Source organism: Stenotrophomonas sp. SMYL20 (genome assembly GCF_036320045.1).
In the GTDB taxonomy this organism is placed as follows: domain Bacteria; phylum Pseudomonadota; class Gammaproteobacteria; order Xanthomonadales; family Xanthomonadaceae; genus Stenotrophomonas; species Stenotrophomonas maltophilia_A.
Genome location: NZ_JAWIRT010000019.1, coordinates 1 through 56,660, shown reverse-complemented (window position 1 = coordinate 56,660; position 56,660 = coordinate 1). Strand labels below are relative to the sequence as shown.

General features: G+C 66.9%; 52 protein-coding genes and 4 pseudogenes (1 of these 56 running past the window's edge). 42 read left to right on the top strand and 14 right to left on the bottom strand.

All coding sequences use genetic code 11. The features are described from left to right. Positions 1–38, top strand: partial view of a hypothetical protein gene (locus tag V3B48_RS15275; protein ID WP_329894018.1) — the 3' end only. 517 nt of this gene lie to the left of the window's left edge; 38 of the gene's 555 nt are visible here — the last part of the coding sequence; its start codon lies beyond the left edge, outside the window; it ends in the stop codon at positions 36–38. A 158-nt stretch (positions 39–196) separates the two neighbouring features. Here the strand turns inward: V3B48_RS15275 and V3B48_RS15270 are convergent, their stop codons facing one another. After that, a complete protein-coding gene (locus tag V3B48_RS15270) occupies positions 197–343 on the bottom strand; it encodes a hypothetical protein (RefSeq protein WP_180862753.1) in 147 nt (48 codons plus the stop codon). 183 nt (positions 344–526) lie between these two features. Between V3B48_RS15270 and V3B48_RS15265 the strand changes: the two genes are divergently transcribed. Next, positions 527–973 carry a universal stress protein gene (locus tag V3B48_RS15265; RefSeq protein ID WP_005411629.1) on the top strand — a complete coding sequence of 149 codons (447 nt, stop codon included), beginning with the start codon at positions 527–529 and terminating at the stop codon, positions 971–973. Positions 974–1,108: 135 nt separating this feature from the next. Here the strand turns inward: V3B48_RS15265 and V3B48_RS15260 are convergent, their stop codons facing one another. Next, complete coding sequence (locus V3B48_RS15260; RefSeq protein ID WP_005411628.1) at positions 1,109–1,393, bottom strand: DUF2782 domain-containing protein; 285 nt, start codon at positions 1,391–1,393, stop codon at positions 1,109–1,111. Between the two features lie 98 nt (positions 1,394–1,491). Here V3B48_RS15260 and polA point away from each other — a divergent pair, with 98 nt between their 5' ends. Beyond that, positions 1,492–4,266: a DNA polymerase I gene (polA, locus tag V3B48_RS15255; protein ID WP_329894017.1), complete on the top strand. Its 2,775-nt coding sequence runs from the start codon at positions 1,492–1,494 to the stop codon at positions 4,264–4,266. 328 nt (positions 4,267–4,594) lie between these two features. After that, complete coding sequence (locus tag V3B48_RS15250) at positions 4,595–5,074, top strand: YetF domain-containing protein (RefSeq protein ID WP_032129193.1); 480 nt, start codon at positions 4,595–4,597, stop codon at positions 5,072–5,074. Between the two features lie 89 nt (positions 5,075–5,163). Here V3B48_RS15250 and V3B48_RS15245 read toward each other — a convergent pair whose 3' ends face one another. The 7 genes from V3B48_RS15245 to V3B48_RS15215 form a co-directional block, all read right to left on the bottom strand. Further along, positions 5,164–6,684: a hypothetical protein gene (locus V3B48_RS15245; RefSeq protein ID WP_329894016.1), complete on the bottom strand. Its 1,521-nt coding sequence runs from the start codon at positions 6,682–6,684 to the stop codon at positions 5,164–5,166. Positions 6,685–6,780: 96 nt separating this feature from the next. Then, positions 6,781–7,677, bottom strand: a complete 897-nt coding sequence (gene hemF, locus V3B48_RS15240) for an oxygen-dependent coproporphyrinogen oxidase (protein WP_049424225.1) — start codon at positions 7,675–7,677, stop codon at positions 6,781–6,783. Between the two features lie 54 nt (positions 7,678–7,731). Beyond that, positions 7,732–9,348 carry a hypothetical protein gene (locus V3B48_RS15235; RefSeq protein WP_329894015.1) on the bottom strand — a complete coding sequence of 539 codons (1,617 nt, stop codon included), beginning with the start codon at positions 9,346–9,348 and terminating at the stop codon, positions 7,732–7,734. A 37-nt stretch (positions 9,349–9,385) separates the two neighbouring features. Next, positions 9,386–10,504, bottom strand: a complete 1,119-nt coding sequence (locus V3B48_RS15230) for a hypothetical protein (RefSeq protein ID WP_329894014.1) — start codon at positions 10,502–10,504, stop codon at positions 9,386–9,388. A 36-nt stretch (positions 10,505–10,540) separates the two neighbouring features. After that, the gene (locus tag V3B48_RS15225; protein ID WP_049398641.1) at positions 10,541–11,101 is read right to left on the bottom strand and encodes a hypothetical protein; all 561 of its coding nucleotides are present in this window, start codon (positions 11,099–11,101) and stop codon (positions 10,541–10,543) included. A 30-nt stretch (positions 11,102–11,131) separates the two neighbouring features. After that, positions 11,132–11,551, bottom strand: coding sequence for an NUDIX domain-containing protein (locus V3B48_RS15220; RefSeq protein WP_182266927.1), 420 nt, complete (start codon positions 11,549–11,551; stop codon positions 11,132–11,134). Next, a complete protein-coding gene (locus V3B48_RS15215; RefSeq protein WP_253143662.1) occupies positions 11,548–13,917 on the bottom strand; it encodes a S9 family peptidase in 2,370 nt (789 codons plus the stop codon). Before V3B48_RS15215 ends, V3B48_RS15220 begins: the two co-directional genes overlap by 4 nt. Before the next feature lie 167 nt (positions 13,918–14,084). Here V3B48_RS15215 and V3B48_RS15210 point away from each other — a divergent pair, with 167 nt between their 5' ends. The 31 genes from V3B48_RS15210 to V3B48_RS15060 all read left to right on the top strand — a co-directional run bounded on the left by V3B48_RS15210 (position 14,085) and on the right by V3B48_RS15060 (position 43,918). Then, entirely contained in the window at positions 14,085–14,414 is a 330-nt protein-coding gene (locus V3B48_RS15210; RefSeq protein ID WP_005414880.1) for a hypothetical protein, read from the top strand. A gap of 37 nt (positions 14,415–14,451) precedes the next feature. Beyond that, positions 14,452–15,105: a sigma-70 family RNA polymerase sigma factor gene (locus V3B48_RS15205; protein WP_253143663.1), complete on the top strand. Its 654-nt coding sequence runs from the start codon at positions 14,452–14,454 to the stop codon at positions 15,103–15,105. Then, positions 15,102–15,317: a hypothetical protein gene (locus V3B48_RS15200; RefSeq protein WP_253143664.1), complete on the top strand. Its 216-nt coding sequence runs from the start codon at positions 15,102–15,104 to the stop codon at positions 15,315–15,317. The genes V3B48_RS15205 and V3B48_RS15200 overlap by 4 nt, the downstream gene beginning before the upstream one ends. Before the next feature lie 278 nt (positions 15,318–15,595). Then, on the top strand, positions 15,596–15,907 hold the full coding sequence (locus V3B48_RS15195) for a hypothetical protein (RefSeq protein WP_253143665.1): 312 nt from the start codon (positions 15,596–15,598) through the stop codon (positions 15,905–15,907). A 51-nt stretch (positions 15,908–15,958) separates the two neighbouring features. After that, the gene (locus V3B48_RS15190) at positions 15,959–17,170 is read left to right on the top strand and encodes a hypothetical protein (RefSeq protein ID WP_253143666.1); all 1,212 of its coding nucleotides are present in this window, start codon (positions 15,959–15,961) and stop codon (positions 17,168–17,170) included. Next, on the top strand, positions 17,167–17,985 hold the full coding sequence (locus V3B48_RS15185) for a hypothetical protein (RefSeq protein WP_253143667.1): 819 nt from the start codon (positions 17,167–17,169) through the stop codon (positions 17,983–17,985). Before V3B48_RS15190 ends, V3B48_RS15185 begins: the two co-directional genes overlap by 4 nt. A 33-nt stretch (positions 17,986–18,018) precedes the next feature. Beyond that, positions 18,019–19,317, top strand: a complete 1,299-nt coding sequence (locus V3B48_RS15180) for an ABC transporter permease (protein WP_329894013.1) — start codon at positions 18,019–18,021, stop codon at positions 19,315–19,317. A 13-nt stretch (positions 19,318–19,330) separates the two neighbouring features. Further along, positions 19,331–20,518 carry an ABC transporter permease gene (locus tag V3B48_RS15175; RefSeq protein ID WP_329894012.1) on the top strand — a complete coding sequence of 396 codons (1,188 nt, stop codon included), beginning with the start codon at positions 19,331–19,333 and terminating at the stop codon, positions 20,516–20,518. A gap of 128 nt (positions 20,519–20,646) precedes the next feature. Then, on the top strand, positions 20,647–22,044 hold the full coding sequence (locus V3B48_RS15170) for a cytochrome ubiquinol oxidase subunit I (protein WP_329894011.1): 1,398 nt from the start codon (positions 20,647–20,649) through the stop codon (positions 22,042–22,044). Between the two features lies 1 nt (position 22,045). Further along, entirely contained in the window at positions 22,046–23,059 is a 1,014-nt protein-coding gene (cydB, locus tag V3B48_RS15165; protein WP_005414876.1) for a cytochrome d ubiquinol oxidase subunit II, read from the top strand. Between the two features lie 217 nt (positions 23,060–23,276). Continuing rightward, entirely contained in the window at positions 23,277–24,020 is a 744-nt protein-coding gene (locus V3B48_RS15160) for a beta-ketoacyl synthase chain length factor (RefSeq protein WP_032129180.1), read from the top strand. Next, complete coding sequence (locus V3B48_RS15155) at positions 24,013–24,810, top strand: lysophospholipid acyltransferase family protein (protein WP_006402207.1); 798 nt, start codon at positions 24,013–24,015, stop codon at positions 24,808–24,810. Before V3B48_RS15160 ends, V3B48_RS15155 begins: the two co-directional genes overlap by 8 nt. Continuing rightward, a complete protein-coding gene (locus V3B48_RS15150) occupies positions 24,797–25,054 on the top strand; it encodes a phosphopantetheine-binding protein (protein WP_005411610.1) in 258 nt (85 codons plus the stop codon). Before V3B48_RS15155 ends, V3B48_RS15150 begins: the two co-directional genes overlap by 14 nt. Positions 25,055–25,071: 17 nt before the next feature. Next, positions 25,072–25,329 (top strand): acyl carrier protein, encoded by a 258-nt coding sequence (locus V3B48_RS15145; RefSeq protein ID WP_006402206.1) that lies wholly within the window; start codon positions 25,072–25,074, stop codon positions 25,327–25,329. Between the two features lie 22 nt (positions 25,330–25,351). After that, positions 25,352–25,903 carry a membrane protein gene (locus tag V3B48_RS15140; protein WP_012512473.1) on the top strand — a complete coding sequence of 184 codons (552 nt, stop codon included), beginning with the start codon at positions 25,352–25,354 and terminating at the stop codon, positions 25,901–25,903. Beyond that, positions 25,896–27,581 (top strand): AMP-binding protein, encoded by a 1,686-nt coding sequence (locus V3B48_RS15135; RefSeq protein WP_329894010.1) that lies wholly within the window; start codon positions 25,896–25,898, stop codon positions 27,579–27,581. The genes V3B48_RS15140 and V3B48_RS15135 overlap by 8 nt, the downstream gene beginning before the upstream one ends. Next, entirely contained in the window at positions 27,571–28,341 is a 771-nt protein-coding gene (locus tag V3B48_RS15130) for a glycosyltransferase family 2 protein (protein ID WP_329894009.1), read from the top strand. Before V3B48_RS15135 ends, V3B48_RS15130 begins: the two co-directional genes overlap by 11 nt. 1 nt (position 28,342) lies before the next feature. Next, positions 28,343–29,284 (top strand): acyltransferase, encoded by a 942-nt coding sequence (locus V3B48_RS15125; RefSeq protein WP_329894008.1) that lies wholly within the window; start codon positions 28,343–28,345, stop codon positions 29,282–29,284. Continuing rightward, complete coding sequence (locus V3B48_RS15120) at positions 29,274–30,824, top strand: aromatic amino acid ammonia-lyase (RefSeq protein WP_329894007.1); 1,551 nt, start codon at positions 29,274–29,276, stop codon at positions 30,822–30,824. The genes V3B48_RS15125 and V3B48_RS15120 overlap by 11 nt, the downstream gene beginning before the upstream one ends. Beyond that, positions 30,811–31,242: a thioesterase family protein gene (locus tag V3B48_RS15115; RefSeq protein ID WP_197615845.1), complete on the top strand. Its 432-nt coding sequence runs from the start codon at positions 30,811–30,813 to the stop codon at positions 31,240–31,242. The genes V3B48_RS15120 and V3B48_RS15115 overlap by 14 nt, the downstream gene beginning before the upstream one ends. Further along, positions 31,239–31,868: an outer membrane lipoprotein carrier protein LolA gene (locus tag V3B48_RS15110; RefSeq protein WP_153854812.1), complete on the top strand. Its 630-nt coding sequence runs from the start codon at positions 31,239–31,241 to the stop codon at positions 31,866–31,868. The genes V3B48_RS15115 and V3B48_RS15110 overlap by 4 nt, the downstream gene beginning before the upstream one ends. Next, positions 31,840–34,215, top strand: coding sequence for an MMPL family transporter (locus V3B48_RS15105; protein WP_329894006.1), 2,376 nt, complete (start codon positions 31,840–31,842; stop codon positions 34,213–34,215). The genes V3B48_RS15110 and V3B48_RS15105 overlap by 29 nt, the downstream gene beginning before the upstream one ends. Before the next feature lie 53 nt (positions 34,216–34,268). Then, entirely contained in the window at positions 34,269–35,519 is a 1,251-nt protein-coding gene (locus V3B48_RS15100; protein WP_032129172.1) for an NAD(P)/FAD-dependent oxidoreductase, read from the top strand. Beyond that, entirely contained in the window at positions 35,507–36,064 is a 558-nt protein-coding gene (locus tag V3B48_RS15095) for a DUF3261 domain-containing protein (RefSeq protein WP_329894005.1), read from the top strand. Before V3B48_RS15100 ends, V3B48_RS15095 begins: the two co-directional genes overlap by 13 nt. Beyond that, on the top strand, positions 36,061–37,245 hold the full coding sequence (locus V3B48_RS15090) for a beta-ketoacyl-[acyl-carrier-protein] synthase family protein (RefSeq protein WP_329894004.1): 1,185 nt from the start codon (positions 36,061–36,063) through the stop codon (positions 37,243–37,245). Before V3B48_RS15095 ends, V3B48_RS15090 begins: the two co-directional genes overlap by 4 nt. Then, positions 37,242–37,697 (top strand): dehydratase, encoded by a 456-nt coding sequence (locus tag V3B48_RS15085; RefSeq protein WP_032129169.1) that lies wholly within the window; start codon positions 37,242–37,244, stop codon positions 37,695–37,697. Before V3B48_RS15090 ends, V3B48_RS15085 begins: the two co-directional genes overlap by 4 nt. Beyond that, entirely contained in the window at positions 37,694–38,425 is a 732-nt protein-coding gene (locus V3B48_RS15080) for a 3-ketoacyl-ACP reductase FabG2 (protein WP_049398676.1), read from the top strand. The genes V3B48_RS15085 and V3B48_RS15080 overlap by 4 nt, the downstream gene beginning before the upstream one ends. Beyond that, a complete protein-coding gene (locus V3B48_RS15075; RefSeq protein WP_032129167.1) occupies positions 38,425–39,663 on the top strand; it encodes a beta-ketoacyl-ACP synthase in 1,239 nt (412 codons plus the stop codon). Before V3B48_RS15080 ends, V3B48_RS15075 begins: the two co-directional genes overlap by 1 nt. Positions 39,664–39,725: 62 nt before the next feature. Then, complete coding sequence (locus tag V3B48_RS15070; protein ID WP_049398675.1) at positions 39,726–40,166, top strand: hypothetical protein; 441 nt, start codon at positions 39,726–39,728, stop codon at positions 40,164–40,166. Positions 40,167–40,326: 160 nt separating this feature from the next. Continuing rightward, positions 40,327–40,587: a YcgL domain-containing protein gene (locus V3B48_RS15065; protein ID WP_010482302.1), complete on the top strand. Its 261-nt coding sequence runs from the start codon at positions 40,327–40,329 to the stop codon at positions 40,585–40,587. After that, a complete protein-coding gene (locus V3B48_RS15060; RefSeq protein WP_125893369.1) occupies positions 40,580–43,918 on the top strand; it encodes an ankyrin repeat domain-containing protein in 3,339 nt (1,112 codons plus the stop codon). The genes V3B48_RS15065 and V3B48_RS15060 overlap by 8 nt, the downstream gene beginning before the upstream one ends. Positions 43,919–44,057: 139 nt before the next feature. Here the strand turns inward: V3B48_RS15060 and V3B48_RS15055 are convergent, their stop codons facing one another. Further along, positions 44,058–45,836, bottom strand: coding sequence for a monovalent cation:proton antiporter-2 (CPA2) family protein (locus tag V3B48_RS15055; protein WP_329894003.1), 1,779 nt, complete (start codon positions 45,834–45,836; stop codon positions 44,058–44,060). Positions 45,837–46,177: 341 nt separating this feature from the next. On the opposite strand from V3B48_RS15055, the gene mgtE reads away from it, so the two are divergent. Both mgtE and V3B48_RS15045 read left to right on the top strand, forming a co-directional pair. Then, on the top strand, positions 46,178–47,548 hold the full coding sequence (gene mgtE, locus V3B48_RS15050) for a magnesium transporter (RefSeq protein WP_125893373.1): 1,371 nt from the start codon (positions 46,178–46,180) through the stop codon (positions 47,546–47,548). A gap of 144 nt (positions 47,549–47,692) precedes the next feature. Next, a complete protein-coding gene (locus V3B48_RS15045; protein ID WP_154264788.1) occupies positions 47,693–50,413 on the top strand; it encodes a bifunctional acetate--CoA ligase family protein/GNAT family N-acetyltransferase in 2,721 nt (906 codons plus the stop codon). 63 nt (positions 50,414–50,476) lie between these two features. On the opposite strand, the pseudogene V3B48_RS15040 reads toward V3B48_RS15045, so the two are convergent. Together V3B48_RS15040 and V3B48_RS15035 are read right to left on the bottom strand one after the other, a co-directional pair. Continuing rightward, a pseudogene (locus tag V3B48_RS15040) lies at positions 50,477–50,587 on the bottom strand (YbjQ family protein); the annotation flags it as partial. A gap of 686 nt (positions 50,588–51,273) precedes the next feature. Next, positions 51,274–51,397: pseudogene (locus V3B48_RS15035) on the bottom strand (IS5/IS1182 family transposase); the annotation flags it as partial. Positions 51,398–51,556: 159 nt separating this feature from the next. Between V3B48_RS15035 and V3B48_RS15030 the strand changes: the two are divergent. The 4 genes and pseudogenes from V3B48_RS15030 (at position 51,557) to V3B48_RS15015 (ending at position 53,322) form a co-directional block, all read left to right on the top strand. Further along, a complete protein-coding gene (locus tag V3B48_RS15030) occupies positions 51,557–51,934 on the top strand; it encodes a hypothetical protein (RefSeq protein ID WP_253143679.1) in 378 nt (125 codons plus the stop codon). 177 nt (positions 51,935–52,111) lie between these two features. Further along, positions 52,112–52,304, top strand: a pseudogene (locus tag V3B48_RS15025) (IS5/IS1182 family transposase); the annotation flags it as partial. Beyond that, positions 52,293–52,562 (top strand): annotated as a pseudogene (locus tag V3B48_RS15020) (ATP-binding cassette domain-containing protein); the annotation flags it as partial. The pseudogenes V3B48_RS15025 and V3B48_RS15020, both read left to right, overlap by 12 nt. Positions 52,563–52,614: 52 nt before the next feature. Then, entirely contained in the window at positions 52,615–53,322 is a 708-nt protein-coding gene (locus V3B48_RS15015; RefSeq protein ID WP_134951294.1) for an alpha/beta hydrolase, read from the top strand. A gap of 113 nt (positions 53,323–53,435) precedes the next feature. Here V3B48_RS15015 and dkgB read toward each other — a convergent pair whose 3' ends face one another. Both dkgB and V3B48_RS15005 read right to left on the bottom strand, forming a co-directional pair. Continuing rightward, entirely contained in the window at positions 53,436–54,245 is an 810-nt protein-coding gene (gene dkgB, locus V3B48_RS15010; protein ID WP_032129158.1) for a 2,5-didehydrogluconate reductase DkgB, read from the bottom strand. A gap of 88 nt (positions 54,246–54,333) precedes the next feature. Then, positions 54,334–55,548 (bottom strand): MFS transporter, encoded by a 1,215-nt coding sequence (locus V3B48_RS15005; RefSeq protein WP_134951296.1) that lies wholly within the window; start codon positions 55,546–55,548, stop codon positions 54,334–54,336. 107 nt (positions 55,549–55,655) lie between these two features. Here V3B48_RS15005 and V3B48_RS15000 point away from each other — a divergent pair, with 107 nt between their 5' ends. Then, positions 55,656–56,558, top strand: coding sequence for a LysR family transcriptional regulator (locus tag V3B48_RS15000; protein WP_049398665.1), 903 nt, complete (start codon positions 55,656–55,658; stop codon positions 56,556–56,558). Positions 56,559–56,660 lie beyond the last annotated feature (102 nt).

Sequence of the window (56,660 nt, the reverse complement as noted above, 5' to 3'; positions counted from 1 at the left end):
CGCTGTGCCAGAACGCACGCGTGGTGCAGATCGCCTGAAGATAGGGGCGCCGTAGAGTCGGGGGGGGGGGGGCGGGGGGGGGGGGGGGGGGGCGGCGGGGGGGGCGGGGGGGGAAGCGCGGCGCGCGAGGGCGAGCTTGCTCGACTGCCATTTATGAGCAGAGGCAGTCGAGCAAGCTCGACTCTACGGCAGCAGGCTATCGGCCGGCTGACTGCCTGGCGTTGTCGCGCTGGGCCAGATCCTTGCCCAGGTAATAGCCGCCGCAGAACAGCACGAAGGCGGCAATGAGGCTCCACAGGATGATCCTGAGGGGGCTTCGTGATGTCGGCTTGCGGTCCTGCATGCGGGTTCTCCCAAGGCGGCGCGCCGCCGCCCACCCAGCTTGCGCTGCAGTGTCCGGGTACGCAAGCTGGCGATGCGCACACGCCGCTGCGCCGCGCCGGATTGATCCTGCTCAAGGCGCGCCCTGCACATCCGGTGTGCAATGGTGTTGTTCCCATCTGGCAGACCGCCACGGAGCCCCACCATGTACAAGCGCATCCTGATTGCCACCGACGGATCCGAGCTGGCCGACAAGGGCCTGGCCAAGGGTCTGGAGCTGGCCAAGGACCTCAACGCCGAGGTCGATATCGTGACCGTTTCCGAGCCGTGGGCCGTCGGCATGTACGACGCCATGGGCTGGAGCGTGGGCTACATGAACAGCCCTGAATACAAGGCCGACCGCGAGGAAGGTGCGCAGAAGGTGCTGCAGCCGGCGCTGGCCAAGGCCGCCGAGCAGGGCATTACCGCCAACCCGGTGCACGTACTGGACCGCTACGCGGCCGACGGCATCATTGAGACGGCGGGTGAGCGCAACAGCGACCTGATCGTGATGACCTCGCATGGCCGCCGTGGCGTGACCCGTGTGCTGCTGGGCAGCCAGACCGCTGAAGTGCTGGCACGCAGCACGCTGCCGGTGCTGGTCATCCGCTGATACAAGCGTTCCCGGGGAGGGGACCCGACGCCGGCCGCAGGATGCGCGCCGGCGTCATCTTTTGTAGGGGCCGGCAGGGGCCCATCCACGCATGGCGTGGATCTACTGAATCGCAGGGATCCGACCCCGGTCACATCACCAGCTGTACAGCTTCCAGTACACCGGCGACACGCCGTCCTTGTCGTTGTCGAAACGGCCATCGCCGTTCTTGTCGTACATATAGAACGGGGCACCGCGCGACGGGGTCACCTTGACCATGCGCAGCTGGCCGGACACGCGGTATTCCTCGATGACATCGCCGTTGTCCATGGTGCGCTTGGACACATCCGCGCCCTTGACGTCCACCGGGGGAGCGCCCGCGCCACCCATGCTGGCGCAGCCAGCGAGCAGGAGCAGGGAAGCCAGCATCAGGGTCTTCATCGGCGGGGGCCTTTGCCTGGAAAGAGCCTTGATTATGCCCCATCACCGCGGCTGTGCCGTGTCGTCGCAGTGCAGGCACGGGCGCGTAGAATCGACCCATGAGCAGATTAGTCCTGATCGACGGGTCCAGTTACCTGTACCGCGCGTTCCACGCGCTGCCGCCCCTGTCCAATGCACAGGGCGAACCCACCGGCGCGCTGTTCGGCGTGGTCAACATGCTGCGCTCGACGCTGAAGGAGCGCCCGGCCTACGTGGCGTTCGTGGTCGATGCGCCCGGCAAGACCTTCCGCGATGACCTGTACGAGCAGTACAAGGCCAACCGCCCGCCGATGCCCGACGAGCTGCGCAGCCAGGTTGAACCGATGTGCCGCATCGTTGAAGCGCTGGGCATCAGCATCCTGCGCATTCCCGGCGTGGAAGCCGACGATGTGATCGGCACGCTGGCCCTGCAGGGCGTGGCGCAGGACCTGAAGGTGACCATCTCCACCGGCGACAAGGACTTTGCCCAGCTGGTGCGGCCGGGCATCGAACTGGTCAACACCATGACCGGCAGCCGCATGGATTCCGATGCCGCAGTGATGGAGAAGTTCGGCGTGCGCGCCGACCAGATCATCGACCTGCTGGCGCTGATGGGCGACACCGTCGATAACGTGCCGGGCGTGGAGAAATGCGGGCCGAAGACCGCCGCCAAGTGGCTGGCCGAGTACCAGCACCTGGACGGGGTGATGGCGGCCGCGCCGACCATGAAGGGCAAGATCGGCGAGAACCTGCGCGCCGCGCTGGAGCGCCTGCCGCTGAACCGCGAGCTGGTGACCATCCGCACCGACGTGGAGCTGGACGCCAGCCCGACCACGCTGGCCCTGCGCGAGCAGGACGTGCCGGAGCTGACCGAGCTGTATGCGCGCTACGGCTTCACCCAGGCGCTGAAGGAGCTGGGTGCACCGCTGCCGGCGCCGACGGCCGCCAGCGAAGCAACGCCGAGCCTGCGTGGCACCGCCGCCGGCTTCGCCCGTGGCAGCGCCGAGGCACCGGCCGCCGGCACGCTGGATCCGGCGCTGGCCGCGCCGGGTGAATACGAGACCGTGTTGACCGCAGAGCAGCTGCTGGCTTGGGTGGAGCGCCTGCAGCAGGCGGACCTGATCAGCTTCGATACCGAAACCGATGCGCTGGACGCGATGCGTGCGCGCCTGGTGGGCATCAGCCTGGCGGTCGAGCCGGGCAAGGCCGCCTATATTCCGGTCGGCCACGATTACCCGGGCGCGCCGGCGCAGCTGCCGATGCAGCAGGTGCTGGATGCGCTGCGCCCGGTGCTGCAGGACCCGGCAAAGAAAAAGCTGGGCCAGCATGGCAAGTACGACCTGCATGTGCTGCGCCGCCACGGCGTGGAGGTGCAGGGCTACCACGACGACACCATGCTCGAGAGCTTCGTGCTCAACTCCACCGCCACCCGCCACGACATGGATTCGCTGGCCCTGCGTTACCTGGGCTACAACACCATCAAGTTCGAGGACGTGGCCGGCAAGGGCGCCAAGCAGATTCCGTTCTCGCAGGTGGGCATCGACGAAGCCAGCCGCTATGCGGCCGAGGACGCCGACATCACCCTGCGTCTGCACCGCGCGCTGCAGCCGCAGCTGCTGGCCGAACCGGCGCTGGACAGCGTGTACCGTGACATCGAGATGCCGCTGGTGCCGGTGCTGACGAGCATCGAAGCCAATGGCGTGCGGATCGATACCGTCGAGCTGCGCCGGCAGAGCCAGGACCTGTCCTCGCGCATGCTGGCCGCGCAGCAGAAGGCCACCGAGCTGGCTGGACGCAGCTTCAACCTGGATTCGCCCAAGCAGCTGCAGGCGGTGCTGTTCGATGAGCTGAAGCTGCCGGCGGTGGTGAAGACCCCGAAGGGCCAGCCCAGCACCAATGAAGAGGCGCTGGAGGCGATCGCCGACCAGCACGAGCTGCCGCGAGTGATCCTGGACTACCGGGGCCTGGCCAAGCTGCGCAGCACCTACACCGACAAGCTGCCGGAGATGGTCAACCCGGACACCGGCCGCGTGCACACCAGCTACCACCAGTCCGGCGCCGCCACCGGCCGCCTGTCCTCGTCAGACCCGAACCTGCAGAACATCCCGATCCGCACCGAGGATGGCCGCCGTATCCGCCGCGCATTCATCGCGCCGGAGGGCTTCCAGCTGCTGGCGGCCGACTATTCGCAGATCGAGCTGCGGATCATGGCCCATCTGTCCGAGGACCCGGGCCTGGTGCGTGCCTTCGAGCAGGGCGCCGACGTGCACCGCGCCACCGCCGCCGAGGTGTTCGGGCGCACGCTGGAGGAAGTGACCCCGAACGAGCGCCGCGCGGCCAAGGCGATCAACTTCGGGCTGATGTACGGCATGAGCGCCTTCGGCCTGGCGCGCAACCTGGGCATCGACCGTGGCCAGGCGCAGGACTACGTGGCGCTGTACTTCAGCCGCTACCCGGGCGTGCGTGATTTCATGGAGCGGATGCGCCAGCAGGCCCGCGACCAGGGCTATGTGGAAACCCTGTTCGGCCGCCGCCTGTACCTGAACGACATTCATGCACGTAACCAGGGCCTGCGCGCCGGTGCCGAGCGCGCCGCGATCAACGCGCCGATGCAGGGCACCGCCGCCGACATCATCAAGCGCGCGATGGTGGACGTGGACCAGTGGCTGCGGGACAGCGGCGCACCGGCACGGATGATCCTGCAGGTGCACGATGAACTGGTGTTCGAAACCGAAAGCAGTTTCGTCGAGGAGTTGCGTTTGCAGGTGGTCGAGCGCATGTCGCAAGCGGCCAAACTGCGGGTGCCGCTGGTGGTCGATACCGGCATCGGCAACAACTGGGACGAAGCCCACTGAGTGCATTTCAGGCCGAAAACGACGTGAATTCGTTCATCCGTCGGAGCTTTCTGACTCGATCATGAATGTTGCCCTGATGGAAGTTCATTAAATTGGGCCCCTTCACGAACCGTTAGTGTTCGGAGTGCTTCTATAACTCTCGACAGGCGCAACGCCTGTTGTGGATCTCTCCCATCCCCTGGAGCAGATCTCGGAACGGGGACTCCTCCCCAAGTGCCCGTTCCCCGGCCCCGTTGACCTCCCCCTGGTCAGCGGGGCTTTTTATTTGTGCCGTTGCCAGATGCCGTGGCCTGCGCCACGCTGGGCCACCGCTCCGCAGGGGAAGACAATGCCCGATCTGTTCGCACTGGCGATGCCATGGTGGGAGTTCATCCTGCGCGCGGTGGTGGTCTATGTCGTGGTACTGGGCATGGTCCGGCTCAGCGGCAAGCGCCCGCTGGGGCAGATCACCCCGTTCGACGTACTGCTGGTGGTGCTGCTGGGCAACGCGGTGCAGAACGCGCTGCTGGGTACCGATACCTCGCTGGGCGGCGGCCTGCTGCTGGCGGCCACCCTGATCCTGCTCAACTATGGGGTGGGCTGGGTCAGTACCCGCAGCCGGCGCATCGAGCGCCTGGTGGAAGGAGAACCGGTAGTGATCGCGCGTGATGGGCGCCTGTTCGACGCCGTTCTGCGCCGTGAGCAGGTCACCCGCGCCGATTTCGAGGCCGCGATGCGCCAGCAGGGCTGCCTGGGCGTGGAGGATGTCGAGCTGGCCCTGCTGGAGATCAACGGGCACATCACCATCATCCCCAGGAAGAGCACCTGACGTGTAGCGTCGAGCTTGCTCGACTGTTTCCATCCACTGCCAGCAGAAGTCGAGCAAGCTCGACGCTGCGGGTACCCCTTCCCGCGCCCTCAGAGCGCGGCTTCGGCCTTCAGTGCCGGCCAGTTGCGGGTGGCGTCCACATCACAGGCCACATGCGTGCCCTTGCCATCCTTCGCGCAGAGCGCCGCCATGGCCTGCGGGATCTTCGGGTCGGCGGTATGCGAATACACCGCTGCCAATGCCAGGCACCCTTCGCGGACACCGGCGCCGCACAGCGTCTCGAAGTAGGGCAGCGACGCGGCCCATTTCTCGGCCTCGAACAGGGCTTCGCCGGCAACCTTGCAGCCCAGCAGCTTGCCCTCGGTGCAGCAGGCCTTGGCGCCGTCCTTGCGTGCCAGGGTGGGGCAATCCAGTGGCAGCGGGATCTCCACGAACGCCACCGGCGGCGTGCAGCTGGCATTGCCTGCGGTGGGCTTGCGCTCGTAGTAGGCGAAGCGGTTGCCGCCGTCGACGCTGGCGAGGTTTCCGTTCTTCAGCGGTTGCAGCACGAAGTCGCTGCCGACATCGGGACGGATGAGGATGCGGCCGTCCTGCAGGCGCGCGCGCAGGCGCTGGTCGCGGCCCTCGGCCTCAACCAGGCCGCCATCGAGGAAGCGCAGCTGCGAGAGCACACCGTACTCGGCTTCATAGCTCCCACACGGCAGCGCAGTGGCCGGCACCGGAGCCAGTGAAGCGACCGGCGCAGCGGCCAGGCTGGCAAGCGCCTTGGCGCGGCCGCAGGCCACGCCGTCCGCGCGCTGCGCGCACGACAGCTGCAGCGCTTCGTGGGCCTGCAACAGGCGCCCGCCACTCCACAGCACCTCGGCAACGTCGGCGCAGAAGGTCTCGCCGTGCTGCTGCCGGCACAGTGCGCCCAGCTCATCGAGCTGCGCGGACGGCAACACGGGATCAACCGAATGCTGCAGCCCGAGCAGGGACTTGCCGATCATCTCCAGCCCGACCACCTCGGCGATCGCCCTGCAACCCTCGGCGTTGAAGGACGCGGAATCCTCCTTGCAGATCTCCGGCTTCGGCGGCTCGGCCCGTGCAGGCGCCGGGGCAGCGTCCTTGGCCTGCTGCTGGTAGGCCTCCAACAGCTGGGAGCAGGCCGCGCCCACGCCCTCGGCACACCAGACGTGCAGCTTCACCGGTGCGGCCTCGGGCAGCGCCTCCAGGCACTCGGAGGTGTTCATCACGCAACCATCTTCGATGGGCTCGGGCATCGTCTTGCAGGCGGCGGCGTGCTCACGGGTGAACTCGCGATAGGGCGTGTTGATCGCGCGGTCGTTGTCCGAGAAGAACCAGTTTTCCAGGCGTCCCGTGGACAGGTTGCCGGTGCCGAGCACGTCTTCCTGGCGGGCGATGCGCAGCTCCTCGGTGGCCTGGTAGGGGCCGGACAGGAAGGCGTGGCCTTCGCTCTCGATGGTCAGCGTGATAGTGCCGTCGCTGTCCTTGTAGGTGCCGCAGGCCATCGATTGCGCGGCAGCCGGCAGGCTGGCCGAGGCCAGTGCGAGCAACAGCAGGGAGCGCCAGCCCGCAGCGCGGGGGCGGAGGGAAACAGCAGCAGGCATGGGGTCATCCTTGAAGGAGGCAAAGCAGGACCTGTCCGGTGCAGGGCGCACCACAGGCAGGAGAAGACGCCACGCGTCAGGCGTGGCGCCGGAAGGTCAGAGCCAGTCGCGCGGCACCAGGTAATCGGCCAGGCGTGCCTCGGCGCTACCCGCTTCCGGGGTGAAGCCGTACTCCCAGCGCACCCGCGGCGGCAGGCTCATCAGGATGCTTTCGCTGCGGCCACCACTCTGCAGGCCAAACAGCGTGCCGCGGTCGTAGACCAGGTTGAATTCCACATAGCGGCCGCGTCGGTACAGCTGGAACTCTCGCTCGCGCTCGCCGTAGGCGGTGTCCTTGCGCTGCTGCACGATCGGCAGGTAGGCATCCAGGAAGCCATCGCCGACCGCACGCAGATAGTCGAAATCGCGCTCGAAGTCGCCGTGCAGGTCGTCGAAGAACAGGCCGCCGACGCCGCGCGTTTCATTGCGGTGGCGCAGGAAGAAGTACTCGTCGCACCAGCGCTTGTGCGCGGCATAGCGTTCTTCGCCGAACGGGGCGCACAGGTCGCGCGCGACCCGGTGCCAGTGCTGCACGTCCTCGTCGAACGGATAGAACGGGGTCAGGTCGAAGCCACCGCCGAACCAGCTGGCCACCACTTCGCCGTCGCGCTGCGCCTGGAAGAAGCGCACGTTGGCATGGGTGGTCGGCACGTAGGGGTTGAGCGGGTGGAACACCAGCGACACGCCAGTGGCACGCCAGGAGGCGCCAGCCAGTTCCGGACGGTTGGCCGAGGCCGATGGCGGCAGGCGGCTGCCGGCCACGTCGGAGAAGCCGATGCCGGCCTGCTCGAACACCGCACCGTCGCGCAGCACGCGGGTACGCCCGCCACCGCCCTCGGCACGCTGCCACAGGTCTTCCTGGAAGCGGGCCTGGCCATCGACGGCCTCGATCGCCGCACAGATGCGGTCCTGCAGGTCGGTGAGATAGGCGCGCACGCGCTCGAATTCGTTCATGGCGCGTACTTTACCGCAGGGCCCGCCCGAAGCTGCGGGCAGGCCCTGGCCGGCTCAGCGCTTGCGGTTGGAGTTGCGCGGCGCCGGAGCGTCGTCCACGGCTGCCTCGTCAACCGCCTTCTGCAGAGCACCACCCAGCGTGATCAGCTCCCAGTTCTGGGTGCCGAGCACGTCGCAGGCCACATGCAGGCCACTACGGTCGGCCTTGCACAGCTGCTCCAGGGTTGCCCGTGCGTCCAGTTCCGCGCCGTTGCCCTGTGCGGTCACCAGGTTCTCGCACCCTTCGCGTACGCCGGCGCGGCAGACCGTGGTGTAGTGCCCGGCAGCCTGCAGCCAGTCGCCGGACAGCGCAAGGCGGTTGCCGAGAATGTTGCAGCCCTGCAGCTTGCCCTGCGCGCAGCAGGCTTCGGCACCGCCCTCGTTGGCCAGCGCCAGCGGGCAATCCTGCGGCAGTGGCAGCACCTTGAACTGCTTCGGTGCACTGCACCGGGTCGGGCCCTCGCCGGTGGGGACGAACACTTGGAAGCGGGTCCAGTTATCCAGGCCCAGCAACTGGCCGCCGGGCAGCGGGCGCAGCACGAAGTCGCCGTCCCGGTCGTGGTGGATGCGGATGTCGCCCGTTTCGACGCGTGCGCGAAGATGGCTGCTCCAGCCCACACCGACCAGGCCGGCATCGCCGAAGTCCAGCGTGTCCATCAGGCCGCCGTCGGACCGGTAGTTGCCGCAGGGCAATGCAGTTGCGGGCTGCGGTCGCAGCGATGCGCCCACCGCCTGCAACGCCGGCAGGCGCTGACAAGTGGCGGTGTCATTGCCGGGGGTGCAGGCCGCAGCCAGGGCCTGCACCGCCTGCTGGGGATCTCCCGCGTCCCAGGACAGCTCAGCCACGCGGGTGCAGAAGCCGCCGTGCGCTACCTCGCGGCACAACCGCAACAACTGTTGCCGCCGCTCAGCTGGAATGATCACCGGCACGGTCGGTGCCGTCATCGTCACCATGGCTTCGGTCATGGCGGCCGTCATCGCGGCCTTGACCAGCTGCTCCTGCACTGCCGGGTCGGCCTCGAGTGCGGCGGCACACGCCGGGGTTCCCTGTTCGAAGCCACCGTTGTCACAGGCGGCGGGTAGTTTGATGCCGGACAGGGCGGCGTCGAGCGCTGCCTTTGCCAGGGCGGGATCGGCCTCGACCGCGGGTTTGGCTTCCTCATGCCAACGATCAGCCAGTTGCAGGCACATGCCGGGCACGCCTTCCCGACACCCCGCTTTCAGGGCGGCCGGGGTCGCTTCGCGACGGTTGTCCAGGCACGCCGCCGCATCAGCCAGGCAGCTGCCTGCAGCCGGCGTGGCGGCTGCGGCGCACTGTGCGGGCGCCTGCAGGAGGTAGACCGTGCCATCCACCTCGACCGTGCGGCCACGATCGCGCACTTGCAGCGCGCTGGGCAGGCCGTACTCCAGGTTCACCAGTTGCAGCTTTCCGTCGATCTGCTGGAACGCGACCGGAGACGGCGCACTGCCGAAGTGCTTCTGCTCGCCGCGGTTGGGTGAGCTGATCCGCAGCGTGCCGCTGCCTTCGTCGGCCTTGAACAGGCCGCATTGTGGTGACTGTGCGGCGGCCATCGGCGCGGCCAGCAGCAGGGCCCAGGCCAGCCAGCGGCGGCGCGGTGCGGGTGAATGCATGTCGTCTCCTTGACGATCGAACGGGAAGCTCCTGGCGCTACGGCGAACCCTGGCCCTCGCGCGGGGGCGTGCATTGTGCCGCGTCGGGCAGTGGCCGGTAACGCTGGTAGCCGGTCTGGGTATCCATGCCGAGCAGGTCGCCATTGCCGAGCTGGTGCAGCACAAGGGTTTCGCCGTTCTGCTGCAGCTGGACGGCGCCTTCGTGCAGGCGGGCACGCGCGCCATCACCGAAGTCGAGCATGTCGATCACGCCACCGTCAGCCTGGTAACGGCCGCACGGCACCCGCTGCAACGGCACCAGGCGCAGGTCGGCGCCGAGTTCACGCAGCGGCGCGGTACGTCCACAGGCACTGATGCGGCCTGCATCGCAGACCACCTGCAGGGCCTGCACTGCCGACGCAGGTTCCAGCGCGTTCAATTGCTGCGCGGCCACTTCCACGCAGAAGCGGCCACTGCGGTGCTGCAGGCACAGTTGCTGCAGCTGATCGCGTGCAGCGGCCGGAAGCGGCGAACCCAGCGTGTCTTCGTCTTCCTGCTGCAGGCGTTGATTCACCCGCTGCATGGCGGCAGCCAATGCATCATTGGTCAGCGCCTCGCAGGCCTGCGGGTCATGCCCGGGCGTGTGTTCGCGGCAGGCAGGCGGGCGTTCAAAGCCCGTGGCACCGACGTCGTCGGTGGCCTTTGCTGGGCTGCCATCCCGCAGTTGTCGCAGCAGCGCCGAGCAGCCCGCGCCAACGCCTTCGTCGCACGCGCGCTGGATCTGGCCGGGCGAAGCCGCGGGCAGCTGCGCAATGCAGTGGCTGCCGGCGGCGCGGCAGCTGCCGGCAATCGCGGCGGGTTCGCTGGCGCAGTCCCGGGACTGGCGCAGCGTGTAGACCACCACGTCGTCTTCGATGCGCTGCCCATCGGCGCTGATCCGGACCGGCAGTGCCACGCCATCGTCGAGCATGACCAGTCGGGCCTGCGCCGCGCTGCGATCGACCCACAGCGGCTCCGGCTCGCTGCCGTCGTCGCGGCGGTAGCCGCTGCTGGGTGATGTGAACATCAGCGCCATGCCACCGTCGGTGCTGCGGTATTCGCCACAGCGCAGCGCATCGGCGGCGGCAGGCAGCGCGGCGAACAGCAGCAGCGCGGGGAGAAGGGTCAGCAAGCGCATGCGACGGTCCTTGTCGTGCGGAAAAGGGGGTGTGGCTCAGTGGAAGCGCGAGCGGATGTCTGGTCGCAGCAGTCGCCAGGCCAGCCAACCCTGCAGGCCGAGGAGTACGAATGACATGGCCACCATGGTCAGCGTGATCAACCAGCGCTTCAGATGGAGTTCCTGTTGCAGGACGGCGTCGTCGGAGAGAAACGGGATGACGTCGCGCATGAACACGTCCAGCCACCCGGCGATCGCAAAGTTGGTCAATGCACTCATCAGCAGGATGGCCACAAAGCTCCACAGGCCCCAGCTGCGCTCGCGTAGCAGTCCCCAGCTGGCCAGCGTCGAGGCAAGGCACAGCAGTGCGACGATCATCGACGCGGCCACCGGATGCGCCAGAAGCCAGATCAGGCTGTGCAGGTGCTGGAGTTGTACTTCCCTCTCAACCAGGTGCCAGATCGGAAGGTTGTGCAGCGGCCACAGCAGCAGTCCCTGCATCACGAAGTAGACCGTGAGCAGCAGTGACAGCCAGAACGAGGCGTGTGCGATCGGGCGCACCCAGGCGTGATAGGTCGGTTGGACCAGCGAAGGAATCGGCGGGATCGACATTGACATCCGGTGTCCTTGCAATCGGTGCCCGCGCGCTCAGCGGGCCGTCACCCGGGTGGCGACGGCCGGCAGGATATGGTGTTCGCTCAGCGGTGCCAAGGGCAGGCCGTGCGGTGGCTGCAGCGGCACCCAGGCCAGTTCGGCGATCTCCGCGCGTGCCTGTGGCATGCCGTCCACCTGCACCCACCAGGCCTGGGCCTGCACGCGGTGGCCGGGCTCGTTCACCGCCCAGTCCTGGAACGTACCCAGCGCGATGGCGGTTTCGGCGTGCAGCTGCGCACCGAGTTCCTCGTCCAGCTCGCGGGCCAGCGCCTGCAGCGGTGCTTCGCCGGCTTCGGGTTTGCCGCCCGGCTGGATGAAACGGTCAGCGCCGTGCTTGCGCACCACCAGCGCCCGGCCGCGGTCATCCAGGATGACCGCGGCCACGATGTGGATCGTGGCCGCGGCGCTGCTCACTTCAGGTTCTGCTCGAACAGCTTGAGGATGCGCTTGTACTGGTCCAGCCAGGAATCGGCGCGGACGTAGCCGTGGCGCTCCAGCGGGTACGGTGCGATCGACCAGTTGTCCTTGTGCAGTTCGATCAGGCGCTGGGTGAGGTTCACCGAGTCCTGGAAGAACACGTTGTCATCCATCATGCCGTGGGCAATCAGCAGGTTGTCCTGCAGGTTCTGCGCGTACTCGATCGGCGAGGACACGCGGTACGCCTCCGGATCGATGTCCGGGGTGTTGAGGATGTTGCTGGTGTAGCCGTGGTTGTACTGGTGCCAGTCGACCACCGGGCGCAGCGCGGCGCCGGCCTTGAACGTGCCCGGCGAGCGGAACAGCGCCATGAAGGTCATGAAGCCGCCGTAGGAACCGCCGTAGATGCCGGCGTGGTCGCGGTCACCCTGCTGGGTGTCGACCAGCCAGTCCAGGCCATCCTTGTAGTCTTCCAGTTCCGGGTGGCCCATGTTGCGGTAGATCGCCGTACGCCAGTCGCGGCCGTAGCCCTCGCTGCCGCGGTAATCCATGTCCAGCACGATGTAGCCCTTCTGCACCAGCAGGTTGTGGAACATCTGCTCGCGGAAGTAGGCCGGGTAGCGCTGGTGCACGTTCTGCAGGTAGCCGGCGCCGTGCACGAACATCACGATCGGGTACTTCTTCCCCGGTTCCTTGTTTTCCGGTTCGTAGTACTTGGCCCAGACCACGCCGGCGCCATGCTTGGACGGCACTGCCACCAGCTTCGGCTGGATCCACTGGCGCGCCTTGTAGTCGGCGGTGCGGGTGTCGGTCAGCACGCGGGCCTGGCCACCGGTGCTCGGCAGCACGGCCAACTGCGGCGGCAGGTAGGCACCGGAATAGCGCACCAGCAGCTGCTGGCCGTCCGGCGACAACGAGAAGTCTTCCACGCCGTTGAGGCTGGTCAGCTCGCGCACCTGGCGGCTGCCGGTGTCGATCGCGCAGACTTCGTAGTCATGCGGGGCCTGCTGGTTGCACAGGAAGTAGAAGCCCTTGCCATCGGCCGACGGCACCGGCGCCGAGGTTTCCCACTTGCCGCTGGTCAGCGCCTGCGGCTTGGCCGTGCCGGCCTGGGTGTACAGGTGCGAGAAGCCCGATTCCTCCGACAGCAGCCACAGCGTGCGGCCATCGGCCATCCAGCCGAAATCGTTGAAGCCCCAGTTGATCCAGCCGTTGTCGGTCAGGCGATGGCGGTTCTGCACGCGGCCATCGGCAGCGTTGACACTGATGATCCAGCGGTCCTTGTTGTCGTTGGCACGCAGCATCACTGCGGCCTGCTGGCCATCGGCGCTCCAGCGGATGCCACCGCCCATGAAGTCGCTCATCACCTGCAGGCTGCGCTCGCCCTTCAGCGCGTCCTTGCCGGCCTTGCGGCGCAGCTCGGCCAGCGGATCGGTGCTGATGCCAGGCAGGCCGGCCAGCGAGACCTTCTCGGCCTTGCCGGTGCGCACGTCCACGTACCACAGGGTGTGCGGCTCGAAGCCGTTACGGCCGACGCGGGTGCGGGTGTCTTCGGTTTCCTCGTAGCCCGACTCGGTCACGTACAGCGGCATCTTGCCGCCGCGGCCGTCATCGAAGTCCTTCGGCTTGGTCACCACGATCAGGTGGGTCAGGTCCGGCGACAGCACGCTGTCGGCGATCTCCACGTCGGTGCCCAGGTACACCGGGCCCGGCGCGCGGGTCGGGTCGGCCTGGCGCCAACGCTGGTCCTGGTCCTTCAGTGCTTCGCGCTGGTCACGGTCGCGGCGCAGGGTTTCCAGCGTGCGCAGCTGCTGGTCACGCAGCACGTCGGCCTTCGGCGGCGTGCGCGGATCCTTCTCGGCCTTCAGGCTGGCCACCTGCTGCACGCCGCTCGCGGCGGTCCAGTGGAACCAGTTCTGGCCAACGCGCCAGATCACGCCATTGTCGGCAGCAAAGTTCACGTTGCCCGCGCGCTCGTTGCTGCGGGTCAGCTGGGTCAGCGCGCCGCTGCGCAGGTCGCGCACGAACACGTCGCCATTGCGGACGAAGGCGCTGCGGCTGCGGCTGCGGTCGTAGACCGGCTCGGCCACGTCCAGGGTGCCGCGCTGGTCATCGGCCACCTGTGCGGCCACGCCACCCGCCACCGGCTGGCGGAAGGTATCGCGCACCGGGCTGCCGTTGCGCTTGAGCTGGTACTCCACCTGCTGGCTGTTCCACGACCACCAGGCCTTCTCGACCGGCGGACCGATCCAGTCCGGGTCGGCCATGGCCTGTTCGATGGTGATCGGCGTCGGCGCGGCATGCGCAGCCGGTGCGGCCAGCACGGCCGACAGCAGGAGGGACAGGGGCAGCACTCGGGACATGGGCGGACGGCACCGGAAGAGGAAACCGGGCAAGGGTAGCAGCCGTCCGGGCCGGGGGCAGGGGCCACAGGTCATGGCAGCGGGATTGGCAAAGTGGTGCAACCGGTTGCCGGCCTCGCGCATCCATTCTCCTGAACCCGCATCATCCACCGAACAGGAGCCCGACCATGCAGGAACTGATCCCGATCACTCTCTTCATCTGCATCGCCTACGCGATCCACGCCATTGCCGATGCCCGCGCCCGCAGCAAGCTGGTGGCCCCGCACGTGCCGGAGGAAGTGATCCGCTCGCTGGCCGTGCTGGAAGAAGAACGCCGCCGCCAGGGGGCGCTGCGCTGGGGCATCAGCCTGGTCTGCCTGGCGTTGGCCATGGCCCTGCTGGAAGCCATCGGTGCCCGTGACCTGACCTTCGGTGCCGCCGCCGCGCTGGTCGGCAGTGCTGGCCTGGGCCAGCTGCTGGCCTGGCACTTCACCCGCCCCGCCGCACGCAAGGGCTGAGCCGGCCCATGTCACGGGCACAGGGGGCGCCCCGCAGATGAGCCTGCTCGGCGAAGCATTGTCGGCACTGCGGGGCCGTCGCCGCCACGATGCAGCGGAGACGGCGGCACCCGCCGCACCGCTGGACGCGGACCAGGCCCTGGTGCGGGCGATCATCGACGGCTCGCAGGTGGCGTTTTCGCAGCTGGTCGAGACCCACCAGCGCACCTGCGCACATGTGATCGGGCGCATGGTGGGCGACCGCGATCAGGTGGCCGACCTGCTGCAGGAGACCTTCCTGGCCGTGTTCCGCCAGCTGCACCGCTTTCGTTTTGAATCCTCGCTGCGCACCTGGGTTTCCCGGGTGGCCTACACCACCGCGCTGCAGCACCTGCGCCGGCGGCGGCTGGAGGCGCAATGGATGGTGGCGGTGGAGGTGCCGGAGGAACTGGGAATCGGCGATGAAGGGCCGGGGCCGGCCGAATTCAGCGAGGCGCTGCAGGCGGGGCGCCATCTGGGCGTGGCGCTGGAGCGGTTGAGTGCACCGCAGCGCCTGATCGTCGGCCTGCACTACCTGGAGGACTTCGACCTGGTCGAGATCGAGCAGGTGACCGGGCTGGCACGCGGTACCATCAAGAGCCACCTGCACCGCGCGCGCCAGGTCCTGAAGCAGGAACTGACGCGGCATGCCGCCGCCGGAGAACTGCTGTGAGCCCATCGACCGATCCTCGCGATGCGGAAGAACGCGCGCTGGCGCAGGCGTTGCGTGAGCAGACGCAGCAGGAAGAGACGCCGGATGTGAGCGAGGCGCTGCAGAAGCGCATTGCCGCTGAATCGCGCGATAGTGGCGTGGGCTATGTGGTGGTGCAGGTGGCGTTGTTGGGGGCGTTGGTGGCGGCAGCTGTCTGGTATTTCTGGCATTAAGCGATTTATAGACCGACACCAGTCGCATACGGCGTGAATCTTCCTATGCCATTCCCGAGGTCGCTGACTCGGACAATCCCCCACACCCGACGGATTGCGTCAGCTCCAGACGCTATGTGACGGTCCTCGCACTGAGGATAGTTGCAAAGAAATCCGCTGCTATTGATGTCGATGACCCTGCTGGAAAAATCTAAATCGTCAGCAACCGCTGACGTTGGCCAGGAGCCGCGCAAGCTCACGGTCATATCCAGCAGTATCAACTTCAAAGGAGCGGAACAATGTCGAAGATCTGCAAATCCGTGCTTCTCCCACCGGCACTCATCGCAATGCTTGGTCTATCCGGAATCGCATCTGCTGCGCAGGAAAGTGCGACCAATGATCTCACGCAGATCCAGAACGTCTCTGTGCTGGACATCAACCTCGTCAGCGGGGCGGAGCTGCAAGAAGGAGTCAGCGATAGCGAGATCGCGGGTGTGCAATGTACCAACTACTCAAGCGGTGGAACCCACTGCGGTCACTACTCGTCGGGTGACGCAGAAGAGCTCCAGTTCGCGCATGTCGTTCCTGAAGTACAGAAGTTCAACGTCTAAGAATGCGGACGGCCGCCCTTGGGGCGGCCGTCCGCCACCAAGGAGAGGTTGATGAGAACTTCCATAGAGGAAATCAGGAGAGCGATTGAGGATCCGCGTAGAACGGTTGACGTTTGCTCGGTACTTCTGGATGCATGGTTTGAAGCTGCTCCGCGTCGTTTGGGCGAAGCTCTTTCGAAATTCAGAGCGAAGAAGCTCGAGAACCACAAATGTGTGGAGAAATTTGAAAGAACGTTCAAGAAACTGGATCCTGCGGCAAGAAGAAGATTGCTTGGATCCCCGTGGGTTTCTGGATTCATGGATGATCCAGATGGAGTCTCGCATGAAGATCCAGATGGAAGGCCCGTCTCGACCATCGAAGCACTTCATCTCGCCGCAAGGGCGGAGTGTCAAATTTCTCCAAACCATGAAGAAGCGGGAGGGTTGGACCATGGGAAGGAAGTCGAAAGCCCACTAGGGGAGTGGGTGGTAAGGCGGCGTGATTTCGGATTTGAAAAGGTTGAGCGGGCAAAAGTGGGGGGCGTGATCGCTCTGGACGTGGATAGTGGACTGGCACGCCGGAACGAACCTGAGAGCGGAACGTTCTGCAATCCATTCATGAGTATTTCACCAGAAGAGCTTGGGGTAATCCAGGAGAAGCTGGAAGCCGCCATAGAGCTCGTGGATAAAGCCACTCCACATCTGGGTCTGCTGATTCGAATATTCACAAGGCGTGTGTTTGTGAGGAAGTCGATCCAGTTGGGTGATCAGGTTTCACCACTCAATCTTGGATCCGAGTATCGGCCGATTCATGTTGGTTGCATCCGAATTCTCAATGTTCACAGGCCAGAAATGACCGTGGATCTTTGCGCAGAGGCAATTCTGCATGAGTCCGTACACTCGTATCTCTCCGCCTATGAAGAGGTGCACGGGAAGTTCATGTCAGGTGCAATCAGGGTGCGCCCGGTTTCACCATGGTCAGGAAATTTCATTCCCAACCATTCGCTGGCACACGCGGTTTTTGTTTACTACGCCATCCATCAGCTTCTCGGGAGATTGGTTGGTGTCGGCGGCGAGATTGGAGAAGAAGCCGGGAGGAGAATGAAGCGACGACTGATGCACGTAGCGGGCGGATTCTTCATCGAACGGAAGATCTCGACGCTATTCGTACTGGAGTCACCCGCCTCATTGCAGCTGATGGCGGTCGTGGATGAAATTCAGGAGGAGATCAGGGCCCAGTACGGCCGAAAAGTGCAAAGGGAGATGCTGGAGAGCGTGGCATGAAGATTCCAACCATTGTCATCCACTCCGATCCGGAAGACGTTGTCGCAACCGTGCTGAGAGATGTCGAGGGTGTGAGTGTGATCCATCTGGACGAGCTGACTCAAAGTTGGTGCGTTCAGGAGGCTGAGATCATTGAACCCATAGTGGAAACGTCGATTCCTAACATGTGGTCCGCCTACATCATCAACAGAGTCTTCGATCTCTCTTGCACCGAGATTGGCAAGCGTCTTCGTGCATTCGGATTGCATGAGAACTGGGCACACACAGCTTTGGGTTCGGTTCTATCGCGAGCGCACACACTGGCGTATGGAATTGGTCCTCGCGGAGTGAGTAGATCGCTTCTCCCCTTGAATGTGCAGTGGAAGCTTCTTTCCGAGCGTATTCCACGCATTAGAACGCCACGTTTTGCTTTTGGGTTCGGTCATCGAATGCCTGATATGTCGCATCTGGACAAATTCGTACAGAAGTCAGTCTGGTCCTACTTCCGTTGGGACGGTGATTCTGATGTCGCAGAAGGGGAGCAGCAGTGGCATCCATTCTTCGTCGAACAGCCGCAAGGCATCCCAATCATATGTAGCTACCACGGAGAGGCGTTTGCACTGAGTTTCCCTAGGGGGCGACCCAAGGCGGATCTCGGGGCCTTTCCCGCTCTCATATGCGCATGCCGGGAACTTTTCGACAGCAGGATGGGCGAGATTCTGGTGTACCAAGAGAACGAAATCCTGACCTTCTGCGCCTGCAGCCCATACATGGCTGGAATAGGTGAGCTGGGAGAAAGGGAGCAACTTCTTCTACAGGGAGTTCCTTCGAGTTGAAGTTGAGGGCTCTGCAAAGGCCAAGGAGGGTACGTGCACGGTTACTACATCAAGATGTCGTTGATTCGATTCAAGCAGAGAGTCGGCACTCATCTGTCAATCGCTCTCATGCTGGGTGCGGGGGTAGGGATCACCACCGTGATGCTTTCCATTGTTCTCCAGGCATCGTCGGATCCCGCTCCAGGCCGGAGCTCGGCACTGTTCCGCCCTTACCTTGACGCGCGTCCAGATGCACTGCGCAGTGGCTCTCCGGATCCTGGTCAGTCACTGACCTGGCCAGACGCGAAGGTGCTTCTGAACCAAGGCCGGACGTGGAAGCAGGCAGCAATGGCAGGGGGCGCGGTGACGCTCTCCCGGCCGGGAGAGCCCAGCGCAAGATTGCGCGCCAGGTTCGCCACGTCCGAAGTCTTCAGTGTCCTCGGCATTGCCGTTGTTCAAGGGCGCGCATGGACCGCCGAGGAGGGGCATGCTGCGAGTCGAATCGTGGTTCTGTCGCGTGCGCTCGCAGAGCGCGAGTGTGCACAGGGCTGTGTTGGTCATCAGTTGGACCTGGGCAGACGCACCTATACCGTGGTGGGTGTCGCGGAGGATTGGCATCCGGTGCCTATGTTTCAGGGAGACCTCACGCGCAGACCGTTTGTGGAGCCTGACGAGATCTACCTGCCGCTTGAAACCGCAATCGCAGACAAGCTGACCGTTGTGGACGGGACGGCGATCTGGGGTGGTGACCAGGACACGGATCCTGCAGGGGCCAATGTTTCCTGGCTTCAATTGTGGGCGTGGCTGCCCACCGCAGACGATGTCGCCGCTTACCGCGCGAGTCTGAACGCCTATGCGCATGAAAAGGGGCTTCGGATCGAGCCAGGCGCCCAGCAGGTGGCACTCTGGCCGTTGATGGATTGGCTGGACAGGCTGGGATTGGTTCCGGAGCAGGCCAGGATGCAGCTTCGGTTGTCGCTGATCCTGCTCGGCGTGTGCATCGTCAACGCGGCGGCGCTGCTGAGCTTCAGTCTGGGGCGCCGTCGGCGGGAGCTCGCGATACGACGTGCACTGGGAGCACGACGCCGAGACGTGTTCATCCAGCTCATGTGGGAATCCATCGCGGCGGGCGTCGCAAGCGGTGCGCTCGCTGTCGTCACCTATACGCTGGGAATACGGGTGGTTGCTGCGGGAGACGTTCTGCCCAGCGCGATAACAGCGATGCATGCCGGGGCAATGCTGATGGCGGCTGGTCTGGGAGTCGTCACGACGTTGCTCTGTTCATTGGTCCCATCGTTTGAAATCTGCAGGGTCAGCTCACTGTCGAGTGCCTTCGCGAAGGGGGCTGCCTGAAATGTTCGAATCAATGAGGGAGACTCGACGACATCTGGGAAGCGCCGCACTGCTTGCAGTGCAGGCTGCGCTTGCAAGCCTGGCATGTGCGTTCGCACTGCAATCTCTGCTGGACAGCTTCGCCAGATTGAACACCCGCAGCATCCGGGACGCAGTATCGATTGGTGTGGTCAGGGTCTCGGATGTCGAAGAAGGCGCTGATGCTGCAGTGCTGCGGGCAGACCTGTCCGCGATCCGGCTGCCCGGTGTTCAGGGCACGGTTGTGAGCGACGCTGTTCCGTTCGGGGGAAGAGCCCATCGATACGGCGTGTGCACCAGCGAGTCGGCCATGGCGTACTCGATGAACGCGGGTACGACAGACGTTGCTGGATGTGATCGCATTCCCGTGGCAACTGCCAGCTCTGGCTTGCTGGCGATGCTGGGCGCGGGAATCGTCCTGGGACGGGATGCCACAGAGGACGACATGGCTGAAGGTGCTCCGGTAGTGCTGATCAGTGAAGCGCTGGCTGCCCGTCTGTTCGGAACGGAGAGTGCTGTTGGCCGCCACCTGTATTTCGGCCCCGGCAGCAGCCGGGTCATCGTGGGCGTATTTGCGTCTGTTGCTGGACCGGCACCAGGAGGCAATGAGCGGGACTCGCAATGGGCGCTGCTTCCGGGCCTTCCCACGGGCGCCAGTCGCTATTATCTGGCGAAGTGGAAGTCTGAGGTTGATCGTTCATCGCTTGATCGCACTGTCGATGCGCTGCAGCGGCCCTATCGGATCGTGAATTCGACCGGTGTCGAGACGCTGGAGGGATATCGCGACGCCTACGTCAAAGCTGATCGCTTCGCTACGACCGTGCTCGCGGTCATGACGGCCATCGTTCTCGGTGTGCTGATGGCCGGGGTTTCCGGAGTCGTAGGCGCCTGGCTTGATCAGCGCCGGCACTCCATTGGGGTTCGACGGACACTCGGTGCTCGCGGCTCAGTGATCTTTGCCGAAATCATGTTCGAAGTTTCACTGTTCACCACGCTGGGCGCCCTGCTCGGCGCGTTGTCGTTGCAGTGGCTAGGGCCGCCACAGGATGGCATCACAGGTTCACTGTGGTTTTCGATATCGAGCGCTGTCGTGCTGGTGATGGCGGCCTGCTTGACTGCATTGGTACCCCGGGCCCGGCGAATCGCCAAGGAGCCGCCCTTGACCCTGCTGAAGCCCCTGTAGCCCGTTCATCCTGTCATCCAGCTTCCCTGCGACAAAGTGAAGCAGCGCGTCACCCGGTCGCATCCCACCTTAACGAAATCCTCCTAAAGTGGTCCGGTATCCCACCGGTCACAGGCAGGAGGCGTCCCTTGGACGCGTTGTTGTTGTCCCGGATCCAGTTCGGATTCGTCATCAGTTTCCACGTGTTGTTCCCCGCCTTCACCATCGGTACGGCCAGCTGGCTGGCCTTCATCGAATGGCGGTGGCTGCGCACGAAGTTGCCCGTGTGGCGCGAGCTGTATTTCTTCTGGCAGAAGATCTTCGCCGTGTCGTTCGGCATGGGCGTGGTCAGCGGCATCGTCATGGCCTTCCAGTTCGGCACCAACTGGCCGCGGCTGAGCGAGGTGGCCGGCACGGTCATCGGTCCGTTGCTGACCTATGAGGTGCTGACCGCGTTCTTCCTGGAAGCCAGCTTCCTCGGCGTGATGATGTTCGGCTGGGGCCGGGTCTCGCCGCGCCTGCATTTCTTCTCCACCTGCATGGTGGCGCTGGGCACGCTGTTCTCCACGTTCTGGATCCTGTCGTCCAACAGCTGGCTGCATACACCGGCCGGCTACGAGATGGTCAACGGCATCGTGCATCCGGTGGACTGGTGGCAGGTGGTGTTCAACCCCTCGTTCCCCTATCGCCTGGCCCACATGGCGCTGGGCTCGTTCATCACCACCTGTTTCGTGATCGGTGGCGTCGGCGCGTGGTACCTGCGCAAGGGCACACATGTCGAGGCCGGCCGGCGCATGCTGATCGCGGCGGTGGCGTTCGCGGCGCTGACGGTGCCGGTACAGATCTTCGTCGGCGACATGCATGGCCTGAACACGCTCAAGCATCAGCCGATGAAGATCGCGGCGATGGAAGCGCACTGGCATGAAACCCAGGAAGGCGAGGGCGTACCGCTGGTGGTGTTCGCGCTGCCGAACGAGAAGGAAGAGCGCAACGACTTCGAAGTCGCCATCCCGAAGCTGGGCAGCGTGATCCTCACCCACAGCCTGGACGGCACCTTCGATCCGCTCACCTCGGTGCCGGCCAGCGAGCGGCCGCCGGTGACGCCGGTGTTCTTCGCCTTCCGCATCATGGTCGGGCTGGGCACGCTGATGCTGCTGCTGGCCTGGGTGTCAGCGTTCCAGCTGTGGCGCAGGAAGCTGCTGGATTCGCCGTGGCTGCTGTGCGGCTGGAACTGGATGCTGCCCAGCGGTTTCATCGCACTGCTGTCGGGTTGGTTCGTCACCGAGATGGGGCGCCAGCCGTGGGTGGTGTATGGCGTGCTGCGCACCGCTGATGCGGTCGGCCCGCAGAGTGCGTGGATGACGGCGTTGTCGCTGGGTGTCTATGTGGTTGGCTATGCCTTCGTGTTCGGCTGGGGCATCTGGTACCTGGTGAAGATCCTGCGCCACGGGCCGCAGCCGTATGCCGAGGGGCCGTCGCTGGACCATGGCAGCCATACCCCGGCACGTCCGTTGTCGGCCGCCGATGAACCGCTGGAGGAGCGCTGACATGGACCTGATGACCTGGCTGCCGGTGGCGTGGTTCGCGGTGATCGGCTTCGGCGTGCTGATGTACGTGGTGCTGGACGGCTTCGTGCTCGGCATCGGCATCCTTGCCCCGTTCGCCGAGGACGAGGAACAGCTGGACCTGATGATGAACACCGCCGCGCCGATCTGGGACGGCAACGAGACCTGGCTGGTGCTCGGTGGCGCCGGCCTGCTGGCGGCGTTCCCGAAGGCGTATGCGGTGCTGCTGTCGGCGCTGTACCTGCCGGTGCTGCTGCTGGTGGTGGCGCTGGTATTCCGCGGCGTGGCCTTCGAGTTCCGCTTCAAGGCGCATCGATCGCGCCGGTTGTGGAGCGTGGCGTTCGGCCTCGGTTCGCTGCTGGCCACGTTTGCCCAGGGCGTGATCCTTGGCACCCTGGTGCAGGGCATCCCGCTGGTGGACGGTGTCTATCAGGGCGGGCCGTTTGCCTGGTTCAGCCCGTTCGCGATGCTGACCGGTGCCGCACTGGTGGCCGGCTATGCGCTGCTGGGCAGCACCTGGCTGATCCTGAAGACCGAGGGGCGCGTGCAGGCGCTGGCGCGGCAGATGACCCGGCCGCTGGTGGTGGCGGTGATCGCGGCGATGGGCCTGGTCAGCAGCTGGCTGCCGTTCCTCGATTCGCGCCTGATGGCGCGCTGGTTCAGCGACGGCAACTTCTGGTGGCTGTCGCCGGTGCCGCTGCTGACCCTGGCGGTAGCCGCCGCGCTGTGGCGCAGTGCCACCCACCCGCGCCGTGACCTGCCGCCGTTCCTGCTCAGCCTGGCCCTGTTCGTGCTCGGCTTCCTCGGCCTGGTGCTGGGCATGTGGCCTTATCTGCTGCCACCGTCGATGACCCTGTGGCAGGCCGCCGCGCCGGCGTCGTCACTGGGCTTCACGCTGGTCGGGCTGGTCATATTGCTGCCGGTCATCCTCGGCTATACGGCGTGGTCCTACCGGGTATTCCGCGGCAAGGTGCACGCCGACACCGGTTACCACTGATCGATTGAACACGGGGCCTGCCGGTGCCGGGCCCCGTGTTGGGAAATGTGAAACCTGCACACCCTGGGCGGGACGTGCTAGCGTGCGCTCCTTTCCGGCGGCCAGGGGGGCAGCCGGCGACGTCCTGGACGGACGCACGGCTGCAGGAACGGGGGGCCGCCGCGCGTCGCCGTAATGGCTCGTGCCTATCGTTCTCCCGTTGAAGCACCATCGCTAAATGATCGAATTCTCCATCGTCGACTGGGCTGCCTGGGCGCCCGGCCTGAGTGAGCGTAGCCAGTGGCTGGGCTGGGCCGATGCGCCGTACCTGCCGCACGGCGCGGACACGCCGGCGCTGGCCGAGGTGCCGGCGATGCAGCGCCGCCGCATCGAGCGGCTGGGCCGGATGGCGATCCAGGCCGCGTGCTGGTGCGAGGACGGGCAGGGCGCCGACAGTGACGTGCCGCTGGTGTTCGCCAGCCGCCACGGCGACGTGGCCCGTTCGATGGACCTGCTGGGCGCGCTGGTCGGCGACCAGCCGTTGTCGCCGACCGGATTCGGCCTGTCCGTGCACAACGCGATTGCCGCGCTGTATTCCATCGCCCGCGGCCACCGCGGCAACTACCTGGCGCTGGCGGCGGGCCAGGCCACGGTGGAGACGGCTTGCCTGGAGGCCGTCGGCCTGCTGGCCGACGGTGCCCGCGAGGTGCGGGTGGTGGTCTATGAGTCGCCACTTCCGGAAATTTACGCGACGTTCGCCGACGAACCCGACCCGTTCTTTGCCTGGTGCTGGCGCCTGACCGCCCCGACAGAGGGCCGACCGACGCTGTCGCTGCAGTGGCAGCCGGCCGACGCCCAAGCCAGCACTGCGCCCGGCCTGCTGCCGCATGCGCTGGACCTGCACCGGTTCCTGTTGTCCGGCGCGCCGGCGCTGGAACACGTGGCCCACGGCCAGCGCTGGCGCTGGAGCCGCCGTGGCTGAGCTGCTGCGCCGCCTCGACCATGCCTGGCGGGTGTTTGGCACCGGCCTGAGCTTTGTCGCATTTGGCCTGGGCGGCCTGCTGCTGGGCGTGCTGGTGATGCCGGTGCTGTTGCTGATGCGCGACCCGGTGGTCCGCCGCCGCCGGGCCCGGCGCGTGGTCCAGGCCGCCTTCGCCAGCCATCTGCGGCTGATGCGCGGGCTGGGGGTGATGACCTACGAGATCGAGGGCGGCGAACGCCTGCAGCGCGACGGCCTGCTGGTACTGGCCAATCACCCGACCCTGATCGACGTGGTCTGCCTGATCTCGCTGCTGCCCAACGCCGACTGCGTGGTCAAGCGGGCCGTGGCCTGCAACCCGTTCATGCGCGGTCCGGTACGGGCCGCTGGCTACATCTCCAATGACGATGGCGCCGGCCTGGTCGATGACTGCGTGGCCGCGGTGCATGCCGGCGGCACCCTGGTGATCTTCCCGGAGGGCACCCGCAGCGTGCCCGGGCAGCCGCCGCGGCTGCAGCGTGGGGCCGCCAACATCGCCGTACGGGGCCGCCTGGACGTCACCCCGGTGCGGATCACCTGCAGCCCGCCAACGCTGACCAAGGGGCAGAAGTGGTATCGTGTCCCCTCACGTCGCTTTCACGTTCGGCTGCAGATCGGCGAAGATATCCCGATCGCGCCATTTCTGGCCGAAGACGACTCGCCAAGGGGGGATGCCTTGGCAGCCCGTCGCGTCACCGAGCACCTTTCTCGTTATTTCGACCTGTCTGGAGATCCGAACCGTGCAAGCACTTGAGCACGAGATCAAGGAATTGATCATTTCCTCCCTTTCGCTGGAGGACATCACGCCGGAGGACATCGATCCGACCGCCCCACTGTTCGTCGAGGGCCTCGGCCTGGATTCGATCGACGCGCTGGAGCTGGGCCTGGCGCTGCAGAAGAAGTACGGTGTGAGCCTCTCGGCCGATTCGGAAGAAACCCGTCGCCATTTCTCCAGCGTGCGCGCGCTCGGCGAGTTCGTCGCCGCCCGCCAGTCGTAACGGTGCCAGGACCTGCCATGACCAAGAATGAACTGTTCGAACGCATCGTCAGCATCCTGACCGACAGCTTCGAGATCGAAACCGCCCGGATCACCCCCGAGGCCCGCCTGTACGACGACCTGGACATCGACAGCATCGACGCGGTCGACCTGATCGTTCAGCTGAAGCCGTTGCTCGGCCGCAACCTGCAGCCGGAAGCGTTCAAGGCCGTGCGTACCGTGCAGGACATCGTCGATGTGGTGCACAGGCTGCTGCCGGACCAGGCAGCCGCCTGACCGCAGCGCCGGCGGCTCCACCATGGCACGCGCACGCACGGTCGTGGTGGCTGCGATCTCGCTGGCCTACCCGGTGCTGGTGTACCTGGCGATGGGCCGCTTCGAGCCACGCTGGTTGTCGCTGCTGCTGTTCACCCTGGCCCTGCTGCGCGCGCTGAGTACGCGCCAGCCGCTGTGGTGGGCCGCGGCCGCCGGCACCGGCCTGCTGGCGGTGCTGGCCACTGTGCTCAACCAGGCCCTGCCGCTGAAGCTGTACCCGGCGCTGGTCAACGCAGTGATGCTGGCGGTATTCGGCACCAGCCTGCGTTTCGGCCCGCCGCTGGTGGAACGCCTGGCACGGCTGCAGGAACCGGACCTGCCCCCGTTCGCGGTGGCCTATACCCGCCGCGTCACCCAGGTGTGGTGCGGCTTCTTCGTTCTCAACGGCAGCCTGGCCCTGCTGACCGCGCTGTACGCGTCGGACCGGGTCTGGATGCTCTACAACGGATTGTTGGCGTACGTGATGATGGGCGTGTTGTTCGCAGGTGAGTGGCTGGTGCGGCGGCGGGTGAAGGCGGCGCACGCGCATGGCTGAGTGGATTGCCCTGGACCGGCTGCTGCTGGAGGCGCGGCCGCATCGAAGCGTTGGCGTCTGCGATGGCGAGGTGATCGACCACGCCCGCTTCCGCCAGCGCGTACTGGCCTGGCGCGCCGCGTTTGCGGCGGCCGAAGGCCGTGGCTGGGCCCTGTATTTCGATGATGCGGTGGCCTTTGCCGCTGCGTTGTTCGGTGCCTGGCATGCCGGCAAGCGGGTGTTCCTGGCTGCCGACAATCTGCCGGCCACGCTGCAGGCGCTGCAGCCGCAGGTGAGTGGTTTCGCAGGCGACGTGTCCGCCGATTATCGTCCGCTGGCGGCGCTGGACGCCGCACCGGACGAGGGTCTTCAGGCGCTGGACGAGCGCGCCTGCGAGCTGTGCGTGTTCACCTCCGGCAGCACCGGACAGCCCAGTGCGATCAACAAGCGCATGGACCAGCTGACGCGCGAGGTGGACGCACTGCAGGCTGCGTTCGGCACGCAGCTGGAAGGCGTGCAGGTGCATGGCACGGTGTCGCACCAGCACATCTATGGCCTGCTGTTCCGCGTGCTGTGGCCGCTGGCTGCCGGCCGCCTGATCCATCCACGCCGGTTCTTCCACGAAGATCTGGTGGGTGCGTTGGCCGGTACCGATACGGTGCTGGTCGCGACCCCGGCCCACCTCAAGCGCCTGCCCGAGCAGCTCGACTGGGCCAGCCTGCATGGCCGCCTGCGCGCGGTATTCTCCTCTGGCGGCCCGCTGCCGGAAGAAGCCGCACGCCAGGTGCGGCAGTGGCTCGGCGTGGCACCGACCGAGGTCTATGGCAGCAGCGAGACCGGCGGCATCGCCTGGCGACGCTGGGACACCGACCTGCCGCCGTGGCAGCCGCTGCCCGGCGTGCAGTGGCGCATCGAGGAGGGCTGCCTGGCGGTGGCCTCCGCACATCTGGAAACCCCGGATTGGTGGCGTACCCAGGACCGCGTTGAAGCGTTGGCCGATGGCCGCTTCCGCCTGCTGGGCCGCGCCGACCGCATCGTCAAGATTGAAGAGCGCCGCGTTTCGCTGGATGCACTGGAACGTGCGTTGCGCGAAGACGCCGAAGTGGATGACGTGCGCGTGCTGGTGCTGCCCGGGCAGCGCGAGCAGCTGGCCGCGGTGGTGGTACCGGCCGACCCGACGCTGCTGGAGGGCGGTGAGGCCGCGCGCCGCGCGCTGGGCCAGCGCCTTGGCACACGCCTGGCACAGGCTCATGACGCGGTCACCCGACCGCGCCGCTGGCGGCTGGTGCCGGCGCTGCCGATCAACGCACAGGGCAAGGTCACCCAGGCGGCACTGGCAGCGTTGTTCCAGCCGCTGATGCCGGTGCCGGTCTGGGATCACCGCGATGCGGCCAGCGCCACGCTGCGGATGACCCTGGACCCGGCGCTGCGGCCGTTCCAGGGCCACTTCCCGCAGGCGGCGATCCTGCCCGGCGTGGCGCAGCTGGACTGGGCGGTGCGGTTTGGCCGCCAGGTGTTCGCCATGCCGGCAGTGTTCCTGCGCATGGATGCGGTGAAGTTCCAGCACGTGGCCCGCCCGGGCGATGAGCTGACCCTGCAGCTGGACTGGGATGCCGCACGCAACGTGATGGCCTTCCGTTACACCTCCAGCCACGGTGTGCATGCCAGCGGCAAAGTGGTCTTCGCCGATGCGGACTGATCCGGCCGGTGCCGGTGCCGCGTTCGCGCCACTGGTGGTGATTCCCGTCTACGACCACGAGCACGCCATCGCGGCGGTGGTCGACGGCGTGCAGGCCGCCGGCCTGCCATGCCTGCTGATCGACGATGGCTCGCATGAGGCGTGCGCGGCAGCATTGCGTTCGCTGGCACAGCGCCAGGGCGTCGACCTGCTGCGCCTGGACGTCAACCAGGGCAAGGGCGGGGCGATGCTGGCCGGTTTCGCCGAAGCCGGCGCGCGAGGCTACAGCCACGTGCTGCAGATCGATGCCGACGGCCAGCACGATACCCGCGATCTGCCACGCTTCATCGAAGCGGCGCGCGCCCATCCCGAGGCGGTGATCTGTGGCATTCCGGCCTACGACGCCAGCGTTCCCAAGGCGCGCCTGTATGGCCGCTACGCGACCCACATCTGGGTCTGGATCAACACGCTGTCGCTGCATCTGCGCGACACCATGTGCGGCTTCCGCGTGTATCCGCTGCCGCCGGTGCTGCGCCTGATCGGCGAAGAGACCATCGGCCGGCGCATGGATTTCGATACCGAAGTGATGGTGCGCCTGTACTGGCGGCACCTGCCGGTCGAGCACCTGGCCACGCGCGTGACCTATCCATCCGATGGCGTCTCGCACTTCGATGTGTGGCGCGACAACGTGCGCATCAGCCGCATGCACACCCGCCTGTTCTTCGGCATGCTCTGGCGCGCACCGCGCCTGCTGTGGCGCCGCCTGCGGGGACAGCACTGAGATGGCCGCCGCGCAGGGTGCCCCGCACTGGGCCGACATCGGCGAATCCACCTCGGTGGCCGGCGTGCTGTTCCTGTGCTGGGTGCACCGCTGGTTCGGGCGCTGGCCATTCCGCCTGTGCGTGTGGCCGGTGGTGGCCTGCCATTGGCTGGGCAACCGTGTCGGTCGCCAGGCCTCGATGCAGTACCTGCAGCGGCTGCAGGCATACAGCGGCGTGCTCGGCCGCACGCCCACCCGGGGTGACAGCCTGCGCCATTTCTTCGCCTTCGCCGATACGATGCTGGACAAGATCCTCGGCCTGGGCGGACGCTATCCGGCCGAACGCATCCACCTGCATCGCGACCTGGTGCTGGAAAAGATCGCGCGCCGCGAGGGCGGGCTGATCCTGACCGCGCACATCGGCTGCCTGGAGCTGTGCCAGGTACTGGCCGAACAGGTGCCGGGGTTCCGCATCACCGTGCTGGTGCACACCGCGCATGCGCAGCGCTTCAACCGCCTGCTGCAGCGGCTGGACCCGCTGGCGGCGGTGGAGCTGGTGCAGGTAACCGAAATGGGCCCGGCCACGGCGGTGATGCTGGCAGAGCGCGTGGCGGCCGGTGGCTTCGTCGCCATCGTCGGCGACCGCACGCCGGTGCAGGGCGGCCGCAGCGTCACTGCCGATTTCCTTGGCCACCGCGCCCCGTTCCCGATCGGTGCCTACGTGCTCGCCGCCGCGCTGGGCTGCCCGGTCTACACCATGGCCTGCCTGCACCAGGGCGAGGGCTATCGCGTGGCGTTTGAACAGTTCGCCGAACGCATCGCGCTGCCACGTGGCTCGCGCGATGCCGCACTGGCCGAACAGGCACAGCGCTTCGCGCGCTGGCTGGAACTCCAGGTCATCCAGTCCCCGTTGGACTGGTTCAATTTCTTCCCCTTCTGGGATCAGGCTCCGCATGACGACTGACGCCGTACCCGTGTGCCGCTTTGGCGATGCACCGTTGACCATCGAAGACGTGGTTGCCCTGGCCCAGCGCCAGTGCGAGGCCGCGCTGAGCGACGCGCCGGCATTCCGCGCGCACATCCAGCGTGGTGCCGACTTCCTCGACCGCCTGCTGCGCGAGGATGGCGTGATCTATGGCGTGACCACCGGCTACGGTGACTCGTGCACGGTGAACATCCCGCCGGCGCTGGTGGCTGAGCTGCCGCACCACCTGTACACCTACCACGGCTGTGGCCTGGGCCGTTACCTGGACCCGGTCGAGGCCCGTGCGGTACTGGCCGCGCGCCTGGCCTCGCTGGTGCGCGGCATGTCCGGTGTCAGTGTGCCGCTGCTGGAAGGCCTGGCCACGCTGCTGCAGCACGATGTACTGCCGATGATTCCGGCCGAAGGCTCGGTCGGTGCCAGTGGCGACCTGACCCCGCTGTCGTACGTGGCCGCGGTGCTGTGCGGCGAGCGCGAGGTGCTGCACGACGGCCGCGTGCAGCCGGCGGCGGATGTGCTGGCGAAGATCGGCATGACCCCGCTGAAGCTGCGGCCGAAGGAAGGCCTGGCGATCATGAACGGCACCGCAGTGATGACCGGCCTGGCCTGCCTGGCCTGGCAGCGCGCCGATTACCTGGCGCGCATGGCCACGCGGCTGACTGCGTTCAACGTGCTGGCCAGCGACGGCAACGCGCATCACTTCGACGAAACCCTGTTCGCCGCCAAGCCGCACCCGGGCCAGGGCCGCATCGCCGCGCGCCTGCGCAGCGACCTGCACAGCGAGCGTCCGCCGCGCAATGAACAGCGCCTGCAGGACCGCTACTCGCTGCGCTGCGCGCCGCATGTGATCGGCGTGCTGGAGGACAGCCTGCCGTTCCTGCGCCAGCTGATCGAAACCGAACTGAACAGCGCCAACGACAACCCGCTGATCGATGCTGACGGCGAGCGCATCCTGCACGGCGGTCATTTCTACGGCGGCCACATCGCGCTGGCGATGGACACCCTGAAGAACACCGTGGCCAACGTCGCCGATCTGCTCGACCGGCAGCTGGCGCTGGTGGTTGATGCCCGCTACAACCATGGCCTGCCGGCCAACCTGTCGGCGGCCACCGGCCCGCGCGCGGCCATCAACCATGGCCTGAAGGCGCTGCAGATCAGCGTTTCGGCATGGACCGCCGAAGCGCTGAAGCAGACCATGCCGGCCAGCGTGTTCTCGCGCTCCACCGAATGCCACAACCAGGACAAGGTCAGCATGGGCACCATTGCCGCGCGCGATTGCCTGCGCGTGATCGAGCTGACTGAACAGGTAGTGGCCGCGATGCTGATCGCTGCCCGCCAGGGCCTGGCGCTGCGCGAACGGGTTGGCCTGAACGCGCAGCTGCATGGCAGTCTGGCCGACATGTACGCCGACCTGGGGCAGCGCATCGCCCTGGTTGAAGAAGACCGCGCGCTGGATCGCGAACTGCGGGAACTGCTGGTGGAGATCCGCGCGCAACGTTGGGAGCTGTATGCCGGTGAATGAAGCAATCGAACGGGCCGGCGAGATTGCGTTGACCCCCGCCTTCCATGACTGCGATCCGATGAACGTGGTCTGGCATGGCAACTACTTCAAGTACTTCGAGATCGCGCGCTGCGCGCTGCTCGGCCGCTACGACTACGACTACCCGCAGATGCTTGAATCGGGCTACCTGTGGCCGGTGGTCGATGCGCGGGTGAAATATGTGCGCCCGCTGCTGTTCAACCAGGCCTTGCGCGTGATCGCGCGCATCGTGGAATGGGAGAACCGGCTGAAAATCGAGTACGAGATTCTCGATGCGCAGAGCGGCCAGGTGCTGACCCGCGCGATGACCATCCAGGTCGCGGTGGACGCGACCAGCAAGGAAATGCTGTACCAGTGCCCGCCGGTACTGTGGGAACGCCTGGGAGTGCCTGCGCCATGAACCGAGCCAACCGTTTTGCGCGCGCACTGCTGTGCGCGTTGCTGCTGCTGGCCGCACCGCTGGTGCAGGCCGCCGATCCGGCCATCGATGCGATCACCCAGGCGGTGGCGCGGCCGGACGTGCTGCGTGGCCAGTTCAGCCAGGAAAAGCAGGTCAGCGGTTTCAAGAACCCGCTGCGCTCGCAGGGCCGGTTCGTGGTCGCGCGCCAGCACGGCGTGATCTGGACCACGCTGAAGCCGTTCCCCTCCGAGGTAGTGGTCACCGCCGACCGCATCCTCAGTCGCCAGCGCGATGGCAGCACCCGTGTCGAGCTCGATGCACGGCAGCAGCCGGCGATGCGTTCGGTGAACGCGATCATGTTCGCGCTGATGAGTGGCGACGTACAGGCGCTGTCCAGCCAGTTCAACGTGGCGGCCAGCCGTGAAGGACAGGGCTGGCGGCTGCGCCTGACGCCGAAGTCGGCGATGCTGGCCAAGGCTTTCGAATCGCTGACCCTGCAGGGTGACCGCTACGTGCGCCAGGTCGAGATCGTGGAGGCCAACAAGGACCGCACGCAGATCCAGTTCAGCGCATTGAGCGAGACGCCGGCCACGCTCAATGCCGACGAGGCGCGCCGCTTTGAGTGAGGGTGCCGCATCGAACGCACCGGAGCGGTTGCGGCGCTGGTGGCACTGGCTGGGCATTGCCTGGCTGCTGGTGCTGCTGGTGATGGGCGCGCAGCAGTGGCGCCTGTGGAGCCAGCAATCGCGGATCGACACCGACATCCTCGCCCTGCTGCCGCAGGATGCACACGACCGCCTGTTGAGCGATGTCACCCGGCGCATCGCCGATGGCAGTTCGCGGCAGGTGGTGGTGCTGCTGGGCAGCAAGGACGGCGCTGCCGCCAAGCGTGCGCAGGCCGCGTTTGCTGCAGCCATGGCCAAGGACGCCGATCACGCACTGCTGGTACCCAGCGGCTCGATCGAAGGCTGGTTCGATGAGGCGCGCGCGTTCTACGCGCCGTACCGTGACCGCCTGCTGACCCCGGCCCAGCGCGAGCAGCTGCAGGGCAGCGAGCCGGGCGCGCTGGCCGAACAGGCGTTGGCCGCGCTGTACGGCCCGATGGGCGCGCCGCGCCTGACCGACTGGCGGCAGGACCCGTTGTCGCTGTGGCCGCAATGGTGGCAGCAGCAGGCGCAGGGGTCGGGGCTGCGGTTGGGCGATGACGGCCTGCTTGAAGCCGAGGGCAGGCACTGGGCCGTGCTGCAGTTCGATACGCCCGGCTCGGCGTTCCAGCTGGACGGCGAACGCCATCTCGATGGCCTGCTGGAACGTGCCGGGCAGGCAGCAAAAGCGGCCGCTCCGGATCTGGAGATCCTGCATGCCGGCGTGCCACTGCACGCCGAAGCGGCCGCGGTGCAGGCCAACCAGGAGATCAATACGATCGGCTGGGGCTCGCTGGCCGCAGTGCTGCTGCTGGTGTGGCTGGCGTTCCGTTCGCTGCGGCCGATCCTGCTGGTCGCCGCGTCGTTGCTGATCGGCTGTGGCGTGGCGCTGGCGGTGACCGTGCTGGTGTTCGGCAAGGTGCACGTGCTGACCCTGGTGTTCGGTGCGTCGCTGGTGGGCGTGGCCGAGGATTACGGCATCCACTGGTTCGCTTCGCGCCAGGCCGAGCCGGCCGATCGCCGCTGGAAGCTGCTGCGGCACCTGCTGCCGGGCTTGTGGCTGGCCCTGCTGACCAGCGCGCTGGCCTATCTGGCGCTGGGCCTGGCCCCGTTCCCGGGCCTGCGCCAGATGGCACTGTTCTCGGTGGTCGGCCTGGCCGCTGCTTTCCTCACGGTGATCTTCTGGTTCCCGTGGCTGGATGGTGGCGAGATCCGCCAGACCCGCTTCTCGCAGTGGCTGGGCAACACGCTGGAGCGTTTCCCGCGCCTGCATGGCCGCCGTGCGGTGACGATGTTCGTGGTGATCACGCTGGCACTGTCTGCCATCGGCATCGCGCGCCTGCAGAGCAACGACGACCTGCGCAGCCTGCAGTCGTCGCCGCCGGCATTGATGGCGCAGCAGATCCGCCTGAGCCAGTTGCTGGGCATGCCCAGCCCGGCGCAGTTCTACCTGGTGCAGGGTGCCGATGCCGCGCAGCTGCTGCAGCGCGAAGAAGCGCTGACCGAACGCCTGCGTGTATTGGCCAACGACAAGCGCATTGGTGGCTATCGCGCGATCAGCGATTGGCTGCCGTCGCCGTCGCGGCAGCAGGTCGATGCCGCGCTGACCGCGAGGGTGGAACCCGGCGTGCTGTCGGCCGTGTCCGAGGCCGTGGGCGAGCCGCTGCAGCGACCGCAGTTCGCGGCCGCACCACTCAGCGCCGAAGCCTTCCTGGCCTCGCCGGCTTCGCAGCCGTTCCGTCATCTGTGGGTGGGCGAGGTCGGTGGGCAGATGATCAGCGTGGTGATGGTCGATGACCTGTCGCGCGCCGATGCGCTGGCCACCCTGCAGGGCGCGGCCGAAGGCCTGCCGGGTGTGCGCTGGGTGGACCGCACCGCTGACTTCTCCACGCTGCTGGGCCACTACCGCAAGCTGATGGGTGGGCTGCTGCTGGTCGGCATCGCGCTGGTGTTCGGCGCGCTGTGGCTGCGCTACCGCCGCCAGGCCTGGCGCGTGTTCGCGCCGACCCTGATTGCCGGTGCCTTGACCCTGGGCCTGCTGGGTCTGTTCGGCCAACCGCTGCAGCTGTTCAACGTGCTGGCACTGATGCTGCTGCTGGGCATGGGCATCGACTACGGCATCTTCCTGATCGAGCACCGTGGCGATGCCAGCGCCTGGCTGGCAGTGTGCGTGGGTGCGGCCAGCACCTGGCTGTCGTTCGGCCTGCTGGGCCTGTCGCAGACCCCGGCGCTGCGCGCGTTCGGCCTGACCCTGCTGTTCGGCATCGGCCTGGTCTGGCTGATCTCGCCGCTGTTCCGGCCGCCGCCGCACGATCTGCCCCCGGCCTGAGCCTGTCTTCCGACTTCCTTCTTTCCACCTGATCGAGCAACAAGGACGCACCGATGAATACTGCTGTGGATGCTGTCGAACGTACTGAAATCCTGATCATCGGTGCCGGTCCGGCCGGCTCGGTGGCCGCGGCGATGCTGCGCCAGCAGGGCCGCCAGGTGCTGATGCTGGAGCGCCAGCAGTTCCCGCGCTTCTCGATCGGTGAAAGCCTGCTGCCGCAGAGCATGGAGTACATCGAAGCGGCAGGCCTGCTGCAGGACGTGGTCGAAGCGGGCTTCCAGCACAAGAACGGCGCCGCCTTCGTGCATGGCGAGGCGCGCACCGCGTTCGACTTCAGGAAGAAGTTCTCGCCAGGCTGGGGCACCACCTACCAGGTGCAGCGCGCCGACTTCGACAACGTGCTGGCGCGCGGTGCCGAGCGCATGGGCACCACGCTGCGCTTCGGTGATGAAGTACTTGCGGTCGAGCCGGGCGAGCAGCCAGCGGTGACCGTGCGTCGTCCGGACGGCAGCGAGTACCGCATCGAGGCCGATTTCATCCTTGACGCATCAGGTTTCGCACGCCTGCTGCCGCGCCTGCTGCAGCTGGAATCGCCGTCCAACTTCCCGGTGCGCGGCGCGATCTTCTGCCACGTGCGCGACAACATTCCGGCCGAAGCGGACTTCGATCGCAACAAGATCCTGATCACCACCCATCCCGAGCACATCGACGTCTGGTACTGGACGATCCCGTTCTCCAACGGCTGCTGCTCGCTGGGCGTGGTCGCCGAGCCGTCGTTCTTCGAACGCTACGAAGGCGACGACCTGCAGAAGCTGCAGGCCATCGTTGGCGAGGACCCCAACCTGACCCGGCTGCTGGCCAACGCCGAATGGGCGGTGCTGCCGGTGCGCCGCATCACCGGTTACTCGGCCAATGTCAGCTCGTTGTGGGGCCCGGGCTACGCCCTGCTGGGCAATGCCGGCGAGTTCCTCGACCCGGTGTTCTCCTCCGGCGTCACCATCGCCTTCAAGTCCGCGCAGCTGGCCAGCGAATGCCTGGCGCGCCGCTATGCCGGCGAAACCGTCGACTGGGAAGCTGAATTCTCGATCCCGCTGCGTGCCGGCGTGAAGACCTTCCGCCGCTTCGTTGAAAGCTGGTACGAGGGCGGCTTCCAGAAGATCATCTACCACCCGCAGCAGCAGCCCGAAGTACGCGACATGATCAGTTCCATCCTGGCCGGCTACGCCTGGGACACCAACAACCCGTATGTGGCCGACGAAAGCGGCCGCCGCATGCGCGTGCTGGAGCAGCTGTGCAGCGCCTGATCGCCCGTACCGCGGCCGTGCTGCTGTGCCTGCTGCTGGCCGCCTGTGCCGGCCGCATGCCCAAGCCATTGGTGGAACTGCCGCCGCTGCGCCTGTCGCCGGCCAGCCTGCCGGCGACGCTGGCATTGCAGCAGCAGCTGCATTTCCGTTTCGGTACGCATGAGCGCGACCTGGATGCTCTGCTGGAAGCCGATGCGCAGCAGGTGCAGCTGGCGGTGCAGGCGATGGGCCAGACCGGCGTGCGCCTGCAGTGGGACGGCCAGCAGCTGACCCAGCAGCGCGCACCGTGGCTGCCGCCGCAGGTGCGTGCCGAGCGCGTGCTGGATGACCTGCAGTTCGCGCTGTGGCCGACCGAGGCCATTGCCGCCGCGTTGCCGGCAGGTTGGCAGGTCAGCGATGACGGCCGGCAGCGCAGCCTGTCGCGCGACGGCACGGTGTGGCTGCAGCTGCAGCGCCTGGACGATGGCAGCGTGCAGCTGGACAACCGCGCCGAAGGTTACGCCCTGCGCATCGAATCGATCGACATGGCCGGGCAGGACCGATGAGTGCACCGATCTACCTGAACGACCTGGGCGTGGTCTGCGCGCTCGGCGATGGCCGCGCCGCGGTCGCGTCGGCGCTGTTCGCCGATGTGCCGGGCGGGCTCAGCGACAACGACAGCCTGCTGCCGGGGCGCACCCTGGCGCTGGGAGAGGTGCGCACGCCGCTGCCGGCGCTGGAGGACCTGCCGGTGGCCCTGCGCGGGCGCAACAACGCCCTGCTGGACGTGGCACTGGCGCAGATCGCACCAGCGGTGGCCGCCGCGATCGCCCGCCATGGTGCCGAGCGTGTGGCGGTGGTGCTGGGTACCAGCACCTCGGGCATTGGTGAATCCGAGCAGGCCCTGCGCACCCACGCCGAACAGGGCCAGTGGCCGCAGGGCTTCGATTACGCCCAGCAGGAAATGGGCACCGCCGCGCAGTTCGTGCGCCAGCGCAGTGGTGCACAGGGGCCGGCATGGACCCTGTCCACCGCCTGCTCGTCCAGCGCCAAGGCGCTGATGTCGGCCGCGCGCATGCTGCGCGCCGGCATCGTCGATGCGGTGATTGCCGGCGGTGCCGATTCGCTGTGCCGCTTCACCGTGGCCGGCTTCAGCGCGTTGGAATCGGTGTCGGCCCTGCGCTGCAATCCGTTCTCGCAGCACCGCTCCGGCATCAACATCGGCGAGGGCGCCGCGCTGTTCCTGCTTACCCGCGAGCCGGGTCCGGTGTGCCTGGCCGGGTGGGGCGAATCGGCCGATGCCCATCACATGTCCGCCCCCGATCCGCAGGGGATGGGGGCCATCGACGCCCTGCAGCAGGCGCTGCTGCGCGCCGGCTGGGGCGCCGACGAAGTGGATTACGTGAACCTGCATGGCACCGCCACCGGGCACAACGATGCGATGGAAAGCCTGGCGGTCTCGCAGGTGCTGGGCAATGGCGTGCCGGCCAGTTCGACCAAGCCGCTGACCGGCCATACGCTGGGTGCCTCGGGCGCGATCGAGGCGGCGCTGTGCTGGATCCTGCTGGCCGAGAACCCGCAGCAGCAGCTGCCACCGCACTGGTGGGACGGCGTGCCCGACCCCGCACTGCCGGTGCTGCCGCTGGTCGCGCCGGGCTCCCGCCTGGCGCAGGCGCCGCGGCGGGTGCTGAGCAATTCGTTCGCCTTCGGCGGCAGCAATGCCGTGCTGGCACTGGAGCGTCGATGAACACGCTGTACGCGATCGAGGACGTGGTGCCGCACCGCCAGGACATGTGCCTGCTGGAGCGCATCACGCAGTGGGACCAGGACACCCTCGAGGCTGAACTGGTGGTGCCCGAATCCGGCCTGTTCGTGGAGAACGGCGAAGTGCCGGCGTGGGTCGGCATCGAATACATGGCGCAGGCCATCGCGGCCTGGGCCGGCTGCCGTGCGCGTGCGGCCGGCAAGCCGCCGCAGCTGGGCTTCCTGCTCGGCAGCCGCCGCTACAGCAGCGCGCGCAGCAGCTTCCCCAGCGGATCGCGGCTGCGCGTACAGGCGCGCTGCGAGCTGTTGGGTGACAATGGATTGGGGATGTTCGCCTGCCGCATCCTGGCGGGCGAGGACGAATGGGCGACAGCCAACGTGTCGGTGTTCGAACCGGCCGACGCGATGGCCTATCTGGAGAGTGGACAGGCATGACAGGGAATCGAAGCGTGCTGGTGACCGGCGCCAGCCGGGGCATCGGCCGGGCCATCGCGCTGCGCATCGCGCGCGATGGCTTCGACGTGGTGGTGCATTGCCGCAGCCGCCTGGAAGAGGCACAGGCCGTGATGGCCGAGATCCAGGCCTTGGGCCAGCAGGCCCGCGTGCTGGCGTTCGACGTAGCCGACCGCGAGGCCGCACGCGCCGCGCTGGAGGCCGATGTCGAAGCGCACGGCGCGTACTACGGCGTGGTCTGCAATGCCGGCATCGCCCGTGATGGCGCCTTCCCGGCGCTGTCGGCGGAGGATTGGGACCAGGTCATCCACACCAACCTGGATGGCTTCTACAACGTGCTGCATCCGCTGATCATGCCGATGGTGCGGCGGCGCAAGCCGGGCCGCATCGTCACCCTGTCGTCGGTGTCCGGGCTGGCCGGCAACCGCGGCCAGGTCAATTACAGTGCCGCCAAGGCCGGCATCATCGGTGCCACCAAGGCGCTGGCGCTGGAACTGGCCAGCCGCCAGATCACCGTCAACTGCGTGGCCCCGGGCCTGATCGAGACCGAAATGCTCAACGATGAAGTGATCGAACACGCGCTCAAGCTGATTCCCGCCGGCCGCGTCGGTCGTCCCGACGAAGTGGCGGCCACGGTGGCGTTCCTGCTGTCCGAACCGGCTGGCTACATCACCCGCCAGGTGATCTCGGTGAACGGAGGCATGCTCTGATGGCTGCCGATCGTCGCGTGGTGGTCACCGGTGCGGCCGCCATCAGTCCGCTCGGCCACGACTGGCCGACCATCGAAGCGCACCTGCGCAGCTGCCGCAATGCCGTGCGCACGATGCCCGAATGGGATGTCTATGCCGGTCTGAACACCAAGCTGGCCGCGCCGGCGCAGGACTTCGAGCTGCCGCCGAACTACAACCGCAAGACCACCCGTTCGATGGGCAAGGTCGCGATCATGTCGGTGCGCGCCACCGAGGTGGCACTGCGCGAGGCTGGCCTGCACGAGCACCCGGTGCTGCGCAGTGGCCGTACCGGCGTGGCCTACGGTTCGTCCTCGGGCAGCCACGAGGCCACCGGTGAATTCGGCCGCATGCTCAACGAGTTCACCACCGACGGCATCAGTGCCACCACCTACCTGAAGATGATGAGCCACACCGCGCCGGTCAACATCGGTGTGTTCTTTGGTTTGTCCGGGCGCGTCTACACCACCTCCAGTGCCTGCACCTCGGGCAGCCAGGGCGTGGGCGCGGCCTACGAAGCGATCCGCAGCGGCAAGCAGACGGTGATGGTGGCTGGCGGTGCCGAGCAGCTCGATGCCACTGCCGCGGCAGTGTTCGACACCCTGTTCGCCACCAGCGTGCGCAATGATGCGCCGCAGACCACGCCGCGCCCGTTCGATGCCGGCCGCGATGGCCTGGTGCTGGGCGAGGGTGCCTGTACGCTGATCCTGGAAGACCTGGAGCACGCGCAGGCACGTGGCGCCACCATCCTTGCCGAGGTGGTCGGCTACGGTACCAACAGCGATGGCCAGCACGTCACCCAGCCCAGTGCCGACACCATGGCCCAGGCCATGCGCCTGGCGCTGGAGGATGCCGGGCTGGACGCGGCGCAGATCGACTACGTCAACGCCCACGGCACCGCCACCGACCACGGTGACATCGCCGAGACCCAGGCCACCGCGCAGGTGTTCGGCAGCCGCATGCCGATCAGCTCGCTGAAGAGCTACGTCGGCCACATGCTGGGCGCCTGTGGTGCGTTCGAGGCCTGGATGAGCATCGAGATGATGCGCGCCGGCTGGTTCGCGCCCACCCTGAACCTGGCCGAGGTCGATCCACGCTGCGGCCAGCTCGACTTCATCACCGGGCAGGGCCGTGAACTGCAGGCCGAGTACGTGATGAGCAACAACTTCGCCTTCGGTGGCATCAACACCTCGCTGGTGTTCCGCCGCTGGCGCGAGTGATCCACCGCCCCACCGCCGCTGTTCCCGCAACCTACCCGCACCCTCGACAAGGAGATGTTCCGATGCGCCGCACCCTGATGATCGCCACGGCCACCGCACTGCTGGCCCTGGCCTCCACCGCTTCTGCCCGCGATACCCGCGTGGAGCAGTCCCTGCAGGAACTGATCAGCTCGCAGGCTGCCAAGGACGCCGGCATCGACGGCAGCGTCCGCTTCTACCTGGCCGGCCAGCCGGTCAGCGTGCAGCAGCGCCTGGGCGAAGACGTGACCAACAAGAAGACCAACGCCGCCAACAAGAGCGATGCCGAGGCCTGCCGCTGGGTCGCGCTGTCGGCGCTGCGCGCGCTGCAGGACGGTGCCAAGTCGCGCGGCGCCAACGCCGTGGTCGACATCGTCAGCTACTACAAGAAGAACGAGTTCAAGAGCAGCACCAACTACGAATGCTATGCCGGTGCGATCCTCGCCGGTGTCGCGCTGAAGGGCACCTACGCCAAGGTCAAGTAAGCGCCCGTGTGGCGGCGGCGTTGGCTGAACGCCGCCGCCACATTGCTGAATCCCGCCGGGGAAACGCCGCCGATCACGCCGCCATCGTCGGCTGACGGCTTTCCCCGGTGTCGGCTTTCCGACACAATCATGGCTCTTCCCGGGTTATCGTCCCGCGGACATGCACGCCTACGTCTATAAAAGCCAACTCAAGCCGGACACCTACGTCTACGTTCCCCGTCGCGATGATTTCAGCGCGCTGCCTGCGCCGCTGCTCACCTCGCTGGGGACGCTCGCCTTCGTCCTGGACGTGGCCCTGGATGCCCAGCGCCGCCTGGCCCAGGCCGATCCGGAAAAGGTCCGCAGCGAAATGAGCGAGCGCGGGTTCTACCTGCAGGTGCCGCCATCGGTGGCCAGCCTGATGCCGCGCCACTATGACTGACACGTCCCGTCCGCGCGCCCTGTCGATCGCCTTCGCCGTAGGCGCCGTGCTGGCGCTTGGCGCCGCTGTGGGCGGCGTTCCAGGCGCCATCCTTGCGGCACTGGCGCAGCCGGCGTTCGCGCTGGGTGTGTCGTGGTGGCGTCGCAGCCGCGCGCTGCTGCCGCTGAAGATCGTCGCGCGCCAGGACCTGCCGGCGCTGCTGGCGTTGTGGACGGCAGCGCCGCTGTTGCTGGCGCTGCTGCTGGCCTGGCCGCTGGCGGCGCTGCGTGACAGCGGCAGCCTGGCCGCGGTGCTGGGCCTGAGCGTGCTGGTCAGTGCCGGCCTGCTGGCGGCCTGGCGCACCTGGCCGCTGTGGAACGATGTCGAACGCCTGGATGGCAATCTCGCCCAGCATTGGCAGGCGCTGGCCGGACGCGACCTGACCGCCTGGCGCGGTCTCGGTGTCGCCGCGCTGGTGATCGCGCTGGCCGCGCTGGTGGTGCTGCCGGCCTGGCCGGGCCTGTTGCCGGAAGGCGCGCGCTGGCCCGCCGCGCTGGCGGTGGTGCTGCTGTCTCCCGTGCTGCACCTGCTGCTGCAGCGGGTGGCGCCGGCACCCTTGGTGTCGCTGCGCGCGAGCCCGTTGGCCAGCGCCGGCAACGAGCACGAACCGATGTTCGCCGCTGCGGCCGAAACCGCGCCGCTGGAGGCGATGGCGCCGCAGGAGCTGACCCCGGCCCTGTATGAAGCCGCCCGCCATGGCCGCATCGACCGGGGCCTGCAGCTGCTGCAGGCCGGTGCCGATCCGTACGCGCTACCGGACCCGAACTGGCGCGACCAGCGCAGCCTGGCGGTGCTGGCGGCGGTGCTGCCGGACCTGCGCCTGCTGCGCGAACTGATCGCCCGCGGCGTCGATGTGAATGCGCCGCACCGGGGCATGACCCCGCTGCTGGCCGCCACCCGCGACAGCTGGCACGGCCGCCCCGAAGCGGTGATGACCCTGCTCGCCAACGGTGCCGATTCGCGTGCCATCGACAGCGATGGCAACACCCCGCTGCACCATGCCGCACGCAGTTCCGACCCGGGCGTGGCCGCGCTGCTGCGCGATGCCGCCGCCGAAGTCGACGCGCTGAACAACGAGGGCTGGTCGCCGCTGGCCGTGGCCTGCCAGGTCGGCAACTGGCGCCTGGCCCGCTTCCTGCTCGAACGCGGTGCGCGCAGCGAACCGGCCGAGGGTACGCCGGTGCTGCTGGCCGCCGCCGCCACCGAAGACGACGATCCGGCAGGCGTGCAGCTGCTGCTCAAGCACAAGGCGCGGGCTGACGCGCGTGATCGCCAGCGCCGCAGCGCGCTGCATGAGGCCGCACTGGCTGGCCACGTCGAGATCATCGGCGTGCTGCTGGGTGCCGGTGCCAATCTGGAAGCGCGCGATGCGCTGGGCCGTACGCCGTGGCTGGAAGCGGCCCGTGCCGGTCGCGCTGCCGTGGTCGAGCATCTGCTGCCGCACAAGCCGGATCTGGTTGCGGTGGACGGCGAAGGCCGCAATGCGGTGCAGCTGGCGGCGATGGCCGAGGATGTCTCGCCATTGCTGATCAAGCGCCTGGTCGAGCTGGGCATCGCCGCCGATGCCACCGATCCGGTTGGCCGCCGTGCGGTGGACTACGCCGCCGAAGCCGGTCGCTGGGCGATTGTGGCCCTGCTGGACCCGTCCTATCCGTTGCCGGCCGCCGTCAGTGATGGCCTGGCCGAGCGCGGCGAAGCCGCCAGCGCCAGTGGCCTGCTGCCGGACCGTCCGCCGCTGACCCTGCTGCGCGAAGCGCTGGGCTTCGGCAACACCGATGGCATGGCCGCGCTGGCCAAGCTGTGCCAGCCGGAAGAACTGGGTGGCCTGCTGCTCGATCCGGAACTGGCACTGGAGCCGCGTGCGGTCGATTGGCTGCTGGGCCACGGCGCCGATCCCTACGTGCGTGACGCCTGCTCCGACACGCCGATGTTCGCGCTGCTGTCGCGCGGCATCGATGCGGTGCCGGCGCTGCAGGTCATGCTGCAGCGCGGCCTGTCGCCGGCCGGACGCGGTGGCCTGGCGCGCTTCCTTGCCGCCTGCGCACAGCACGATCAGGCCGCCCGCGGCCTGGAGCAGCTGGCGCTGGAACTGCTGGAACGTGGTGCCGATCCGTTCGCGGCCTCGCCGGCGGGTGACCCGCCGTTGTCGCTGGCAGTGCGCCTGGGCTGGCTGCGCCTGCAGCAGGCCCTGCTCAAGGCCGGTGTCGATCGTGAAGCGCGTGACAGCCATGGCATGACCGCATTGCATCTGGCCACCGCATTGGCCCGCGAAGGCGCGCTGAAGCTGCTGGTGCAGCACGGTGCCTCGCCGGAAGCACGTGCCGCCGACGGCCAGACGCCGCTGGGCGTGGCGCTGTCGATCGGTCGCCGTGACCTGGCCGACTGGCTCGACTGGCGGGTGTGGCCGTTGCCGCGCCGCACCCTGCGCGAGGCCGATCTGCCGGCCGCCGCGATGGCCGGTGACGTGGATGCGGTGCGCCGCCTGATCGATCTGGGATTTGCCGTCGACGCAGTCGACGCACAGGGCTGCACCGCGCTGCTGCGTGCGGCCGGTGGTGGCCATCTGGCAGTAACCGACCTGCTGCTGGCACGCGGCGCCGATCCGCAGCACGCCGCGGCCAGTGGTGCGACGCCGCTGTCGGCGGCGGTCAGCATGCGCCAGGTGGATATCGTGTCGGCCCTGCTCGATGCCGGCGCCAAGCTGGAACACCGCCTGCCGGGTGGGGTGACCGTGCTGATGCTGGCCTCGGCGCTGGGCCTGCCGGACATCGTTGCGCGCCTGCTCACTGCCGGTGCCGACGTGCATGCCGGTGACGCGCAGCAGCTGGGCCCGCTGCACTGTGCCGCGCTGTACGGTTTCAGTGCCCGCGACCGCTCGCGCCTGCTGGCCCTGCTCGACACCCTGCTGCTGGCCGGTGCCGAACCGGACCAGGCCGCCGCCGGTTCGGTCACGCCGCTGCTGCTGCTGCTGGGTGCGCGTGCCGAGCCGGGTACCGCCTGCGACGAGCAGGTGGTGATGGCGGCGGTAGAGCGCCTGCTGGACGAGGACGTGAGCCTGGACGTGCGTGATCCGCGCGGTTTCGGCCCGCTGCATCTGGCCGCCCTGCACGGCCTGCCACTGCTGGTGCAGCGCCTGCTGCGCGCCGGTGCCGATCCGGAAGTGCGCGACAGCCTCAACCGCAGCCCGCGCGAGATCGCGGTGATGCGCGGCTTCATCGACGTGGCCGGCGAGTTCGAACCGCGCGTGCCGGGCGTTTCGTCGATGGCGCGGTTCCTGCGCGACAACGGCTGATCGCTGGAAATGGGTAGTGGCGGGGGGGGGGGGGGGCCCCCCCCCCCCCCCCCGCCCCCCCGCGCGCGCCGGCCACCCCCCGCGCGCCCCCGCCCCACTACCTCATTGTGGGGGGGGGGCCGCCGGTGGGGCGCCACGCCTACTTGCCGTCGCTTTCCGCGTCGGCCTCGAACAGGTGCATCAGATCGTTGCGTGCATCGCGCGAGGTCTGGATCACCGCTGCCTCGTCGTCGTAGACCAGGTACTGGTCGCGCAGCAGCTGCTCGTCGTGCTCACGGAAGCGCTGCACGTGGCGTTCGGCCACTTCAGGTGCAACACCCAATGCAGTCAGCACGCGCCCGCTCATTTCCAGGCTGGTGCCGAACACTTCGCGGAACGGCTCGGCCGACATGTCCATCAGGCGCCACGCATGCTGGCGGTTGCGTGCACGCGCCAGCACCTTCGCGTCCGGGTACAACCGGCGCACCATGCGCACCGCGCGCAGGTTGGTCTCCGGGTCGTCCACGGTGATCACGAACACATCGATGTGCTCGCCGCCGGCCGCGCGCAGCATCTCCGGCCGGGTCGGGTCGCCGTAGTACAGCTGGTTGCCGAAGCGGCGCAGGTCGGCCACGGTATCGGGGTTCGCTTCCAGTGCCACGAACGGCACCTTCTGCGCGGTCAGCAGGCGCGCGATGACCTGGCCGAAGCGGCCCATGCCGGCAATCAGCACCTTCGGCCGGTTGTCCGGCGCCACCTTGTCGGCCTCGGCTGCCTCGCGCGGCGTTGCCTTCTCCTGGCCGAGCAGCTTGAACAGCGCGATCATCAGCAGTGGCGTGATCGCCATCGACAGGCCGACGATCGCCACCAGGCGGTCATGGTTGGCGTTGCCCAGCAGGTGCGCGCGCTGCGCTTCGTTGAACACCACGAAGGCGAACTCGCCGCCCAGCCACAGCACGCTGCCCAGTAGCAGCGAGTGCCGTGAACTGAGCTTTGCGATGCGCCCGATCACGTACAGCAGGCTGAATTTGACCACCAGCAGGATCGCCACGCCGGCGGCGATCAGCCACGGCTCGGCAGCGATGCGGTCGAGGTCGATGCCCATGCCCACCGCAATGAAGAACAGGCCCAGCAGCAGCCCCTTGAACGGCTCGATCTGCGCTTCCAGTTCGTGCCGGAACTCCGAATCGGACAGCAGCACGCCGGCCAGGAACGCGCCCAGGCTGGGGCTGAGGCCGGCCTCCTGCATGAACCAGGCGGTGCCCAGCACCACCAGCAGTGCGGTCGCGGTGAATACTTCCGGGCTGCGGGTACGCGCGATGATGCCGAACACCTTGCGCAGCACCGGTCGCCCGCACAGGATCACCACCGCCAGCGCGCCGAGGGCCACGGCGGCGTCTTCCCAGCGCAGGGTCTCGTTCTTTACCCCGCCCAGCAGCGGGATGGCCGCCAGCAGCGGAATCGCGATCAGGTCCTGGAACAGCAGGATGGCGAACCCGAGCCGGCCATGGTCGCTGTTGATCGCCTTGTGTTCTGACAGCAGCTGCAGGCCGACCGCGGTGGACGACAGCGCCAGTGCCACGCCCACCACCAGTGCGCTCTTCCATTGGAAATGGTCGAGCAGCAACAGGCCGCCCAGCACCAGCCCGGACAGCGCCACCTGTGCCGCACCGGCACCAAACACCGAGCGCCGCATCACCTTCAGGCGGGCCGGTGACAGTTCCAGACCGATCACGAACAGCAGCATCACCACGCCGATCTCGGCGGCGCCGAGGATGCGGTCGGCGTCCTGCACGAAGCCCAGCCCGTCCGGGCCCAGCACCACACCGGCCGCCAGGTAGCCCAGCACCGCGCCGAAGCCGAACTTCTTGAACACCGGCACGGCGATGACCGCCGCCAGCAGCAGCACCAGGGCCAGTTCCAGACCACCGCTATGCATGGGAATACCTGGTCATCGGGGAAGCCCGCGGTGCGTCCGTTCGGGTGGGGGAAGGGGAGGCGAGTGCCACCGCGTCATTATGCGCGCCGACCTGTGTATGCACGAGAACAACTCGCCGGCCGTCGGCGCGGGGTGGCCGGGTTGACCTGCATGGCCCACGGGTCCAGACTGCCCGCCGCTGGCGGCGCGTCCGCCGGCACACGCATCCCGGAGTCCCCAACCCATGTCCAGCGACAGTAGAAGTCGACCTCGTTCGACGCCAGCGATGGCCACCGCCTGACATCGGGACGGTTTGCCTGCGTTGGCGTTGCGCGAGGTCGCACCCCCACAAGGCAAAACCGATGAACCAGAAGCAATTGCTGCGCCCGGTGGCCGATGCCGCCGCACTGGCCGCACCGCTGGCGAACTACAACACCGCCGACGCGGTGGAATTCCTCAATACGCTGGAACTGACCCGCGCCGCGGAAACGCTGGCGGCGCTGCCGTTGCCGCGTGCGGTGAAGATGCTCGAAGCGCCGGAGCTGCACCGCAGTGGCGAACTGGTTGCCGCGCTGCCGCCGGCGCGGGCTGCGGCGCTGCTGGGCCTGATGGCCGATGACCGCGCCACCGACATCGTCCACGAGCTGGATGAGGAAGAACGCGCGCGGCTGATCCCGCTGCTGGGCACCGACGCCCGCCAGGCCATCCAGAAGCTGCTCAGCTACCCACCGAACACTGCCGGTGCGCTGATGACCACCGAGTACGTGGCGGTGCCTGCCAGCTGGACCGTGGCGCAGACCCTGCAGCACATCCGCCAGGTCGAGCGCACCCGCGAGACGGTGTACGCGATCTACGTGCTGGACCCGGCCAGCCAGCAGCTGCAGCAGGTGGTGACCATGCGCCGGTTGATCACCGGCCTGCCGGAGGAGTCGATCCTGGACGTGGCCCAGGTCAATCCGCCGGTCACGGTGGACGCACTGATGGACCAGGAAGAAGTGGCACGGCTGATCCGTCGCCACGACCTGCTGGCGATCCCGGTGGTGGATGCGCAGCAGCAGATGCTCGGCATCGTCACCGTCGATGACGTGCTGGATGCGTTGATCGAGGAATCCACCGAGGACGCGCACAAGTTCGGCGGCATGGAGGCGCTGGACAAGCCGTACATGCAGATCGGTTTCTTCGAGATGCTGCGCAAGCGCGCCGGCTGGTTGAGCGTGCTGTTCCTGGGTGAGATGCTGACCGCCAGCGCGATGCAGCACTACGAGGATGAACTGGCGCGCGCCGTGGTGCTGACCCTGTTCATTCCGCTGATCATGAGCTCGGGCGGCAACTCCGGCTCGCAGGCCACCTCGCTGCTGATCCGCAGCCTGGCACTGCGCGAACTGCGCCTGCGTGACTGGTGGAAGGTGGCCCTGCGCGAAGTGCCCACCGGCATGGTGCTGGGCGCGATCCTTGGCTGCCTGGCCATCGTGCGTATCGTTATCTGGCAGCTGGGCGGCCTGCACGACTACGGCGAGCACTGGATCCTGCTGGCGATCACCATCGGCGCCGCGCTGGTCGGCATCGTCACCTTCGGCTCGCTGTCCGGCTCGATGCTGCCCTTCATCCTGAAACGGCTCGGCTTCGACCCGGCCAGCGCTTCGGCGCCGTTCGTGGCCACCCTGGTGGACGTGACCGGCCTGGTGATCTACTTCAGCATCGCGGCGATGATCCTGCACGGCACGCTGCTGTAAGCCGGAACCATCGTGCTCTGGTAGGTGCCGACCTTGGTCGGCATGCAGAACAAAAAGGGGACGGAGGGGATTAAGTCGTTTAAGGCACATGAGGCACAAACGACTTAATCCCCTCCGTCCCCTTTTTTTGGGTACCGTAGGCGCATGAGTACCTACCACCTGCAGTCCGTGTTTCGTCCGCAGTCGGTCGCGGTGATCGGCGGCAGTCCACGTGAGCGTTCGGCCGGGCGCGCGGTGATGCGCAACCTGCGTGGCACCGGCTTCCCCGGCAAGGTGGCCTGGATCAACCCGCGGCATGCCGAGATCGATGGCATCCGCACGATCAAGCGGTTGAAGGATCTGGACTGGGTACCGGACCTGGTCGTCATCACCGCACCGGCGGCGATCGTGCCGCAGGTGGTGCGTACCGCCGCCGAACGCGGCGTGCAGGCCGCGATCATCCTCACCGCGCACCTGGGCGAAGGCCCGGGCTCGTTGTCGGAACAGGTGGAAACGGTGGCGCGCAAGCATGGCCTGCGCATCCTTGGCCCGCACTGCCTGGGTGTGATCGCACCACATGCACGGCTCAATGCCAGCATCGCCGCGCACTTCCCGCAGGCCGGTGACCTCGCGCTGATCTCCGAATCCTCGGCGATTGCGGCGGCGCTGGTGGAATGGGGTGTGGCGCGCTCGGTCGGCTTCTCCGCCGTGGTCTCGCTGGGCGACACGATGGACGTCGACTTCGGCGACCTGCTCGATTACTTCGCCACCGACTACCGTACCCGCGCCATCCTGCTCTACGTCGAGCAGATCAAGGATGCGCGCAAGTTCATGTCGGCCGCGCGTGCCGCCGCGCGTGCCAAGCCGGTGGTGGTGGTGAAGTCCGGCCGTGCCGAGCGCGTGCAGCCGGGCAGCCGCGATACCCATGTGCAGGCCCTGGCCCGCGCCGATGATGTGTACGGTGCTGCCTTCAACCGCGCCGGCCTGCTGCGCGTGGGGGCGCTGGACGAGCTGTTCACTGCCGCCGAATCGCTGGGTCGGTTGGGGACGTTCCCCGGTCGCCGCCTGGCCATCCTCAGCAACGGTGGTGGCGTGGGTCGCCTTGCGGTGGACCAGCTGATCGCATTGCGTGGCACGCTGGCCAACCTGTCCGACAGCACCATCGAGAAACTCGACGCGGTGCTGCCGCAGGGCTGGTCGCGCAGCAATCCGGTGGACATCGTGGTCGATGCCGATGGTGACCGCTATGCCGCGGCCATCGAAGCGCTGCTGGCCGACAACGAGAATGATGCGGTGATGGTCGTCAACGTACCGACCGCATTCACGTCATCGGCGGACGCGGCGCAGGCGCTCACCCGCACACTCGGCCTGCGCCCGCGCCATCACCGCGACAAGCCGGTATTCGCGGTGTGGCTGGGCAACGACGACCAGGCCACGGCCACGCTCAACGCGGCACGCGTCCCGACCTACCCGACCGAGGCCGAAGCCGTACGTGGCTTCCAGCACCTGGTGCGCTACCGCGAAGCGCAGAACGCGTTGATGGAAACGCCGCCCAGCCTGCCGCAGGATTTCAGTGTCGACACGGCCGCCGCGCGCGCACTGGTCGATGCCGCGCTGGCCAACGGCCAGCAGTGGCTGGACCCGCTGGCCACCCATGAACTGCTCAAGGCCTATGGCATTCCGTCCGCGCCGGTGATGCATGCGCGCGATGCGCACGAAGCGATGGACCTGGCGCAGCCGCTGCTGGAACGCGGTGCCACGGTCGCACTGAAGATCCTGTCGCCGGACATTCCGCACAAGTCGGAAGTGGATGGCGTGCGCCTGAACCTGTCCACGCTGCCGGCGGTGCAGAGCGCGGCCAACGCGATCCTGTCGCGCGCACGCCAGCTGCGGCCGGATGCACGCATCGATGGCCTGCTGGTACAGCCGACCATCGTCCGCCCGAAGGCGCGCGAACTGATCGTCGGCATCGCCGATGACGCGACGTTCGGTCCGGTGATCGTGGTCGGTCGCGGCGGCACTGCCGTCGAAGTGATCAATGACAAGGCGCTGGCGCTGCCGCCGCTGGACCTGCGCCTGGCCCATGAGCTGATCGGCCAGACCCGCGCCTCGCGCATCCTCAAGGCTTACGGTGACGTGCCGGCGGCTGACGAGCGCGCACTGGCGCTGGCGCTGGTGAAGCTTGCACAACTGGCTGCCGATATCCCCGAGGTGCGCACGCTGGACATCAACCCGCTGCTGGTCGACGGCAAGGGCATCCTCGCCCTCGATGCCCGCGTAGCGGTGGCGCCGTCGCGCATCCTGCACAAGGGCCGCGGCCATCCGCGTTTCTCGGTGTTCCCGTACCCGAAGGAGTGGGAGCGCACCATCGAGCTGTCCGATGGCGGCCGTGCCTTCGTGCGCCCGGTGCGGCCTGAGGACGACGCACTGTTCCGTGCGTTCTTCGCCCGCGTCAGTGACGAGGATCTGCGCCTGCGTTTCTTCCAGTCGGTGAAGCACTTCAGCCACGAGTTCATCGCGCGCCTGACCCAGCTCGATTACGCACGCTCGATCGCGCTGGTGGCGATCGAACCGCGCAGCGGCGAAATGCTGGGCGCGGTACGCCTGCACGCCGATGCCGATTACCACCGTGGCGAGTACGGCATCCTGATCCGTTCGGACCTGAAGGGCCACGGCATCGGCTGGCGGTTGATGGCGATCATGATCGAGTACGCCAAGTGGCTGGGCCTGGACGTGGTCGAAGGCCAGGTGCTGCGCGAGAACAGCACCATGCTGGCGATGTGCCAGAGCCTGGGCTTCAAGACCAGGCTGGATCCAGACGATCCGACGGTGATGATGGTGACCCTGCCGGTGCAGCAGGTCGAGGTGCCGGCACCGGACTTGTAGAGTCGAGCTTGCTCGACTGTCGCCATCGGGAAGCAGTCGAGCAAGCTCGACTCTACGGCCAGGTTAGCGGAGGGGCTCCACCACCACCGCCGTGCCATAGCACAGCACCTCGGTCAGCCCGGTCATCACATCGGTGGCGTCGTAAAGCAAGCTCATGCTGATGATTGCGCTGCTGTCAGTCGTTCTGACGATTGAATACAGACTACAACGATGGCTTGTACCCTGCGCCAGTGACGTCCGAATGGTCCCCTCATGTCGGCGTACCGGGTGCCTGCTGTGTCTCTTGCGTAGGAGTGACTGAATTACCAGAAGGAAAGAAGCGGCTACTGACGCATTTCGCTCTTCAACTCAGCGAAGAAGCAACGCTACCATTGCGCCACTGCGTGGCGGCGACCCTTCGTGACCTTACTGAAAGAAGATGTTTCCCGATGTTGCAGGCATGAGGAAATCTGTGAGGATCCAAGGTATCAACGAAAAGACCTTCGCCAGCTGCGTGTGCTGCCTAGCTATGGTGGCCGCAACTGCAGGCGGTCGGATCTTGCCGTTCTTGTTCATAGGAGCGGTTGTCATTGTGATAGCCAGGCGTGCCGACGTCAGGCGCGAGCGGATTCGGGAAGAGCACGCGTCGAAATGATCACTTTGTAAGGATGCCGCTTGAGCTGCTCCTGCGGCTGATTCCCGCAAGGGCGCCAAGTCCGTACTGGTTTCAATGCGGCAGCTGATGGACCAGAGCAATCGTCATGACTCTTCTCGACGCTTGGCATGGAGTCCGCGCGAGTCATGCAGGGTATCTTGACCTGAGAACGACTGATGAGCCGGTCGAACAGCCGCATCGAATCAATCTCGTGCAGCGCTTACTACATGCCCGGATCGCTCAATGCACATCACTGCTGCAGCAGGCGGGTCCATCTCGTAAAGGAGAATCTCGCGCCGGGTCTGCTTGGGCTTGCCCAGGCCCTGCGCATCCCCAAATGTCAGGCGTATGATGTATTCCACTATGCGACTTAATAGTGTCCCCCAACGCCGAAATCCGTGGCGGGCACTGCTGCACAGTTCGCAGGGAGCTGTTCAGAACATCCCTAGCTCTGGTAAATCATTAGCTGGATCGCGGCGCTTTCGCCCTGCGATCCTTTGAGGGTCGATATGAAGATTACTGATGGATTTGATGGGCGGCATGGCAGGTTCTATTTCATTTCCCTGGTAGCAATGGCGTTTGCCTCAGCGCTGATGCTGGTGGCGGCGCTTCGGGGTGCTGAGCCTTTGCAGGTTCCTCAGGAGGTCGGAGTTTTTGTTACCGCATTTTCGCTGTTGTGTTCGACGGCAAGTTACCTGTTAATAGGGAAAATTAAGTGCTCGTTCCTGCTGCTTGGGATTTCGGCTGCCGTATTTTCTGCCGCTCTATGGTCGTTCGGTGCGCCTTTGTCGTTCGTGCTGCTTTTGGCACTTCCAGCTCTGCTCTTGTTTTTTATTTCAGTTATTTTTCGGGATGAGGTAGATGTGCAGGTCGAGAGGGATGACTAGCGTTCTGTATCTATAGATTGGTTTGTTTCTAGTCCATCGATGACTGATAGCTGTGCGAGATTTGTCGTCCTCATGGCCTGCATCTACGGACGTTCTGAACAACTATTTCGGTAGTACCGTCCGCTGGCCGGCAGCCTGAGAGACAATAGAGGCACACGTTGAGAAGCATCCATGTAGCTGACATTTGGCGATACGCAGGGTCTGGGCAAGTGCAAGCAGACCCGGCGCGAGATTTTCCTTTACGAGATGGACCCGCCTGCTGCAGCAGTGATGCGCATTGAGCGATTCGCGCATGTAGTTGGCGCTGCACGAGATTGATTCGATGCGGCTTTTCGCCCGGGTCAGCGAGCTTGATGCGATCCCGGATGACCAGTTGTTTGCCGGAAGCATTGCCGACAACATCAGCGGCTTCGATAGCGGCTTCGATGAACAGCGCATCGAGGAAACTGCTCGGATGGCAGCCGTGCACGACGATATCGCGGGGCTGCCGATGGCTTATCACGGTCTTATCGGAGACATGGGCAACTCGCTTTCAGGCGGTCAGAAACAGCGCGTGATTCTGGCCCGTGCCCTCTACCGCCGGCCTCGGATTCTGTTTCTGCATGAGGCCGCCAGCCATCTTGATGTCATGCGCGGTCGCTGGCATGGCGCCGCCACCGCACCGGCGCGACAATACCCCCATGACCAACCGTATCCCCCTGTTGCTGCTACCCGGCCTGCTCAACGATGCCGAGCTGTGGCGCTCACAGCTGGCTGACCTGGCCGACATCGCCGATTGCACGGTGGGCGACCAGACCCGCGGCGAAACCCTGCAGGGCGTGACCGAGGACGTGCTGGCGCAGGCGCCGGAGCGCTTTGCGCTGGCCGGTTTCTCGCTGGGCGGTTTCGTCGCCCAGCAGATCCTGCGCATCGCGCCCGAGCGCGTGCTGAAGCTGGCGTTGATCGATACCTCGATCCATGCCGATTCGCCGGAACGTGCCGAGCAGCGCCGCAGCCAACGTGCCAGCGTGCGCTTGCCGGGAAAATTCCACGGCTTCGGTGACGTGCTGATGCGCAGCTACATCGATGCTTCTCGGCTGGATGACTACGTGCTGGTGCAGCGTGTGCGCGACATGACCGCGCGGTTGGGCGCCGAAGTGTTCCTGCGCCAGAGCGCGCTGGAGCGCCGCGATGGCCACGATGTGCTGGCCGGGTACCGCGATCCGCTGCTGATCGTCTGCGGCGCAAACGACCGCATCACGCCGCTGGCGGTGAGCGAGGAGATGCACGCCCTGGTGCCGCACTCGCAGCTGGTGGTGGTGCCCGATTGCGGGCACCTGGCACCGATGGAAAAGCCGGACGAGGTCAGTGCGGCCATGCGTGGGTGGTTGCTGCAAGGCGAGGGATAGCTCTGCCTTTGGTAGGTGCCGACCTTGGTCGGCACGATGTGTCATCGACTGACCAGAGGCCAGTGCCGACCAAGGTCGGCACCTACGATTCCGATACGTAACCCCAGTTGGGATCAATCCCAGGCCGGGGCAATCCCTTCCGGATTCGCGAGGCGATGGCCGCGATCCAGCTTGGCGATCTGCGCCATGTCTTCGTCGGTCAGGCGTACGGCCGCTGCTTCCAGGTTGGCTGCCAGGTTTTCGCGCTTGGTCGACGACGGAATGACCGAGAAGCCCTGCTGCAGCGCCCACGCCAGCGCAACCTGCGCCGGGGTGGCCTGGTGGCGGCCGGCAATGGCCTGGATCACCGGGTCCTTCAGCACTTCGCCATAGGCCAGGCTCATGTAGGCGGTGATGTGGATGCCGTTGTCCTGCAGGAACTTCACCAGCAGGCGGTTCTGCAGGTACGGGTGGATCTCGATCTGGTTGGTGGCGATGGCTTCGGCGCCGAGGATCTCGATCGCCTTGCGGGTCTGCGCGATGGTGAAGTTGGAGATGCCGATCTCGCGGGTCAGCCCCTGCGCCTTGGCCTCGGCCAGTGCCGGCAGGTATTCCTCCATCGGCACGTCGACCTTGTCATTCGGTGACGGCCAGTGGATCAGCGCCAGGTCGACGCGGTCGGTGCGCAGCTTCTCGAGGCTGGTACGCAGGCTGGCCAGCAGCGCATCGCGCTTGAACTCGGTGATCCACACCTTGGTGGTCAAGTACAGATCATCACGCGGCACGCCTGACTCGGCGATGGCCTGGCCGACTTCGGCTTCATTGCCGTAGATCTGCGCGGTATCGATGGCGCGGTAGCCGACCTCCAGTGCGTTGCGCACCGAGTCGATCACGGTCTGGTCTTTGAGGCGGAAGGTGCCGAGACCAAAAGCGGGGACAGTCATGGGAAGCTCCAACGGGGGGAAGGGAGTAGCAGAAGGAAGAGGGTAGGACAGGCACCGTATGCATGCCGGCAACGGTGCATTGCATGGATCAATGCGCGGTGGCGGCAATGCCGTCGGCGCGGTGGTCGACGCCATCACGGCGGTCGAGGCGGCCACTGAGCACGGTCAGCGCGTAGGCCAGTACGACCACCAGCGCGCCCAGCCAGGGCGTATGCATCAGGCCGATGTGCTCCACCACCAGACCGCCCAGCGAGGCGCCCAGGGCGATGCCGACGTTGAACGCGGCAATGTTCAGGCCCGATGCCACGTCGGTGGCCTGCGGTGCATAGCGCTGCGCCTGCTTGACCACGTAGACCTGCAGGCCGGGCACGTTGCCGAATGCCACCGCACCCAGCGCCAGCACCGTCAGCAGCATCAACCAGGTGTTGTAGGCAGTGAACGTGAGCACGAACAGCACCAATGCCAGCAGTCCGAAGATGCGCTTCAGCGCGGGCACCGGACCCAAGCGGTCGGCCATGCGCCCGCCCCACAGGTTGCCGATCGCCACCGACACGCCGTACACCAGCAGCACCAGGCTCACGGCGTTGGCCGGAAGGCCGGTGACGTCCTGCAGGATCGGCGCCAGATAGGTGAAGGCCAGGAAGGTGCCACCGTAGCCCAGCGCGGTCATCGCATAGACCAGCAGCAGGCGTGGCTGGCCGAGCACGGCAAGCTGCTGGCGGAGGCTGGCCGGCGCACTCTGCGGCAGGTTGCGCGGTACGAACAGCAGCGCGCCGATCAGGGCGACCACGCCGAGGCCGGCTACCGCCAGGAAGGTCGCGCGCCAGCCCAGATGCTGGCCGATGAAGGTGCCCAGCGGCACGCCGGTCACCAGCGCCACGGTCAGGCCGGTGAACATGATGGCGATCGCGCTGGCTGCCTTCTCCTTCGGTACCACGGCGGTGGCGATGATCGCGCCGATCGAGAAGAACACGCCGTGCGCCAGGCCGGTGAGGATGCGGGCGATGATCAGCGAGGTATAGCCGGGTGCCATCCAGGCGACGACATTGCCGAGCGTGAACAACACCATCAGCGCCACCAGCAGTTGCTTGCGCGGTACGCGTCCGGTCAGCGCAGTCAGCACCGGCGCACCGATGGCCACACCCAGCGCGTACAGCGAGACCAGCAGGCCGGCCGAGGGCAGGCTGACCTGCAGGTCGCCGGCGATGGTCGGGATCAGGCCGACGATGACGAATTCGGTGGTGCCGATGGCAAAGGCACCGAGGGTCAACGCCAGCAGGGCGAGGGGAATGCCACGGATCATGACAGGGTCCAGCAGGAGGAAGAGGCTGCGCAGTCTGCGCCGCCGACCTTTGCTGAAAAACCGGTCTTCACGCCAATCACTATTGCCGTGCAGTCAATAATAGGGGCATGAAGACCACTCTCGATGAAATGCAGGCGTTCCTTTCGGTGATCGACAGCGGTTCGATCAGTGCTGCCGCCGAGCAGCTGGGGCAGACGCCCTCGGGTGTGAGCCGCGCGCTGGGGCGGCTGGAGGACAAGCTGGGGATCACCCTGCTGACCCGCACCACCCGCCGCCTGCACCTGACTGCCGAGGGCGAGGCGTTCCTGCGCCATGCGCGCGCGATCATCGATGCGGTGGAATCGGCCGAGGAACAGATGGCGGCGCGCCGCGAACGCCCGGCGGGGCGCCTGCGCGTGGATGCGGCGATGCCGTTCGTGCTGCACGTGATCGCGCCGCTGGTGGCCGGCTATCGCGCGCGTTACCCGGAAGTGCAGCTGGAACTGAACAGCTCCGACCGCTACATCGACCTGCTCGAACGGCGCACCGATCTGGCGATCCGGATCGGCCCGCTGGCCGACTCCACCCTGCATGCGCGGCTGCTGGGCCGCTGCCAGCTGCGGCTGGTGGCCAGCCCGGACTACCTGGCCAGGCACGGCGAACCGGCCAGCGTCGCCGCGCTGGGCCAGCACACGCTGGTCAGCTTCAACGAGCCGGAATCACTCAACCGTTGGCCGCTGCCCGGAGAGTCGGATGGGCTGCTGCTGGTGCGGCCGGATATCGCCGTGTCCAGTGGCGAGACGTTGCGCCGGCTGGCGGTGGAAGGTGTGGGCATCACCTGCCTGTCCGACTTCGTCACCGATCGCGACCGCAGCGCCGGCACCCTGGTGCAGGTGCTGGCGGGGCAGACGCTGGATGTGTACCAGCCGATCCATGCGGTGTACTACCGCAACACCGCCGTATCGTCGCGGATCAGCTCGTTCGTGGATTACCTGGCCGACGCGATGGCGCAGAGCGACTACGTGCGCTGAGGTTGCCGGCCAGCGGCCGGCACTACCGCATGCGCCGGTGGGCGCGGCTGCGCTGGTGGGTGCGGACCGTTGGTCCGCACTGATCCTGCCGTGGCCCCGACC

Bases quoted from the DNA above. Each gene is read 5' to 3' on its own strand.
- V3B48_RS15145 (WP_006402206.1), top strand. From the start codon at position 25,072: ATGACCAAGAATGAACTGTTCGAACGCATCGTCAGCATCCTGACCGAC.
- V3B48_RS15130 (WP_329894009.1), top strand. From the start codon at position 27,571: ATGCGGACTGATCCGGCCGGTGCCGGTGCCGCGTTCGCGCCACTGGTG.
- V3B48_RS15055 (WP_329894003.1), bottom strand. From the start codon at position 45,836: ATGCATAGCGGTGGTCTGGAACTGGCCCTGGTGCTGCTGCTGGCGGCG.
- V3B48_RS15045 (WP_154264788.1), top strand. From the start codon at position 47,693: ATGAGTACCTACCACCTGCAGTCCGTGTTTCGTCCGCAGTCGGTCGCG.
- V3B48_RS15135 (WP_329894010.1), top strand. From the start codon at position 25,896: ATGGCTGAGTGGATTGCCCTGGACCGGCTGCTGCTGGAGGCGCGGCCG.
- V3B48_RS15070 (WP_049398675.1), top strand. From the start codon at position 39,726: ATGCGCCGCACCCTGATGATCGCCACGGCCACCGCACTGCTGGCCCTG.
- V3B48_RS15065 (WP_010482302.1), top strand. From the start codon at position 40,327: ATGCACGCCTACGTCTATAAAAGCCAACTCAAGCCGGACACCTACGTC.
- V3B48_RS15230 (WP_329894014.1), bottom strand. From the start codon at position 10,504: ATGCGCTTGCTGACCCTTCTCCCCGCGCTGCTGCTGTTCGCCGCGCTG.
- polA (WP_329894017.1), top strand. From the start codon at position 1,492: ATGAGCAGATTAGTCCTGATCGACGGGTCCAGTTACCTGTACCGCGCG.
- V3B48_RS15175 (WP_329894012.1), top strand. From the start codon at position 19,331: ATGAGGGAGACTCGACGACATCTGGGAAGCGCCGCACTGCTTGCAGTG.
- hemF (WP_049424225.1), bottom strand. From the start codon at position 7,677: ATGAACGAATTCGAGCGCGTGCGCGCCTATCTCACCGACCTGCAGGAC.
- V3B48_RS15000 (WP_049398665.1), top strand. From the start codon at position 55,656: ATGAAGACCACTCTCGATGAAATGCAGGCGTTCCTTTCGGTGATCGAC.
- V3B48_RS15090 (WP_329894004.1), top strand. From the start codon at position 36,061: ATGAGTGCACCGATCTACCTGAACGACCTGGGCGTGGTCTGCGCGCTC.
- V3B48_RS15205 (WP_253143663.1), top strand. From the start codon at position 14,452: ATGAGCCTGCTCGGCGAAGCATTGTCGGCACTGCGGGGCCGTCGCCGC.
- V3B48_RS15195 (WP_253143665.1), top strand. From the start codon at position 15,596: ATGTCGAAGATCTGCAAATCCGTGCTTCTCCCACCGGCACTCATCGCA.
- V3B48_RS15085 (WP_032129169.1), top strand. From the start codon at position 37,242: ATGAACACGCTGTACGCGATCGAGGACGTGGTGCCGCACCGCCAGGAC.
- dkgB (WP_032129158.1), bottom strand. From the start codon at position 54,245: ATGACTGTCCCCGCTTTTGGTCTCGGCACCTTCCGCCTCAAAGACCAG.
- V3B48_RS15015 (WP_134951294.1), top strand. From the start codon at position 52,615: ATGACCAACCGTATCCCCCTGTTGCTGCTACCCGGCCTGCTCAACGAT.
- V3B48_RS15110 (WP_153854812.1), top strand. From the start codon at position 31,239: ATGAACCGAGCCAACCGTTTTGCGCGCGCACTGCTGTGCGCGTTGCTG.
- V3B48_RS15080 (WP_049398676.1), top strand. From the start codon at position 37,694: ATGACAGGGAATCGAAGCGTGCTGGTGACCGGCGCCAGCCGGGGCATC.
- V3B48_RS15185 (WP_253143667.1), top strand. From the start codon at position 17,167: ATGAAGATTCCAACCATTGTCATCCACTCCGATCCGGAAGACGTTGTC.
- V3B48_RS15190 (WP_253143666.1), top strand. From the start codon at position 15,959: ATGAGAACTTCCATAGAGGAAATCAGGAGAGCGATTGAGGATCCGCGT.
- V3B48_RS15215 (WP_253143662.1), bottom strand. From the start codon at position 13,917: ATGTCCCGAGTGCTGCCCCTGTCCCTCCTGCTGTCGGCCGTGCTGGCC.
- V3B48_RS15120 (WP_329894007.1), top strand. From the start codon at position 29,274: ATGACGACTGACGCCGTACCCGTGTGCCGCTTTGGCGATGCACCGTTG.
- cydB (WP_005414876.1), top strand. From the start codon at position 22,046: ATGGACCTGATGACCTGGCTGCCGGTGGCGTGGTTCGCGGTGATCGGC.
- V3B48_RS15030 (WP_253143679.1), top strand. From the start codon at position 51,557: ATGAAGATTACTGATGGATTTGATGGGCGGCATGGCAGGTTCTATTTC.
- V3B48_RS15265 (WP_005411629.1), top strand. From the start codon at position 527: ATGTACAAGCGCATCCTGATTGCCACCGACGGATCCGAGCTGGCCGAC.
- V3B48_RS15125 (WP_329894008.1), top strand. From the start codon at position 28,343: ATGGCCGCCGCGCAGGGTGCCCCGCACTGGGCCGACATCGGCGAATCC.
- V3B48_RS15005 (WP_134951296.1), bottom strand. From the start codon at position 55,548: ATGATCCGTGGCATTCCCCTCGCCCTGCTGGCGTTGACCCTCGGTGCC.
- V3B48_RS15105 (WP_329894006.1), top strand. From the start codon at position 31,840: ATGCCGACGAGGCGCGCCGCTTTGAGTGAGGGTGCCGCATCGAACGCA.
- V3B48_RS15270 (WP_180862753.1), bottom strand. From the start codon at position 343: ATGCAGGACCGCAAGCCGACATCACGAAGCCCCCTCAGGATCATCCTG.
- V3B48_RS15140 (WP_012512473.1), top strand. From the start codon at position 25,352: ATGGCACGCGCACGCACGGTCGTGGTGGCTGCGATCTCGCTGGCCTAC.
- V3B48_RS15250 (WP_032129193.1), top strand. From the start codon at position 4,595: ATGCCCGATCTGTTCGCACTGGCGATGCCATGGTGGGAGTTCATCCTG.
- V3B48_RS15210 (WP_005414880.1), top strand. From the start codon at position 14,085: ATGCAGGAACTGATCCCGATCACTCTCTTCATCTGCATCGCCTACGCG.
- V3B48_RS15245 (WP_329894016.1), bottom strand. From the start codon at position 6,684: ATGCCTGCTGCTGTTTCCCTCCGCCCCCGCGCTGCGGGCTGGCGCTCC.
- V3B48_RS15060 (WP_125893369.1), top strand. From the start codon at position 40,580: ATGACTGACACGTCCCGTCCGCGCGCCCTGTCGATCGCCTTCGCCGTA.
- V3B48_RS15235 (WP_329894015.1), bottom strand. From the start codon at position 9,348: ATGCATTCACCCGCACCGCGCCGCCGCTGGCTGGCCTGGGCCCTGCTG.
- V3B48_RS15260 (WP_005411628.1), bottom strand. From the start codon at position 1,393: ATGAAGACCCTGATGCTGGCTTCCCTGCTCCTGCTCGCTGGCTGCGCC.
- V3B48_RS15115 (WP_197615845.1), top strand. From the start codon at position 30,811: ATGCCGGTGAATGAAGCAATCGAACGGGCCGGCGAGATTGCGTTGACC.
- V3B48_RS15225 (WP_049398641.1), bottom strand. From the start codon at position 11,101: ATGTCAATGTCGATCCCGCCGATTCCTTCGCTGGTCCAACCGACCTAT.
- V3B48_RS15075 (WP_032129167.1), top strand. From the start codon at position 38,425: ATGGCTGCCGATCGTCGCGTGGTGGTCACCGGTGCGGCCGCCATCAGT.
- V3B48_RS15160 (WP_032129180.1), top strand. From the start codon at position 23,277: ATGATCGAATTCTCCATCGTCGACTGGGCTGCCTGGGCGCCCGGCCTG.
- V3B48_RS15100 (WP_032129172.1), top strand. From the start codon at position 34,269: ATGAATACTGCTGTGGATGCTGTCGAACGTACTGAAATCCTGATCATC.
- mgtE (WP_125893373.1), top strand. From the start codon at position 46,178: ATGAACCAGAAGCAATTGCTGCGCCCGGTGGCCGATGCCGCCGCACTG.